This is a genomic window from Mesorhizobium sp. Cs1299R1N1, from assembly GCF_037179655.1.
Classification (GTDB): Bacteria; Pseudomonadota; Alphaproteobacteria; order Rhizobiales; family Rhizobiaceae; genus Mesorhizobium; species Mesorhizobium salmacidum.
In genome coordinates this window covers 560,001-616,501 of record NZ_JAPYKR010000001.1, presented here as the reverse complement: position 1 = coordinate 616,501, position 56,501 = coordinate 560,001, and the positions used below count along the sequence as shown (strand labels likewise).

Genomic DNA, 56,501 nt, shown 5'->3' with positions numbered 1-56,501 from the left:
CCGGGGACCGCCATCAGTTCATGTTCATCGACCTTGACCATTTCAAGCTGGTCAACGACACGGGCGGTCACGCTGCGGGAGACGCCCTGCTGAAGCGGGTCGCGGAGGCAGTGCGCGGCGTGCTTGGTTCTGAAGACATCGTCGCGCGTCTGGGTGGCGACGAATTCGCTGTTATCCTGAAGTCCGGTTCTGCCGCTGGCGCGCGGCTCGCGGCGCGTTCCATCATCGATGCGATAGCCGGCCTCAACTTCACCTGGGAGGGCCGGCCGCACGCGATCGGCGCCAGCATCGGGTTGACGGCGATCTGCGCCAGTTGGGGCGAAGTCGACGAGATCATTGCGAGGGCCGATACCGCCTGCTATGCGGCCAAGGCGGCCGGGCGCGGATGCGTTTGCGTGGCACCCGACGGCAAAACCGCCGACGACAGGTCAGAACCACCCAAGCCGCTCGCCGCGGCCTCGTGACCGGACGCGTCAGCGCGTCGGAACGGGGTGCTCGCCGCGATAGTCATAGAAGCCGCGTCCGGTCTTGCGGCCGAGCCAGCCGGCTTCGACATATTTGACCAGCAGCGGGCAGGGACGGTACTTCGAATCCGACAGGCCGTCATGCAGCACCTGCATGATCGACAGGCAGGTATCGAGGCCGATGAAATCGGCAAGCTGCAGCGGTCCCATCGGATGGTTGGCGCCGAGCCTCATGGCGGTGTCGATGGCATCGACCGAGCCGACCCCCTCATAGAGGGTGTAGATCGCCTCGTTGATCATCGGCAGAAGGATGCGATTGACGATGAAGGCCGGGAAATCCTCCGAGACCGTGATCGTCTTGTCGAGCTGCTTCACATAGGTCTTCGCCGCCTCGAAGGTCTGGTCCTCGGTGGCGATGCCGCGCACCAGTTCGACCAGCTTCATCAGCGGAACAGGGTTCATGAAGTGTATGCCGATGAACCGCTCCGGCCGGTCGGTCTGCGCTGCTAGCCGCGTGATCGAGATCGACGAGGTGTTGGTCGCCAGGATCGCTTCGGGGTTAAGCTGCGGGCAGAGCTGCGCATAGATCTTGCGCTTGACGGTTTCGTCCTCGGTCGCCGCCTCGATCACCAGATCGGCGCCGGCAAGATCGGCCATGGTCGGTGCCGACGCGATGCGTGCCATGGCCTGGTTACGGAGTTTCTCGTCGAGCTTGCCGGACCCCACCTGACGGGCCATGTTGCCGCTGATGGTGGCGATGCCCTTCTCGATACGGTCGGGCGATATATCGTAGATCAGAACCTTGTAACCCGAAAGCGCGGAGACGTGCGCTATGCCGCCGCCCATCTGGCCCGCACCAATGATGCCGATCGTCTCGATCTTGCTCATTACCCGATCCCGTCCGGAGCGTTTTTCGCCAGAATCGCGAACCGCCCCATCTCTTTGTTTTCCCGCAATTCCCGGCGCAAAAAACCTGCGCACTGCCGCTGGAATTGCTCTCAGCCTTTGTGGCCTGCTTATTGTGCGGTGCAAACTAAAAGGGTGGGGCGACTTCGTCTACCCCACCCCTGGCAATTTAATACGGTTGCGCGGAAGCGTCAAAGTGCCTTCTGCAACTCCGGCAGGATGACGAAGAGGTCGCCGACGAGGCCGTAGTCGGCAACCTGGAAGATCGGCGCTTCCTCGTCCTTGTTGATGGCGACGATGACCTTGCTGTCCTTCATGCCGGCGAGGTGCTGGATGGCGCCGGAGATGCCGACCGCAATGTAGAGATCGGGGGCGACGACCTTGCCGGTCTGGCCGACCTGCCAGTCGTTCGGCGCATAGCCGGCGTCCACGGCGGCGCGGGAAGCACCGACGGCGGCGCCGAGCTTGTCGGCGACCGGCAGGATGACTTCCTGGAATTTTTCCGAGGAACCGAGCGCACGGCCGCCCGAGATGATGATCTTGGCCGAGGTCAGCTCCGGACGGTCGGTCTCCGACAGCTTGTTCTCGACGAAGGTGGACAGGCCGGGATTGGCAGCCGCAGGAACCGTCTCGACCGAAGCCGAGCCACCCTCGGGTGCCGCCTGGAAGGAGGCGGTGCGCACGGTGATCACCTTCCTGGCGTCGCTCGACTGCACCGTCTGGATTGCGTTGCCGGCATAGATCGGCCGCTTGAAGGTATCCGGCGAGACCACTTCGATGATCTCGGAGACCTGCGCGACATCGAGCAGGGCCGCCACGCGCGGCGCTATGTTCTTGCCCGCGGACGTCGCCGGTGCGATGATGGTGTCGTAGGCGCCCGCCAGCGAGACGACCAGTGCCGCCGTCGGCTCGGCCAGGCGCTCGGCGAGTTCGTCGGCTTCGGCGAGCAGCACCTTGCTCACGCCCTTCAGCTTGGCGGCTGCGTCGGCAGCAGCCTTGGCGCCTTTGCCGGCCACCAGCACATGAACGTCCGAGTTGATCTGCAGGGCTGCCGAAAGCGCCTTGGCGGTCTGGTCGGAAAGAGTTGCATTGTCGTGTTCTGCGATGAGGAGAATGGTCATATTTCTGTTCCTTTCCCGATCGTTTACAACACGCCGGCTTCGTTCTTGAGCTTGTCGACCAGTTCGGCGACGCTCTTGACCGTGACGCCCGCCTTGCGGCCGCTCGGCTCCTCGGTCTTGATAACCTTCAGGCGTGGCTTGACGTCGGCGCCGTAGTCGGCGGGCGACTTCTCGTCGAGCGGCTTCTTCTTGGCCTTCATGATGTTGGGCAGCGAGGCATAGCGCGGCTGGTTGAGGCGAAGGTCGGCGGTGACGATCACCGGCATCTTCAACTCCACCGTCTGCAAGCCGCCGTCGACCTCGCGCGTCACCTTGGCATGGTCGCCCTCGAGCACGACCTTGGAGGCGAAGGTGCCCTGCGCCCAGCCAAGCAGGGCGGCCAGCATCTGGCCGGTCTGGTTGGAATCGTCGTCGATCGCCTGCTTGCCGAGAATGACAAGGCCTGGCTTCTCCGCCTCGACCACGCCCTTCAGCACCTTGGCGACGCCGAGCGGCTCGGTTTGTTCGTCGGTCTTGACCAGGATGGCGCGGTCGGCGCCCATGGCGAGCGCGGTGCGCAGTGTTTCCTGCGCCTGCTGCGGGCCGATCGACACGACGATGATCTCTTCGGCCTTGCCGGCTTCCTTGATCCGGATCGCTTCCTCGACCGCGATCTCGTCGAACGGGTTCATCGCCATCTTGACGTTGGCGAGTTCCACCGCTGAACCGTCGGCCTTCACGCGAACCTTCACATTCGCGTCCACAACCCGCTTCACGGGCACAAGGATCTTCATTTGCCTGTCACCTCTTCACGCTAGTTGGGCGCGATATAGCAGCCTGCGCCCTTTCTGAGTTGTCGAAAGCCGACATTCCGGATGGAAATTCTGGTCTTTGCCCGCCTTGCGGCTGCTCCTTAACCGCTTTGGGCTGCGACGGAGACGTTTCCGTAATTGTGGCAACCCTTGTCGTCAATACGTTGGAAGCTGCTCAAATCGGTTCAGTTTGGGCCAGAAGGGTTTCCTCGGCCCCAGCGCGCCGCAGTGACGGACGTTTGGGGTGTCGCTGGTTCGCCAACGGCCGGAGGCTGTTCGGGGGTCGGAACCACGGCGTCCTCGTCAGCGGGGGCAAACAGCGGCACGCCGCGACTGCGCAGGACCAGCACCAGGACCGCGCCGGCAATGATGCCGCCGATGTGGCAGGCCCAGGAGATTTGATCCTCTCCGCCGGCCGCGAACATGACGACCTGGAACAGCACCCACAGGATGAGCGGAATGAAGGCTGGAATGCGCAAGGGGATGCGGGCAAAGGCAAGCACCCACACCTTCACCCTGGGATAGAGGATCAGGTAGGCGACGACCACGCCGGCAATGGCGCCCGAGGCGCCGATCAGCGGCACTTGCGAATCCCAGGCGATGAGCCCCTGGAAAGCGGCTCCGGCGATGGCGCAGAGGAGATAGAAGATCAGGTAGCGGATGTGGCCGAGCGCGTCCTCGACATTGTCGCCGAACACCCAAAGGAACAGCATGTTGCCGCCGAGATGGAAAATGTCGGCATGCAGGAAGGAGTAGGTGAGGTAGCTCAGGCTCTCGGGGATGATGATAAAGCGAGGGTCAAGCTCGGCCGTGTCGTGAACGACGGAGGGGATGAAGCCGAGGCCAAGCACGGCGGCATTGGTGAAATTCTCGCCGCCGAGCGCCGTGGCGCAATAGACCACGGCGTTGGCGACGATCAGCCCGATCGTCACATATTGCAGCCTGATGTGGCGCAGCATGTTGGTGTCGTAAAGCGGGATGAACATTTGTCGTTGGCCTCCTCCCGCCTTTCAGTCCGTTCAGCGGTTCTTGCCGGGAACCCATAGCACGTCGGCATTTCCATTGTCATTGACCGCCCGGGCGGCGACAAACAGGAAATCCGAGACGCGGTTGATATATTTCAGCCCGTCGCGGTTGACGTGTTCGGCCGGGTCCTGAGCCAGGGCGACCATCAGCCGCTCGGCCCGCCTGGCCACGGTGCGGGCAAGATGGAGGGCGGCCGCCGCCGGCGTGCCGCCGTTCAGCACGAAGGATTTCAGCGGCCGGAGGTCTTTGTTGAGGAGGTCGATGTCGTGCTCGACACGGTCGGTCTGGGCGGCAACGATGCGCAGCGGCTCGTAGCCAAGCGGCTTGCCGTCATCAGGCACGGCGAGATCGGCGCCGAGGTCGAAAAGGTCGTTCTGAATGCGGGCAAGCATGGCGTCGATCGCCTGATAGCTCTGTGCGGTATGCACGCGAGCCATACCGATGCAGGCATTGGCTTCGTCGACCGTGCCATACGCATCCACCCTGAGATCGGATTTCAGCCGCCGCTCACCAGTGCCGAGCCCGGTGGTGCCGTCATCGCCGGTGCGGGTGTAGATCTTGTTGAGCTTGACCACATCGCCTCCCGAAGGCCCTCACTTGCGGGTGAAATACACGGCCAGCAGGATCAGCGCCAGCGCCACGGCCTGCAGCAGAACGCGCGCCTGCATCAACTTGTTGGAGGTCACACCGGAGCCGCCGCGCATCATGTTGATGAGGCCCCTGATCAGCACGACCACCACGGCGGCCATGACCAGAATGGCAAGGATGTTGAAGGCAGTGGCCATTTTGTGTTTCCAGTTCTTTGCTTGTTCAGGCGCGCTTGGCGAGCAGGCGGTGGAGCATCGAGGCCGGCAGGATGCGTTTGAGCATGGCCCCGATCTTGGCCGATATTGTTACCACATAGTGCGGGCGCGGGCGCCGCGACAGAAGTGCATGGCAAAGCACCTTGTGGACCACTTCCGGCCCGGGCTTCAGTGCCGATTGGCTGCCGCCGGCGCGCATGCGTTCCAGCTGCGCGGCATAGTCGGCGCGATGCACGGAATTCCCGTGATCGATATTCCTGAGGAACCAGGGCAGGCCATTGCTGGCTATCTTCGACTTCACCGGCCCCGGCTCGATCAGCGAGACATGGATGCCGCTGCCGGCCAGTTCCTGGCGCTGGCAGAGCATCAAGGCCTCCAAGGCATGTTTGGACGCCGAATAGGCGCCGCGGAAGCGCACAGGCACGAGACCCAGGATCGACGAGCAATGGACGAGGCGGCCGTGGCCCTGGCGGCGCATCACCGGAACCAGACGGCGGGTCAGGTCGTGCCAGCCGAAGAAATTGGCCTCGAACTGCTCCTTGAGCGCCGCAACGGGCAGATCCTCGACGGCGCCTGCCTGCGCGTAGGCGCCGTTGTTGAACAGCGCGTCGAGCCTGCCGCTGGTGCGGTCGAGCACTGCCGCCACCAGGGCGGCGATCGATGCCGGTTCAGTGTAATCGAGATAGAAGGCCTCGATGCCGTCCGCTTCGAGCGCGGCGATGTCTTGCGGCTTGCGCGCCGTCGCGAACACCCGCCAGCCCTCGGCCTTCAACGCACGGGCGCAATAGGCGCCTATGCCGGAAGACGCACCGGTGACGATGATGGTGCGCAACTCTGCCGCTGGAGAATTCGAGGTTTGACGAAGGGTTGCCATTTGCCGCATTCCCTTCCCATATTCGCGGCGTCGAGACAATCGAAGGGAGCGCGCGTTCTTGCTGCGGAATATTGTCGCCCTGCGCCGCGTGCTCTACGACGCGATCGGCCATTTCAACACCGATGACGGCTGGGCGATGGCCAGCCATCTGGCGATCACCTCGCTGATGGCGCTGTTTCCGTTCCTGATCTTCGCCACGACGCTGGCCAGCTTCCTCGGCGCCCAGGCCTTTGCCGACACAGCCGTGCATCTGGTCTTCGACACATGGCCCGAGCAGATCGCCAAGCCGATCGCGCGCGAGGTGCTGAACGTGCTGACCGTCAGGCGCTCCGACCTGTTGACTTATGGCGTGCTGCTTGCCGCCTATTTTGCCTCCAACGGCATCGAGGCGCTGCGCACGTCGCTCAACCGCGCCTATCGGGTCACCGAGACGCGCGGCATCATCTATCGCCGGGTGCAGAGCATCTTCTTCGTGCTGATCGCGACCGCCGGGTTCCTGGCTATCAGCGTGCTCCTGGTGTTCGCGCCCCTGCTGGCGCGGCTGGCGGAAGCCCATTTCGAGTGGATCAAACCCTATACGGGCACGAGCACGCTGTGGCGTTACGTCATTGCCTCAACGGTCATCATCGGCGGACTTTTTGCCGTCCACTACTGGCTGCCGGCCGGCAAGCGCCGTTTCGTATCGCTGATACCCGGCATCATCTTCACGCTGGCCGCATGGCTTATCGGCTCGACGATGTTTGCCACCTATCTCGACCACTTCTCGTCCTATGTGACGACCTATGCCGGTCTCGCCTCGATCATGATCGCGGTGGTTTTCCTCTACATCGTCTCGGCGATCTTCATCCTCGGCGGCGAGCTCAATGCCGCGATCAGCCGCTATCTAGAGGCGCGCGCCCGGGTCGGTTGACCGGCCGAAATGAAGAGCCGAGGAATTGAAGAAATGGGGAATTGAAGAAATGGAGAATTAATGAGTTGAAGAGGAAGTACACAGCGCCAGATAGGCCGATTTTCCTCAATTCCTCAATTCCTCAATTCCTCAATTCCTCAATTCCTCAATTCCTCAATTCCTCAATTCCTCAATTCCGCAATTCCGCAATTCTTCCCTTGGTCTGCCGAGCCGTTGCCAGGCCGACGCCGAGTGTCGTGATCGCCATGCCGGCGATCTGAAGTGCGTTGAGCTGTTCGTTGAACAGGGCCCAGGCGATGATGGCCGTCACCGCCGGCACGAGGTAGAACAGCGACGCCACTTTCGACATCTCGCCGTCGCGGATCATCACCATCAGAAGGAAGATGGCGCCGAGCGACAGCACCAGCAGCAGCCAGGCCATGGCGAAGATCAATTCGCCATTGATGACGACGGTTTGCGTTTCGAAGGCAAGCGAAGCCAGGATCATCAGCGAAGCGCCGCCGACATATTGCCACATGGTGGCCGCCACGAGATCACCACCGGAAGCAAAACGCTTCTGCCAGATGGTGCCGGCACTCATGCCGAGTACGGAGACCAGGGAGGCGATCAGCGTGGCCGCCGTCACGCCGCCGCCGAGAGCCCCGAGTTTTGGCCACAGCACGATGACGATGCCGACAAGGCCGATAACAAGGCCAAGCCAGTGGCGCGGCAAGATGGCCTCGCCCAGAAACTTGCCAGCGAGCACCGCGGTGACCAGCGGCTGCAGGCCGACGATCAGGGCCGAAAAACCGGCCGGCATGCCCCTATGAATGGCCCAGAAAACGGCGCCGAGATAGACGCCATGCATCAGCACGCCGGCGCCGGTGGCATGCAGCGCCTCGGTGCGGGTGGCTGGTTTCGAGCCCAGCACCAGCATCAGGACGCCAAGCAGGATGGCGGCCAGCACGAAACGCGCGGCGAGGAAGGTGAATGGCTCCGCCCACGGCATGGCATAACGCGCGCCGATGAAGCCGGTCGCCCAAAGGACGACGAAGGTGGCGGGGATGAACCGCTTGAGGCTGGACATTTTCCGGAAACCGCCGCGCTGGTGAGAATTGACCCGTCGAGATGCTCTAATCCGGTTCAACCCTGCACGCAAAACGAAACGATTGATCCATGCGTCATGGGGATTCAACGGATAGCGCGTCTGGAGAGCATTTCTCCTGACGGTGTACTGATCAAAGCCCGACCAGCTTTCTGACATCGTCCGGCGAAGCGCCGGCTTCGCGCAAGGCGGCCAGACCGGTATCCCTGAGGCTCTTCGACAGTTTTCGCCCGTCCGGCCCAAGGATTAGCCGATGATGGAAATAGGCCGGCCGTGGCAATCCCAGAACCTCCTGGAGCAGCCGCTGCATCCCGGTCGCGGAAAACAGGTCCTGGCCGCGTACGACATGGCTGACGCCTTGCAGCGCATCGTCGATGACGACGGCGAGATGGTAGCTGGTCGGGATGTCGCGGCGCGCCACGATCACGTCGCCCCAGTCCTGCGGACGGGCTTCGACCGGGCGCGTCGCGGATAGCATCTCATCGGTGAATTCGGCCCATGTGAGGTCCTTGCCGGCACGCGCCATGGCGGCGCCGACGTCCAGCCGCCAGGCGAAAGGCGCATTCTCGGCGATGCGCCGTTTGCGTTCCTTCATCGGCAATGCCTTGTCGGCCGGGGGGTAGAGCGGCACACCGTCGGGATCGCGCGGCCAGTCGCGTCCGCGCCTTTCGCTGTCGGCGATGAAAGCCCTGATCTCGCCACGGCTCATGAAGGCGGGATAGACCAGTTCCTCGCGGATCAGCCGTTCCAGCACCGCTTCGTAGTCGCCGAAATGCTCGGATTGCCGACGCACCGGCTCTTCCCAGCCCAGGCCCAGCCATTTCAGGTCGGCAAACATGCCCGCCTCGAACTCCGGCGTGCAGCGCGTGGTGTCGATGTCTTCGACACGAAGCAGCAGGCGGCCGCTCGTGTGCATCGCAAGCTTCTGATTGAGCAGCGCCGAATAGGCGTGGCCCAGATGCAGTTCGCCGTTGGGGCTGGGCGCGAAGCGGAATGTCAGGAGCGTCATGTCTCAGGCGGCAATCGGGTTGTGCTGCGGTTTTGGCCGTTGCTACTTTGCGGCACATTTTCGGACAAGGATATCATGCAGCGCATCGCGACAGTGGACGACGTTGAGCGGGGACTGGACGCGCTTTGCCTAATCGACCCGCGCCTGGAAAAAGTGCGCGGCATGGCCGGCGAGGTGCCGCTCAGGCTTTCGGAGCCCGGCTTCAGGAGCCTGGCCTCGATCATCGTCTCGCAGCAGGTGTCGCGGGCCAGCGCCGATGCCATCTTCGGCCGGCTGACGAAACTGGTCGATCCGCTGACGCCGCAGGCGATCCTTGTCGCCGGCGAGGACATGTTTCGCGAGGCCGGCCTGTCGCGGCCCAAGCAGCGTGGCCTTGTCGCGGTCGCCCAAGCCGTAGCCGACGGGCTCGACCTGCATCACCTTTGTTCGCTCGACGCTGGGGAGGCAATCACCAGGATGACGGCCGTGCCCGGTATCGGTCCCTGGACGGCGGAAGTGTATCTGTTGTTTGCCGCCGGGCACCCCGATATTTTCCCTGCGCGCGATGTCGCCCTGCAGAGCGCTGTCGGCCACGCGCTGGGCATCGACCCACGTCCAGCGGAGAAAACACTGATCGCATTGGCCGAATCATGGAGCCCGTGGCGAGGTGTCGCATCGCGACTTTTCTGGTCCTATTATCGCGAAACCAGGGGCCGGGACGCCGCACCGCCGGCCTGAATTTGCAAAAAAGCATAAAAATCATGCGTTTTTGGCACGTCGCGCGAGCGACAATCCGCTTCACATCCCTGTCATGTCAGGCTTACAGTATCCGCGCCGAACGGTCGGGCTTTTGAAGCAGCGCATGATCCTTTCCGAAAGTCGAATTCGATTTTCGGGATCATGTGCGAACCAAGGAGGTCAACAAGGTGACGGTTGCCGTATCTCCGGATGGGCTTCCAGCGCTGGTGCTGAATGCGGATTACCGTCCGCTCAGCTATTACCCCTTGTCGCTCTGGTCCTGGCAGGATGCCATCAAGGCGGTGTTCCTCGACCGAGTGAACATCGTCGCCGAATACGAGCATGCGGTATCCTCGCCGACCTTCTCGATGAAGCTGCCGAGCGTGGTCAGCCTGAAGGCCTATGTGAAGCCGTCCAGGCATCCGGCCTTCACCCGCTTCAACGTCTTCCTGCGCGATCGTTTCCAGTGCCAGTATTGCAGCACGCCCGACGACCTGACCTTCGACCATGTCATCCCTCGCCATCGCGGCGGTGCCACGACATGGGAGAATGTCGTCGCCGCCTGTTCGCCCTGCAATTTGAGGAAGGGCGGGATGATGCCGTCGCAGGCAAAGATGTGGCCGCTGCAGAAGCCGTATCAGCCAACCGTGCACGATCTGCACAATAACGGCCGGCTGTTCCCGCCCAACCATCTGCATGAAAGCTGGATGGATTATCTCTACTGGGATGTCGAACTGGAGCCTTGAGTCCGTTCGAGAATTCGGCACGCTGGCCGCCTGAAGCGTTTTTTGGGTCTGAGCGGCAACGGGGCAACAAAGGATTTCACGCATCGTCGCCATCGGTGCTTGAGGGTCGCGCAGCAGCCGGAGCTCCCTCGTGCGCTAAAATCCGGTAGTGCGAAGGCATATCGACCGAGCGCCGCATCGTGTCATGGACGTTTAATCCTGAGCGGTCGGCCGGATAACGATGCTGCCCGCCCACAAGCAGACCGGCGCATAAATCCCACTTCTCCGACCACAATGGGTCACTCAACCTGCCGAATTCTTGAATGATCTCGCGACGGCGCTGTTGTGTCAGTCGCGAGACAGAGCGCCGCGGAAGGCGACGGCGGCGAGGATCAGGCTGGCGATGGCATTCCAGCCGGCCAGGGACAGGCCGAGAATGCGCAAGGCGGCCTTGTCGCAGGAGGGCGGCACGAATTTGTCGAGCGCGTCGAGCACGCCTTTGCCGCCGGTGTCGACCGGTCCGGCGCCCGCCGTGCAATCGGCCGGACCCTGCCACCAGCCCCATTCGACACCGGAGTGATAGACGCCGAGATAGAGGCCGTAGAGCATCAAGAGGCCGCCGATCGCCAGCAGGCCGCGCGTCAACCATGCCGGTGCGTGCAGCATCGATGCGATCACCGCCAGCACCATCAAAGGCACGCCGATGTAGTATGGCGTGCGCTGTTCCAGACAGAGATGGCAGGGTATGTAGCCGCCGATGTGCTGGAAGCCGAGCGCCGAACCAACGGTCGCGGCCATCGCGACCGCGAGAAACAAGGCTGCCCGCGTCCGCTGGCGTCCGGTATCGGCATTCATGGTCGCTGTCATCGGTCTCTCGTCCATCGTGTTCGCCGTCCGCCAGATCTGCTTGCCACGCTCTCGAAACCGTTGCGCGGTTTGAGCGACAAGCGTCAGAGAGCGTATTTGATCAGGATATAGAGCAAAATCAGGGCAACCGCGGCGGCGCCGGCGATCAGGCCCAGGCGCTTTTCGATGAATTCGCGGATTGGCTCGCCATAGCGGCGCAAAAGCCACGCCAGGAGCAGGAAGCGGCCGCCGCGCGCGATGATGGCCAGCACGATGAACAGCGCCAGATTGACGCCAAGGGCGCCGGACAGGATCGTTACCACCTTGATAGGCGGCAGATGCGCGGCACCCGAGGTGACCAGCATCAGGGCGATGAATTCGATGCTCACGCCAGCCGAGGAGCGCAACTGCTCGAACTCGTCATACTTGCCGTAGAATTCGAGGATGGGCCGCGCCACCGCGTCATAGGCGTAGTGGCCGATGAACCAGCCGGCAATGCCGCCCAGCACCGAGGCGACGGTGGCGATGAAGGCATAGCGATAGGCGCGATCCGGCCGCGACAATGCCATCGGCAGATAGAGCACGTCGGCCGGCACCAGGAATACCGAGCTTTCGACGAAAGCGATGAAGGCCAGCCACCATTCGGCCGATTTGCGGGCCGCCAGCGACAGGGTCCAGTCGTACATTCCGCGAAGCATCGGCTCTCCTAGCGCAAGTGACCCAAAACCGCACGGCCGCCCTGGGACAAGGGCATGGATGAAAACAAGGACGCAAAGCGCGCCGCAGCATGTCTCGCCGCCTGTCTAGAAAGATTTTCCGCGCTGCACAATGGCAGCACCGCCACGAAATCGAAAGGCGAAGATTGGTCGCATCCAGTGCGATGCCGAAAATTGGCCAGTTGACGAACAGGCCTCCGACCGTATAGTCCGCGCCCATCCAGGCCGCCCGGCCTGAGCCCCTATGGCGGAATTGGTAGACGCGCTCGACTCAAAATCGAGTTCCGCAAGGAGTGCTGGTTCGATCCCGGCTAGGGGCACCATTTGATCGCTTTGAAGTCAACAAATCCAACCCCAAGACCGTGGGCGTGAGCCATTTTGGTCAGACCACATTTTAGCTCGCTGACCTCGGGGCTTCGCGCTAGGCTCTATCTTTGACGTTCATCGTTGGGAGGAAACGCGGTGAACATGACGCGGCATCGGATATTACCCCGCCTGACAAGCGAAGAGCTTGTTTCCATGACGCTATCGGGGTGGGAGGCATCTGCGATAATCTCCACACGGGAAGTGATCGCGGAGGTTCGACGCCTGGCGCCGGACTGGCCGTGCAGCGATGACGCCCTGGTGGAGGCCGTGGTCAAATTCGCAACTGGTCGGACCATGGCCGTTTGTTTTGACCATCGCGACCAACACGCCGTTTGAAGTTCGGCAACCATTCACCGGAGGTTGCGCGCGGGAAGGCTTTCAAAGCGGAAGGCGCCCGTGTGGCCGGAGTTTGCCGGCGTCAGCCAGTTCTCGGTCCGCAAGACAAAGCTGAGGACACCGCAGCTGTCTGCGCAGGACGGAGAAAGGACGCCGGCCCATGCCGGCGCCCTCTCAACAAAATGGACGTTTGAACGAACTACCAGCTTTGGCGGCGATACCAGTCGTCGACCTCCTGGCGAACGCGATCCTTCGCGATGCCGTAGCGTTCCTGAATCTTGCCCTCCAGCTGGTCGCGCCTCCCGGCGATCTGGTCGAGATCGTCGTCGGTGAGGTCGCCCCACTGTTCCTTCACCTTGCCCTTGAATTGCTTCCAGTTTCCTTCGATGCGGTTCCAATCCATGGTTCTCTCCTCGATGGTCTGTCGAAAGCAGGGCGAGCACGGCCCCGTCATGACATCCAAACATCCAGCTCTGCTAAAATGTTCCGGGATGGCTCTCCTATATTCAGCTACGGGTATCCGGAACCTGTTGGTCGCGTCGCATCGGGAGGTGGGCAGCGATGCAACACCAGCGTTTTGACCAACCCGTCCAGGTCGCACTTGGCAGGTCCGTTGCGGCATCCCGCGCCCCCGCCAATCCGGTCAGCGAAAGGAAGTCAGTTCCGAAAAATACATAGCAATAAAGGTGGCGAACAGGTTGATCGCCGGCTTGGTCGCGCGTTTGCCTATCTGCATGGTCGGCGAAGTATCCATCGGGAAATCAGGAAGTTGAGGATCGTCGTGACGGCAAGGGTCAGGAAGAACGCGACCGCGGTCTTCTGCAGGATGCTTCGCAGAAAGTGAAGACTCGCCAATCCGATCAGGAAGACGACAATGATCGAACCCCCCATCGCCAGGCGATCGGCAAAACCGGTGCGTCCTCCGGGAAAGACACGCTCGGGATAGAACATCATGACGAACAACAGACCGGCCAGCCAAGCAATGGCATAGGAAAGACCTGAAGGCAGGACAACGAGGCCGGCAAAATAGATGAGGCTGGTCAAAGCTGTGTTGAGACCACCGGCGACGAGGAAGCGGACGGCGTCTGCGCGCATTCGGTCAGCGGCCGTCCTGTCTGACTACGCTGAGGAAATCCGTATAATCCCTGATGTAGTCACTGGCGTCATAGTGATGCGAAGCCATGACCAGCAGGACCGTGTCTGGCTGGAATTTGTATTGGATTCCCCAGATGCCTGGCGGCATGTAAAGCCCGATCGACGGTTCGGCCAGTGAAACCTCTTTTCTGTCATGGCCGTTGTCGAGGACAACCGAAAGCCGGCCGTGGGCGGCGATAAGGAATTGATGGCATTCGCGATGCGCGTGCTCGCCCCTGACCTTATCGGAAGGCACGCCGTAGACCAGAAAGGAGCGTGCCGGTTTGAAGGGAAGGTTCGAGCCGAACTCCAGCGGTGCGATCTCGCCGCGCAGGTCGCCAAAATGCGGCAGCCGCCAGAGTTCGCCGCCGCCGATGCCAAGCGGCATTCTTTCGCCGGGCGTATCGGGGAATGTCTGCGTCACTGTCGGCTGGATTTGCGGACCGGTCTGGTAGCCGATGATGATGGCTGGATTTCCGACCACCACGGCATTGGGGGGGACGTTTTTGGTCACCACCGCGCCGGCGCCTATCATCGCCTGACGTCCGATGACTATGCCTGGCAGGATGGTCGCATTAGCGCCTATTGATGCGCCGTCCTCCACCGTCGTCAGAAGAAATGCCTCGGGACACTCTTTCGAGCGCGGGAAACGATCGTTGGTGAATGTCGCGTTTGGACCAACGAACACGCGGTTCCCAAGGCGGAGGCCGTCCCACAATTGAACGCCACTTTTTATGGTCACGTCATCACCGATCACCACGTCGTTCTCGATGAAAACATGATCACAAATGTTGCAGCCCGCACCGATAACGGCGCCCGGCAGAACGTGGGCAAACGCCCAGATGCGTGTTCCCTGGCCGATATGCGGACTTTCGCAGATGCCCTGCTCATGAACAAAAAATGCCTTGTCGGTCATTTCGATGTCCCCTCGACGACGCGGCTGATCACCCGGAGGGGCCGTGACTTGGTGTTTTCAACCGCCCGCCAGAGATAGCAGCCGAGAATGCCCTGGACCATCAGACTGGCCGATCCGAAGCCCACGATCAGCAGCACCAGCGTTGTGTAGCCGGCCGCGTCAATGTTGCCGAGCAACCGCGCCGCGACGGTAACGGCGGCAAAGAGCAGGCTGAGCAGGCAGCCTGCAAAGCCCACCCAAAGGGTCAGAATTATCGGGAAGTCGGAGAACGAAAAGATGCTGTCCATCATATATCTGAAGCGACGGGCCATGCTCCAGGCACTCGTCCCGTGCTCTCGTTCGCGCCGGCGATAGGGCACGAATTCCCGCCTGAAGCCGACCCAAAACAATTGCACGACAAGCGAGGAGTTGGGCTCCTCGATGGACAGGATCGCTTCCAGCACCTGACGGTTGCAGGCAAAAATATCGACCCCGCCACTCGGCATGCTGGGCAGGACGAGCTTGCGGTAGGCCGCCCAGAACGCTTTCGACAAAAACCGTGTGATCGGCGGATCATTGCGGCCGGTCCTGCGTCCAAATACGACGTCGGCGCCATCCTTATCCAGGATCGAGAAGAACTCCACGATCAGTTCCGGCGGCTCCTGGAGGTCGGCGGCCATGGCGGCGACATGATCGCCAGAAGCATGCTCGAGACCGGTTCGAATGGCGGTGAAAGAGCCGAAATTCCGGCTGTGAAAGATGATCTTGTAGTCGAAGCCGGAGGTCTTCAGCGCATTGAGAAGCAAGGGCCCCGATTCATCCGGCGACCCATCGATGACGAAGACGAATTCGATATCGCCCTCATATCGGGCATGAAAATTGGCGACCGCCTGCATCAGGGAGGGGATATTTGCCTGATTGCGGTAGATCGGAAAAACGATCGAGCGTGTCGTCACATTGCCTCCCATTGGGCGAGCGCCAGACAGACCTGGCCGACCTCGTCATTCGTCATGTCGGGATAGCATGGCACGGTGCAGAGACGGTTGACGCTGGCCCGTGAGACCACCAGATTTTCGTTTCCTTTCATCGGCAGTCCTGCCCAGCCGACCTGATCGCAGTCAAGGACGGGGTAGTGGATCTCGGTATCGACGCCACGCTCCTTCATGAAAATCCTGAATGCATCGCGCTCGTCGCACAGGGCGACGGCAAGGTGCGCGACCGCGCCGTCACCGCCTTCCACGAATTGCAGCCGCCGCCCGGCGGCCGACTTGTAGCGGCCCAGAATAGCACGGCGCTGTTCGTTTCTATCGCCCAGGTCGCGCAGAAGGACATCAAGAACGGCCGCCTGGACCTCATCCATGCGGGAATTCCGGCCATAGGGTACGCCGACATGGTATTTTGAAATCCAGCCATATTGCTGCAGCCGCCGCACATGTTCGGCGATCGCCGGGTCCGACGTCAGAATGGCGCCTCCGTCACCCGCCGCGCCAAGATTCTTGGTCGGGTAGAAGCTGAATGTCGACACGTCCGCGAGCGAACCCGCCACGCGCCCGCCGATACGTGCGCCATGTGCCTGCGCACAATCCTCCACGATCGGAATATGTGAGAGGCCGGCCTCGGCAAGCGCGCTCTTGATGGCGCCGACATCGACGACGCCACCATAAAGATGCGTGACGACGATGGCAGCGGTATCGATGCCGGCCGCGGCCAGCACCGATGAAACGCTGATCAACTGGCTGGCTGCCTTGACGTCGACATAGTGGGGGACAAGGTCGTTGTGCCAGCAGGCGCAACTTGCGTAGCCGCCGGCATTGGCAGCCATGATGACTTCGCGTCCCCGAGCGCCATTGCGTGCGACAACCGCGGCCAAGGCCAGTTCGAGAGCGTCCGTTCCGTTGGCCACAAGAACGCAATCCGAGACGCCGATGAAGCCCGCAAAGTTGGCGGCAAATTTCTTGCCCATCGCGCCATTGAGCCACCATCCGGAGCGCAGTGTGCTTGTTACTTCACGTTCAATTTCGACTTGGTATCGTTGATACAGTCGCTTGAGGTCGTTCATCGGGACGGAATCTTGTTTCGTCATCGGCGACTCAATGGCTGAATCTGTTTTTCACTTCGAGAGTGGTCGCTGGACACAACTCTTGGCAAGCTGAATTAATGCTGTTGTCAAGAAACCGCGACCTCCATTGCAGAACGCGATACGCCGGCTGCGCGACAGGTTGATTGACCGCGGCCAGGCTCGTCTCCACGGACCCCTTACCGCCTTTTCAGCAAACTCTTCATCCGGTTGCGCAGCAGTCGCGCCATGTTGCGGGTCTCGCGGTAGAGGTGCAACTGGGAGGCGGCCTGGCGGGCGAGGCGGTCGGCGTCGCGAGTCAACCCGATCACCAGCGTGCCGACCGGCTTGCGCTCGCTCCATAGCCGGCTCATCACCGGGTGATCGGGCACGGTGCAGGAATCGGTCATCATGATGTTGGGATCTTCGAGATGCTGCCTGGTGACCTCGATCATCAGCAGCGTGCCGGGCGAATATACGGCCAGCGTCTCGTCATAGGCTGTCTTCCAGGTGTAGGCGACGCCGGCTTCGACGAAGACGATCAGGCAAGCGATGGTGCGGCCGTCGAGCGTCAGCGAATGAATGCGGCACATGTCCTGTTCGGCCAGCCGGTGCACAGCCTCGCGCGCGAAGGCGGCGCGGAAGCGGTCGATCGCCATGGCTGTGCGCTCGCGGCCTTTCCAGCCGGACGCTTCCAGCGTCAGGAAGTGCTCGATGGCGTGGCGGATTTCCTCGGGGCCGCGTGCCACGACATGTTCAAGCTTGCCGAGATCGCCTAGGCGCCGCTTCAGGCGGCGAAACTCGCGATAATGGTGCGCGCGCAGCGAAGCCTTCAGATAGTCGTCGCCGTCGAGTTCGCTCTCCAGCACCGGGCGTGAGGTCTGGCCCGTGGTGACCAGCATCAGCCCGCGCGTCTCGGCCACGGTGCCGATCAGGCTCGCCACCGGACCGTCCAGCCTGATGTCGGGCAGGACCAGGACTTTCGGCAACTTCAAATGCGGGCGCGACAGCATCGAGAAGAAATCCTCGACCACGCCGACCGGATCGTCGCGGTCGATCAATGGCGTGCCGAGCGGACCGAACGGGCTCGACCATGTGCGCATGACCGGCACGCCCAGCGGCACCACCGGCCGTTCCACCGAGATCGGCACCAGCAGGCGCAGCCGATTGCGGTATTCATCACCGTCGCGGATCACTGCAAGGCGCACCTCGCGGTCTTCCAGCCGGGGCATGGCCGGCGCCAGGAAACGTGGGTTGAAGAAGACGTTCGGCTCGATCGTGCGGGCGCAGAGATAATCCAGTTCCTCGACCAGGTCGAAGCCGGCCGATGCCGGGTAGATGGCGAGTTTGCGCTCGGGCCGGTTGTTGGCGAGGATCTCGATATGGGCCGGATCGGCGTCGCGCGCCAGCCCGGCAAGGCCGGACACCATGGCGCCGGCGGAACCGCCGCTGGTTTCCTCGAGCAACGGGATGGCGGCCATCAGGCGGCTCCTTTGGCTGGCACGAAGATCGCCATGACGATGCCGAGCTTGCGCCGGACCCTGAAGGACAGCGCGCCGGCCTCGAAGATCATGGCGAAGGCGGTGGCCACGGCCGCGCCCCACAGGCCGAAAAACGGGATCAGCACCACGATGAGCCCGATGTTGAAGGCCAGTGTCACGGCATGGACGGCTGCGCGGACATTCTGGTTGCCGCTCATGGTGAGCAGGCTTTCGCAAGGACCGACGGCGGCGCGAGCCACGACGCGCTCGTCGGCGGTAAGCAGCACGGCGTCGATGCGGTCGAGCAGCGGCCCCAGCGCCAAACGCTGCGGCAAGAACCGCCCGGCAGTCGTGGCCGCGGAAAAGCGCACCCCGATTTCTCTCCGTTTTCCGCCTCTTTTCAGGCTTTGGTGTAGCGAAGACACCTTAAGAAAGCGTGGGTGGGGAGCTTCCTTCTCCCTATCACCATACGGGGAGAAGGTGCCGGCAGGCGGATGAGGGGCGGCGCCGGCTTCGGAGCATTTGTCCTGTGATAGAGGCGCTCTTGGGGAAAAGTACGAAATGGGCAAAGGTTCGCGAAATGATGGCGGGCTTCAGTGTTCAAGCACTTTCCCGGAAGCGCGAAACCCGCTCTAATGCGTCCGCTTTGGGGGAATCATGTCGCAACTTCTAGTTCAGCAGTATCTCAACGAAATCGACAGACTAAGGAAGTTTTCTGGATCGCTCACAGAGGGCGTGATCTCGGAAGCGTTCAAGGATTTGCTCAAGGCATGGGCGCGTCAACACAATCTGCATTTCATTAGCCAGTACGAATTTCTGTCTCCACAGAAGAACAGGATCAGGCCTGACGGCACAATCTTGCATGATCTGCGTGTGCCGCTCGGCTATTGGGAGGCGAAGGATACCGCCGACGATCTCGACGAGGAAATCCGCAAGAAGCTGGCCAAGGGCTATCCCCAAGACAACATCATTTTCGAAAATTCAGAAGCGGCGGTCCTGATCCAGAACCGGCAGGAAGTCTTTCGCTGCTCGATGACGGACACTGACAAGCTGCTCAAGCTCGTGTCGTTGTTCTTCGGTTACGAGCGCGAGGAAATCCGCGATTTCCGCAAAGCCGTCGAGCAGTTCAAGCACGACATCCCGGCGGTGCTGACGGCGTTGCGCGAGCGTATCGACGCGGCATACGCCACCAACGCCGATTTCAAGGCAGCAGCGGACAAATTCCTGCAGCATGCCAAGGACACGATCAACCCCTCGGTCGGCGAAGCCGATATCCGGGAAATGCTGATCCAGCACATCCTGACCGAGGAAATCTTCGCCCATGTGTTCGACCAGGGCGACTTCCACCGCGAGAACAATATCGCCAAGGAGCTCTACGGGCTCGAGGCAAAGTTCTTCACCGGCCAACTGAAGCGTGAAACGCTCAAGAGGTTGGAAACCTATTATTCGACGATCCGCGCCAATGCGGCGTTGATCTCCAGCCATCAGGAGAAGCAGCAGTTCCTGAAGCTGATCTACGAGAATTTCTATAAGGTTTACGACAAGAAGAAGGCCGATCGGCTGGGCGTCGTCTACACGCCGAACGAGATCGTGAAGTTCATGATCGAGGGTGCCGACTGGCTGACCCAGAAGCATTTTGGCAAATCACTGATCGATCAGCATGTCGAGATTCTGGACCCGGCGACGGGCACGGGCACGTTCATCTGCGAACTGTTGGAACATTTTCGCGGCCAACCGCAAAAGCTCGCGCACAAATACAAGAATGAACTCCATGCCAACGAAGTGGCGATCTTGCCCTATTATGTCGCCAATCTGAACATCGAGGCGACTTACGCCGCGATCTCAGGCCAATTTGCCGAGTTTCCGAACCTTTGTTTCGTTGACACGCTGGACAATGTGGGCGGGCTCGGCATCAAGGCCGGTCACCAACACGACCTGTTCGGAGGGCTTTCCGATGAGAACGTGGTGCGCGTGAAACGGCAGAACGCGCGCAAGATTTCCGTCATCATCGGCAACCCGCCTTACAATGCCAACCAGGCCAACGAGAACGACAACAACAAGAACCGCGAGTACAAGCGCATCGATGAACTGATCAAGTCAAGCTACATCAGGCTCTCTACGGCGCAGAAAACCAAGGTCTACGACATGTATGCTCGCTTTTTCCGCTGGGCGTCGGATCGCATGGCCGACGACGGCGTGCTGGCGTTCATCACCAATCGTAGCTTCATCGAGAGCCGGACGTTTGATGGGTTCCGCAAGGCGGTCGAACAGGAATTCAACGAGATCTATATCGTCGACCTCGGCGGCGATGTGCGCGCCAATCCGAAACTTTCAGGTACCAAGCACAATGTCTTCGGCATCCAAACCGGCGTGGCGATCTCCTTCTTCGTCAAGCGTCACAAGCAGAAGGGCTGCAAGATTTTCTACGCCCGACGGCCGGAAATGGATACGGCCGAGGACAAGCTTAGCTTTCTGGCGAACAGCAAGGCATCGGCCATTTCGTTTCAGCGGATCGAGCCCGACAAGAAGGGGAACTGGGTCAACCTGACGGAGAACGACTGGGACGAACTGATTCCTGTGGCGGACAAAAGGACCAAGGCGGCGAAGACGAAGGCGCAGGAAAGAGCGATATTTCGGCTGTTTTCGTTTGGCCTTGTTACCAATCGGGACGATTGGATGTACGATCGCTCAATCGAAAAGTTGAGCACAAAGGCTTCATACCTTGTTGATCGATACGAGTGTGATCGTAAGTCCGGCCCTCGTGATCGACAGGGCAGGCTTGATGTAGAGAAACTCGATAGCAGCATAAAGTGGACGCGCTCGGTTAAGCGAAGCCTCCAAAACGATCAACCACTTCACCTTTCCGATGCGGGAACGGTTGATGTAATGTATCGACCATTCGATCGGCAGAAACTTCTTTTCTATCCACCACTGATTGAGATGCTAAATCAAACTCGCGCAATCTACGGAGAGCGTGGCGGGGCGTTAAACCCAACCGCAGTATTTGCAGACCCGACATCACAAAAACCGTTTATGGTGACGGCAAGTGAAAGCTTGATAGATATGCACCTAGTCGGTGCCGCTGCGGGGGCCACAGCGCTTCCCCGGCACCGTTATTCTAAAGCTGGCGAGCGCGTCGACAACATCACCGACTGGGCGCTGAGGGAATTCCAGAAGGCATATGGCAAGGAAGGTCAGGGCGTTCCAGTCGCCTCACGCGAAGGGGATTTGACGAACGAGAAGATTGACCACCCACGGAAAGTGGCTTCAGTCCTAACTAAGGACGACATTTTCTACTACTCTACTACGTGTATGGGGTGCTGCACGACCCAGTGTATCGCGAGAAATATGCGATCAATTTGAAGCGCGAGTTTCCGCGCCTCCCGTTCTATCCCGACTTCTGGCGTTGGGCCGAATGGGGCAAGAGGCTGATGGGCCTGCACATCGGCTATGAAGCGGTGGAACCGTGGCCGCTGGATCGGCTGGATACGCCGGACGAGAAGGCGCGTGCTGCCGGTGTGGTGCCCAAGGCGATGCTGAAGGCTGATCGTGATAATGGCATTATTCGCCTCGACACCGAGACACAGCTTTCCGGCATTCCGAAAGAGGCATGGGACTATCGGCTCGGAAACCGCTCCGGCCTCGACTGGATTCTCGACCAGTACAGGGAGAAGACCCCGAAGGATCCGACGATCCGCGAGAAGTTCAACACCTACCGCTTTGCCGACTACAAGGAGAAGGTGATTGATCTTCTGGCGCGGGTGACGCGCGTGAGTGTCGAGACGATGGCAATTACCGAAGCGATGAAAGCGGCGAAGCGATGACGACCAGGTCGCGAACACTTGCCCATCCAGCCGTGGAGGTCAGCGCGCTCGACTTCTATCAAGCGGTCGCGAAACTGCCGCAGATGCGCCGCGCGCCGGCTGGAGCAAAAGGCAGCATCCCAAAGGACACGCTGCTCTTGCCTGCTGACGGAGGCGTCATGATCGAAACACCGATCATGGGCTCTCTGGTGCATTCGTCACCGTCATGGCTGGTCCAGGTGTCGGCTGACGCGCGCAAGCTGCTCGACCTGTGCGAGAGGTACAAAAAGCTTGGCGCTTACAAAGATCCAAAATCCGTGTTTCTGGTCAGCGTGGCGGACGGCGAATTGCGGGTAAAGTTCAAGACCACCACGATTGGGATACCGACCCTTTAGAGAGTTGGCGGGACAGCGCCCCCCTCTGGCCTGCCGGCCATCTCCCCCACGGGTGGGGAGATTGGCTAATCGCGAAGGCCGGCGCCGGCAAGTTTGAAATCGGTCCGACCCGGTCAGAAGGCGGCCCCAAATAAAAACCCGCCTTTGCGGCGGGTTGTTGGCGCGAGTCGGCACCATGGATGGATTTGTAGCATGACTGCCCTCAGCAGTCAATCCCAGGTTGTGGGAATGATGGGGATGTCGGCCGTGTGACCTGGGGCTTGCGCCGTGCTGGGGAGTGAAATCGCCGGAACGAATTTGCCGGTCGTCGATCGCGAAGGCTGGCGCTGCCCCTCATCCGGCCCTTCGGGCCACCTTCTCCCCGTGAAACGGGGAGAAGGGAAGCGCGCCGTTAGGCGAACGCGCCGTGACAGTGCTTGTATTTCTTGCCGGAGCCGCAGGGGCAGGCTTCGTTGCGGCCGACCTTGCCCCAGCTTGCGGGGTTGTTCGGGTCGCGGTCTTCGGGGGCGACGATGGCGGTTGTCTCGGGGCGCACCAGAAGGGCGGTCTCACCACCATCGAAATCATTCTCGCCGGTGGTGCCGTCGATATGCGTGCCGAACATGTCGGGCGCTTCCGGCGGTGGGGCTTCGGCGGCCTGGCGGACCAGTTCGACGCGCATCAGCTGCGCGGTGACGGCCTGGCGCAGATTGCCGAGCATCGCCTGGAACAGCTCGAACGCCTCGCTCTTGTATTCCTGCAGCGGATCGCGCTGCGCGTAGCCGCGGAAGCCGACGACCGAGCGCAGATGGTCGAGATTGACGATGTGCTCGCGCCACAGATGGTCGAGCGTCTGCAGCACCACCGAGCGCTCGACATAGGTCATCACCTCGGGGCCGAAACGGTCGGCGCGCTCCTTGGCGGCGTCGGCGGCGGCGGCAGAGATGCGCTCGCGGATGTCGTCCTCGGCGATGCCTTCTTCCTTCACCCAGTCCTCGACCGGCAGGTCGAGATTGAGGAATTCGGCGACCTCGGCCTTCAGGCCCGCGACGTCCCACTGCTCGGCATAAGCGTTTTCGGGTATCGCCTTGGCGACGATCTCGTCGATGACGCCTTCGCGCATCTCGCCGATGGTTTCCGAGAGGCCTTCGCCGTCCATCAGCTCGATGCGCTGCTCGAACACCACCTTGCGCTGGTCGTTGGAGACGTCGTCGTATTTCAACAGATTCTTGCGGATGTCGAAGTTGCGCGCCTCGACCTTCTTCTGCGCCTTTTCCAGCGCCTTGTTGATCCACGGGTGGATGATCGCCTCATCTTCCTTGAGGCCGAGCTTCTGCAGCATGCCGTCCATACGCTCGGAGCCGAAGATGCGCATCAGGTCGTCCTGCAGCGACAGGAAGAATTTCGAGCGGCCGGGATCGCCCTGGCGGCCCGAACGACCTCTGAGCTGATTGTCGATGCGGCGTGACTCGTGGCGCTCGGTGGCGAGCACGTAAAGGCCGCCGGCGGCCAGCGCCTTTTCCTTCAGGCGCTCGACGTCGGCATAAATCTCCTTTTCACGCGCCTCGCGCTCGGGACCCTCCGGCATGTCGCCCAGCTCGTCGGCGATGCGCATCTCGGCATTGCCGCCAAGCTTGATATCGGTACCGCGGCCGGCCATGTTGGTGGCGATGGTGATGGCGCCGGGCTTGCCGGCCTGGGCGACGATCGCCGCCTCGCGCTCGTGGTGGCGGGCGTTCAGCACCTCGAAATCCGTGAAGCCTTCCTTGCGCAGGCGCTCGGCCAGCTGCTCGGACTTCTCGATCGACGTCGTGCCCACCAGCGTCGGCTGGCCCTTGGCGCTGGCTTCGCGGATCTCCCTGACGATCGCCTTGTACTTCTCCTCGACCGTCCGGTAGACCTCGTCGTCCTCGTCCTTGCGGATAACGGGCAGGTTGGTCGGGATCTCGGTGACTTCGAGACCGTAGATGTTGCCGAATTCCTCGGCCTCGGTCAGCGCCGTGCCGGTCATGCCGGAAAGCTTCTTGTAGAGGCGGAAATAGTTCTGGAAGGTGACGGAGGCGAGCGTCTGGTTCTCCGGCTGGATCGCCACATGCTCCTTGGCTTCGAGCGCCTGGTGCAGGCCTTCCGAATAGCGGCGGCCCGGCATCATGCGGCCGGTGAACTCGTCGATGATGACGATCTCGCCGTTGCGCACGATGTAGTCCTTGTCGCGCTGGAACAGCCGGTGCGCCTTCAGCGCGTTGTTGACGTGATGGACGATGGCGACGTTCTCGACGTCGTAGAGCGACTCGCCCTTGAGCAGGTCGGCATCGCGCAGCATGTTCTCCAGCTTCTCGGTGCCTTCCTCGGTGAAGATCGAGGTCTTCTGCTTCTCGTCGATTTCATAATCCTGCGGCTGCAGCTGGATGATGAAGGTGTCGATGGTGTTGTACATTTCCGAACGGTCCTCGAGCGGACCGGAAATGATCAGCGGCGTGCGTGCTTCGTCGACCAGGATGGAATCGACCTCGTCGACGATCGCGTAATTGTGACCGCGCTGCACCATCTGGGCGCGCTCATACTTCATGTTATCGCGCAGATAGTCGAACCCGAGCTCGTTGTTGGTGGCGTAGGTGACATCGGAGGCGTAGGCGACGCGGCGCTCCTCGTCCGACAGGCCGTGGACGATGACGCCGACCGAAAGGCCGAGGAATTTGTAGACGCGGCCCATCCATTCGGAGTCGCGGGTGGCGAGGTAGTCGTTGACGGTGACGACATGGACGCCGTTGCCGGCAAGCGCGTTGAGATAGACCGGCAGCGTCGCGACCAGGGTCTTGCCCTCGCCGGTGCGCATCTCGGCGATGCCGCCATTGTGCAGCACCATGCCGCCAACCAGCTGGACGTCGAAGGGGCGCATGCCGAGCACGCGGCGCGCCGCCTCGCGGGCGGTCGCGAAGGCGGGGATCAGCAGGTCGTCAAGGCTGGCGCCGTTGGCGATGTCCTGGCGGAACTTTTCCGTGCGGCCGGCAAGCTCGGCGTCGGAGAGTGCCCGCATCTCGTTTTCCATGGCGTTGATCGCCTCGACGCGGGGGCGGGTCGATTTGACTCGACGGTCGTTGGAGGAACCGAAAACCTTACGGGCGAGACCGCCGAGACTGACCATCCAATGGTCCTTTCGATAGAATTCTCAATCTTGAGACAGGCGCCGGCCGGCCCCATCACATCCACGTGAACGCACCGCCTGAATGCGGGCAAACACAAAAAGCGCCCGGAAAACGGTTCTGGACGCCAAGTCGATGGACAGATAAGAGGGGGCTCAACTGATGTCAACGCCGCGCTGGCCCTGCCGGTCGCGCCAAATTCCGCCACAATCTGGCTGATCTGGAAGCCGCCCTCCTTACAATCCCTCACCGGAGTCATCCTTATGTCCTTGTTGTTCAGCCGTGCGTCGCTTGCCAGCCTTGGCCTTGCCCTCGGCCTGTCGGCGCTTTGCCTGTCGCCATCGATGGCGCAGGAGACCGCTCCCGCACCGGCTGCCCCGGCGGACGCGGCCGCACCGGCCGCGGCGCCGGTCGACCCGAATACCGTGATCGCCACCGTCAACGGCCAGCCCTTGACCGAAGCCGATCTGGTGCTTGCCGAGGGCGAACTGTCGCAGCAGTTCGCGCAGTTGCCGCCCGAGCAGCGCCGCGCCGCGGCACTTTCGGCGGCCATCGAAATCCGCGTCATGGCCGCCCAGGCGGTCACCACAGGCCTCGACAAGGATCCCGACTTCCAGCGCCGCATGGCCTTCCTGCAGCAGCGCGCGCTGCATGGCGAAATGGTCGAGAAGGGCGTCGTCGACAAGGTCACCGACGCCGAGGTTCGTGCCCGCTACGACCAGGAAATCGCCAATACCCCGCCGGTCAACGAGGTGCATGCCCGTCACATCCTCGTGAAGACAAAGGAAGAGGCCGACGCGATCATCAAGCAGCTCGACGGCGGCGCCGACTTCCAGAAGCTCGCCAACGAACACACCAGCGACCCCTCGGGCAAGTCCAATGGCGGCGACCTCGGCTGGTTCGGACCTGGCCAGATGGTGCCTGAGTTCGACAAGGCGGCGTTCGCGCTCGACGTCGGCAAGTACACCGAGCAGCCGGTCCAGTCGCAGTTCGGCTGGCACGTCATCAAGCTCGAGGACAAGCGCGCCAAGCAGCCGCCTGCCTTCGACGAGGTCAAGGACCAGGCCAAGCAGGCTGTCATCCGGGACAAGTATTTCGCGCTGGTCAAGTCGCTGCGCGCTGGTGCCAAGGTCGAGATCCCCGACGCCAAGCTGAAGAAGGCCGTCGATACGCTGGAAAGCGCCAAGTAAGCCCGAACAGCTCGAAAAAGGGCGCGGCAGCCGAAAGGCGCCGCGCCCTTTTTCGTTGGCACGTGCCAGCGGTGCCTACCTGCCGGGCGCTGCTATGCCTTGCAGGAGATATCGAACCACCTTGCGGATCGTCGCTTCGGGTTCGCCGAGCCGGTTGGTCAGGAGATGCCGCCAGGCGTAGGAAGCCACGAGATCGGCGACCACGGCCGGATCGATGTCGCTGGCGATCTCGCCCCTTGCGTTGGCGCGTTCGATGATCTGGCGGGTGTGGGCCCGGCGTCCGCCAGCATAATCGGCAAGGGCTTCGGCGGCGGTTTCATCCGACTGCGCCTCGGCGATCAGGGACCTGAACACGCTGCCCGACGATGTCTCGCGCCAGTGCGAGAACAGGTTCATCAAAAAGCCGACGAGGTCCTCCTCCAGTTTTCCCGTATCGGGAACGTCGACGCGCTTCTGGCGCTGATAGACCTCCAGCAGCAGTGCCGCCTTGCTTGGCCACCAGCGGTAGATGGTCGGCTTGCCGGCGCGTGCGCGCCGCGCCACCGCTTCGATCGAGAAACCGGCATAACCGGCCTCGACAAGGACTGCCTCGGCGGCCTCCAGTATGGCGTCCGCACTGTCGGGATTGCGCCGCGCGCCGATCGATTTGCGCGCCGTATCAGCCTCCTCGGCCATTCCTGTCGTCCTCGTTTCAATTCGCTGGCAATGATAAGCGATCCGGCGATGAAACGAAACGACCCGTTTTGTGACGCAGGGGCGCCGCGCTCATCAAGCGGTGCCTCACATCGCCCGCGATGTCTCCGACACGACGCGCCATCCCTTATCGGTCTTGACCAATTCCAGCGTCACCCGCGCCTTGCCGGCCACAGGTGCCGCGGACTTGTCCTTTGGCCTGTAGTCGTAGTTCATGGCAAAGACGGCCTGGGCGCTGCTCTCGCCATGCGGTGTGACCTCCAGGCTGCCCGGTTCCAGGCCGAGCGACCACGAGGCCCATTGCGCGAACCAGTCGCTCTTCACCTTCACAAGCGTCTCGGCATCGTAAGGCGTGCCGAAGATGGTGGCCGATGGTCCGTAAAGCCGTTGGACGGCGGTGCGCATGTCCTTGACGTCCGGCGACAGGTAGTCGTCGCGCAAGAATTTCTCGATCGCGCTTTTGTCGTCGCTGACCGAACGCTCGAGCGTAGCCACTTGCGTCGGCGGCGCGGGTGGCGTGGCCGGCGCAGGCGTTTTTTCCGGTCCTTCGCCGGGCACAAATTCGAAGCGTTCGAGCAGCGAGCCCTGCTCCCAGGGGCGCTGGGCATCGCGGGTTTGCGAAACCACGTCGCGGCGCACCGCGATCATCATGTCGTTGATGCTCTGGCCGGGTTCGGCGATGTGGCGCAGCAGGGCCTGGGCGAAGGGCGAGTTGCGCCCGCTGCCGTCCATGGCGACAGCACCCGGCGCGGTCGAAAAGGCGATGAATGAGCCGCGCGTCGAATCGAACTGCGCCAGACCCGCCAGCGCCGCCGCGGAGCGGGTGGAGGCGGTGCGGCTCAAGCCGCGGGCAAACGGGTTGTTGCGGCAGGCATCGAGGAAGACCAGGCTGACCTTGGTCTGCTGTTCCATGATGTCGAGGACTTCGTCGATCGGCACTGCTTCGAGCTGCAGCTTCACCGGGATGTCGAGCCTGGCATCGACCGGCACGATATAGTTGCGGCCTTCGACCTGCAGGCCGTGGCCGGCATAATAGAAAAGCCCGACGCCGGCACCTTCGAGCGCATCGGAGAACTCGCCAATGCTGCGTTCAAGCTCGCGCTTGCCGAGATCGTTGCCTTCGATGACCTCGAAGCCGATGGAACGCAGCTTGTCGGCGATGTCGAGCGCGTCGTTGACGGGATTGGCCAGCGTGCCGGCCTCGGCATAGGTGCCGTTGCCGATGACGAGCGCCACGCGCCGCGCCGGCTCGGCGTCGGCGCGTAGCAGCAAAAGTCCCAGAAATGCCCAAGCGAGGATCGCAAGCCTGCCCATGGGGAGGATCATAGCGCCATGGACCCTGGCGACGCCAACAGATTTGAAATGCAAGCTTGATCCTGAACGTGTTTGCCCTGGCGGGAGCGACGAAAACGGCGCTTGCACCGGCGCGCCGTATCGGGCAAACCGGCCTTCCCCTTGCGATTTTCCCGCCCGAGGTTCCATGTCCACGACGATTTCGCCGCTCGCGCCAAAGAAATACCCGAAAATGCCGGAAATCGAAGGGGTGCGCATCGCCACCGCCGAAGCGGGAATAAAGTACAAAAACCGTACGGATCTCCTGGCCATGGTGTTCGACGCCGGTACCGCGGTCGCCGGCGTGTTCACCAAGTCGAAATGTCCCTCGGCGCCGGTCGATTTCTGCCGGCAGAACCTTGGCACCGGCAAGGCGCGGGTGCTGGTCGTCAATTCCGGCAACGCCAACGCCTTCACCGGCAAGAAAGGCCGCGAATCGACCGCGATGACGGGCGAAGCAGCGGCCAAGGCGGCCGGCTGCACGGCAGCTGAGGTTTTCCTCGCCTCGACCGGTGTCATCGGCGAGCCGCTCGACACAACCAAGTTCAGCCATCTGCTCGCCGGGCTGGTCAGCGACGGCAAGCCGGACCTGTGGACCGAGGCGGCAAGGGCCATCATGACCACCGATACCTATCCGAAGGTGGCGACGCAGACGGTCAAGCTCGGCGACGCCGATGTCACCATCAACGGCATTTCGAAGGGCGCCGGCATGATCGCGCCCGACATGGCGACGATGCTGTCCTTCATCGCCACCGACGCGCCGATCGCGGCGCCGGTCCTGCAGGACCTGTTGTCGCGCGGCACGGCCAAGACGTTCAACGCGGTGACCGTCGACAGCGACACCTCGACCAGCGACACGCTGCTGTTGTTCGCCACCGGCAAGGCGGCAAAGCGCGGCGCGCCTGAAATCACCGATCCAAGAGATGCCCGCCTTGGCCAGTTCCGCCGGGCGCTCGGCAAGGTGCTGAAGTCGCTGGCGCTGCAGGTGGTGCGCGACGGCGAGGGCGCCCGCAAGCAGGTCGAGGTCACCGTCACCGGGGCCAAATCGGCCCGCTCGGCCAAGCGCATCGCGCTGTCGATCGCCAATTCGCCGCTGGTCAAGACGGCGGTCGCCGGCGAGGACGCCAATTGGGGCCGCGTTGTCATGGCCGTCGGCAAGGCCGGCGAGCCCGCGGATCGCGACCGGTTGTCGATCTGGTTCGGCGACAACAGGCTGGCGCATGAGGGCGAGCGCGACCCCGGCTATTCGGAAGAAGCGACCTCGGCCTACATGAAACGCGACGACATCCGCATCCGCGCCGATATCGGCATCGGCCGTGGCAAGGCGACGGTTTGGACCTGCGATCTCACCAAGGAATATGTCGCCATCAACGGCGACTACCGGAGCTGATCGCCTTGGCTTCGCGTCATCCGGCAAGCATGCTCGCGACAGTGCGCCGCTACGAGGCGGCCGGCTTTCGCGCCTGGCCCGCGGCCGCCGTCCATTATGACGGCACGTGGGTGGTGCGCCTGACCGCCGGCCATCCGGCCAAGCGGCTGAACTCGGTCAATCCGCTCGATCCCGGCGACATCCAGCACATCGCCGACCGCATCGGTCGCGCGAGCCGCCGTTTCGATGCCTATGGCCGGCCGTTGACGTTCCGCATGTCGCCACTCTCCGGGCCCGATCTTGCCAGCCATCTCGACAAGGAGGGCTGGAGCCGGTTCGACGAATCGCTCGTCATGCGGCTGCCGTTGGCCGACGCGCATCTCGACGCCGCCATGGACCAGATCCCGCTCAAGGACATTAGCCGCTTCATCGGCGCATTGCTCAAGGTCAGCGGCTCTGACGTATCGCTGCGGCCGGGTCTGTCGGAGATCATCGGCGCTATCCAGCCCGAGGCCGGGCTGTTTGCGCTCGAGGATGGGGCGGAGCCGCTGGCGACGCTGATCTGCGTGCATGACGGCGATCTAGCCGGGCTGTTCGAGGTCGCCACCGACAAGGCGGCGCGCAACAAGGGCCACGGCCGCAACCTGATCCTGTCGGCGCTGAAATGGGCGAGGCTGCGCGGCGCGCGCGAAGCCTGGCTGCAGGTCGAGGCGGGTAACGCGCCGGCGCTGGCGCTCTACCGCGCGCTCGGCTTCGAGGAAGTCTATCGCTATCATTACCGCCGGCCGCCCGGACATGAATGATGTGATATCCAGCGGCAAGCGCCTGCTCCTGGTCGCCGCTTGCGCGCTGGTCGATGCCGATGGTCGCGTGCTGCTGGCGCAGCGGCCGCAAGGCAAGCAACTTGCCGGTCTCTGGGAGTTTCCCGGCGGCAAGGTCGAAGCCGGAGAGACGCCGGAACAATGCCTCATCCGTGAACTGCATGAGGAGATCGGCATCGAAACCGAGATCCCATGCCTGGCGCCGCTGACCTTCGCCAGCCATTCCTATGACGACTTCCATCTGCTGATGCCGCTGTTTGTTTGCCGCCGCTTCCGCGGCATCGCCCAGCCGAGGGAAGGGCAGGCGCTGAAATGGGTGCGGCCGAAACAGATGCGCGACTATCCGATGCCGCCGGCCGACGCGCCATTGATCCCGTTCCTGATCGACCTCCTCTGAGAGCTGATTGGACCACGGTCCATATCAGCCAGCGTTAATGGAAGATTTATCTCATCATGAAAAATTGATGGATGGCCGTTCTGGTACGGCCGTCGCCATGCGCTGGGGAGCGATAGAATGAGCCTGGACAGGGATTGGGATACGATCCGGCCCGACCGCGGTTTTCGTGCCGCCGATGCCGGCATGAGCGTCCTGCGGATCACGTTGCTGTTCGGATCGGCCGCGGTGGCGCTGGCGCTGATCGCGACCCCCTTCCTCGACAGTCAGACGCGCTCGCAATCGGCCCGCGAAGATTTCCCCGGTCTCGACATGACGGCTACGGGTTCGATCAGCCATCGCAGCACCCATACAGTGCGCCGCAGCGTGCTGCAGGCCGAGCCCGGTGGGGTCTGCATTATCCGCTCCGATGGCAAAAGCAGTGGCGACTGCTGACAAGGTTAAGACATTTCCGAAACGCGGCGATTTCATCGCCTGTTAAGCCTGTGCCGTTAACCTTTCTTAACAGGTCGGCGGTAGGGTTGCGGCAAGAGGGATGAACGTGATGAAAACGGTGCTGCTACGCTTTCTGAAGGACGAAAACGGGGCCACGGCCATCGAATATGGCCTGATCATTGCCGTGCTGTCGCTGACGATCGTCGGCGGCATCAATCAGGTCTTCAACCAGATCACTTGGTTGTTCAGCGACAATTCCAGTAGACTTGCCAACGCCTTCGCCCAGTAGGGCGGTCATTGTTTGATAGAAACCGCTGAACGTTCTAACTCCTGTTTTCACGCAATTCCGCAAGGGAAAGCGCTACGCGTTTTCCCCGGGAAAACCGCTACGCAGTTTCCTGGATTGCTCTGGGGGTTGATGCCCGCGAACGGGTCAGTGTCCTTCAGGCTTCTCTAATATAGTCTTTAGCGAAACCTTGGCCGAACCGGGCTTCAGCGGCTTTTGCTGCGACGCGTCGGGCGCCCAGCCGGACATCCAGACAATCGAGAAGCTTGCCCTGATGCGACCATCGGGGTCGGAAAAGCGTTCGGCGTAGATTTCCGCGGCGCGGGCAAACAGCCTTCGTGACCCCGGCCGCCGGCTGCGGTCGGTAAGCGCGGTGGTTTCGCCCATGGCACGCAGATCGGCCATCAGCGCAAACAGGTCGGCATAGCGCACGGTCACCGTCTCGACGTCGGCGACCGGTAATGCGAAACCGGCGCGCTGCAGCAGTGCGCCGGCATCGCGCACATCGGTGAACGGGATGACGCGCGGGCTGGCGCCACCGTAGAGGTCGGTCTCCGCGGCGAGCAGGCTTTCGCGCAGTTCCGCAAGCGTGCCGGCGCCTGCGAAGGCGCCAAGGAAAAGTCCGTCCGGCCGCAGGGCGCGGCGGATCTGGATCAGCATGCCCGGGATGTCGTTCATCGTCTGCAGCGACAAAAGCGACACCACCAGATCGAGACCCTGCGGCTCGAACGGCACGGTCTCCAGCGGCGCAATCAGGCCGGCGGCACCATTCAGGAAAACCGCGTCCGCCTCGACACGGGCGATGTCGGCTACCTTGCCGCTCCGCGCAAGGACGTCGGCCGCGGCCGAGGTCTGGCAAAACAGCACCGCCGCCTTGGCGAACCTGCGCTCGACGGCGCCCAGCCGGTCGGCAAGGTCCTCGGCGGCGCGATGCATGAGGAAGTCGGCACCGTCAACCGGATGGATGAGCGCACGCCGCTTGTGCGCCAGCCACAGGGAGGTATCCATTATAGGTTGCAAGGGATGGGTCCTTGTATATCCGCGCCCTGATATGGTTCGTATGGTGGCGACGAGAAACCAACCACGTGGCCGATCCGATGCCCAAGATCAAGTCCGACGAGATCAGGAAGCTGGCCGGGTCGGCAGCCCGGTCGGCTCTTGGCTGGCCGGCGCGTATCCTGTTTCCGCCGGTCTGCGCCGGTTGCCGCCGGCAGGTCTCGCAGCCCGGCGTGCTGTGCGGCGCCTGCTGGCCGAAGCTGCGGCTCCTGGAGCGGCCCTGGTGCCCGGTAATGGGCACGCCGTTCACCCATCACATGGGCGAGGGTTTCCTGTCGGCGGAGGCGATCGCCGATCCGCCGCCTTTCGAGCGGGCGCGGGCCGCGGTCGCCTATTCCGGCGTCGCCCGCCAGATGGTGCAAGGGCTGAAATACCAGGATCGCACCGATCTCGCTCCCTGGATGGCGCGCTGGATGGTCCGCGTGGGCGCCGACCTCATCGCCGACGCTGATGTGGTGGTGCCTGTGCCGCTGCATTGGCGCCGTTTTTTCAGGCGGCGGTTCAACCAATCGGCGGAACTGGCGCGGGCGGTTTGCGAGCTCAGCGGGCTATCTTTCGCGCCTTCCGCCATGCATCGCGTGAAACTCACCCGCCAGCAGGTCGGGCTGGAGCGGCACGAGCGCGAGGAGAACGTGCGCGCCGCCTTTCGCGTGCCCGCCGAGGCCGAGATCGAGATTGCCGGCCGCAGGGTGCTTCTGATCGACGATGTCTACACCACCGGTGCAACCGTGCGTGCCGCCACCAAGGCGCTGAAAAAGGGAGGCGCCGCCGCCGTCGACGTGCTGACCTTTGCCCGCGTGTTGCCGGGGGACTTCCGGGCGGACGAGTCCGCGACTATATAAGTCGGCAACGGAAGCGGAATTCGTCATGGTCGATGTCACGATCTATACGCGTATGATGTGCGGCTACTGCACGGCGGCCAAGCGGCTGCTGGAGCGCAAAGGCGTCTCCTATACCGAGCACGACGCGTCGTTCTCGCCGGAACTGCGCCAGGAGATGATGTCGCGGGCTCACGGGCGCACGACCTTTCCGCAGATTTTCATCGGCGACACGCATGTTGGCGGCTGCGACGACCTCCATGAACTGGAGGCGGAAGGCCGGCTGGACAAACTGCTCGCCAACGGCGCGTCGATTTGAGGGTGTGACAATGGGTGTCTTCAAGGCAGCGGCAGTGCAGATGCGTTCAGGCGAGAGCCCCGAGCGCAATGCGGCCGATATGGAGCGGATGGTGCGCGAGGCGGCAGTCCAGGGCGCGACCTACATCCAGACGCCGGAGATGACCGGCGCGCTGATCCGCGACAAGCAAGCGCGTGCCGCCTCCTTCACCTCCGAGGACAAGGACATCATCGTCTCGACGGCGCGCAGACTGGCGCGCGAACTCGGCGTGTTCCTGCATATTGGCTCGACCGCCATCCTGCGCGCCGACGGCAAGCTCGCCAACCGCGCGCTCCTGTTCGGACCCGATGGCGCGACGCTCGCCGCCTACGACAAGATCCACATGTTCGACGTCGATCTCGACAATGGCGAGAGCTGGCGTGAATCGGCCGCCTACGAGCCCGGCACAGAGGCCGTCGTCACCGGAATCGGGGGTGCGAAGCTCGGCTTTGCCGTCTGCTACGATCTGCGTTTTCCGCAACTGTTCCGCGCCGAGGCGATGGCCGGCGCCGACCTGCTTTCCGTGCCGGCCGCCTTCACCCGCCAGACCGGCGAGGCGCATTGGCATGTGCTACTCAGAGCACGCGCCATCGAGAACGGCGCCTTTCTCGTCGCCGCCGCGCAAGGCGGTCTGCACGAGGACGGCCGCGAGACCTATGGGCATTCGCTGATCGTCGATCCGTGGGGCCGCATCATCGCGGAAGCCGCGCATGACGAACCTGACGTGATCGTTGCCGAGATCGACCCGGCGCAGTCGATTGCCGCGCGCAAGAAGATCCCCAATCTGAAAAATGCGCGGGATTTCACCATCAACGCCGGCGAGGCGCCGCGTCTCAGGGGTGCCGCCTCTTGATCCGCTTTTCCCTCATCTGCGAAAACGAGCACGAGTTCGAGGGCTGGTTTCGCAGCAATGACGATTTCGACACGCAGAAGAAGCGCGGCTTTGTCGATTGCCCCAGCTGCGGCTCGCACAAGGTCGAGAAGGCCCTGATGGCGCCCGCCGTTTCCACGGCCCGCAAGCAGGAAACCATAGCACTTGCCATGGGCGAGGCGCAGAAGCAGGCCATGGCACAGCTGAAGGCGATGGCCGAGAAGGTGCGCGAGAATGCCGACTATGTCGGCGACAAGTTCGCCGAGGAAGCGCGCAAGATCCATTTCGGCGAAACCGATGCGCGCGGCATCTATGGCGAGGCGACGCTGGAAGAGGCCAAGGGCCTGGCCGAGGACGGCGTCGATTTCATGCCGATCCCGGTGTTTCCGGACGACCGGAACTAGCTAGCAATTAGCTTACGCTGCCGATCAGTTTTTCCAGCAGACGCGAAAGTGTTTCTCGTTCGGTCTGTGTCAGGCCGGACAGGATCTGGTGCTCATTGGCCACGTGCGCGGCAACAGCTTCGTCGATCAAGGCGAGCCCCTTTTCGGTCAGCCGCACGACGATGCCGCGCCGGTCGCTGGGGTGTGGCGCGCGCTGGATCAACCCGGATGTTTCGAGCCGATCCAGCCTGTTGGTCATGGCGCCGGAGGTCACCATCGTCGCCTCGTAAAGCGCTGTCGGTGTCAGCGCGTAAGGTGAGCCTGAACGGCGCAGCGTCGCCAGCACATCGAACTCTCCCGCCTGCAGTCCGAAACGGGCAAAGAGCGGCGCAAGGCGCTCGCGCGCGATCAGCGAGGAGACCTCATTCAAGCGCCCGATCACCGCCATCGGCGACACGTCCAGGTCCGGTCGTTCCCGCTGCCATTGCTCGGTGGCTTTCCCTGCGCGGTCCATCTAGCTCACCGTAATGTATCTTGACGTTAAGAATCTTTCCATTATCTTACCCGAAGATTCAATGCCGGCCAAGGGCCGCACGCGACAGGGCTCGATGATGAAGCTTCTCTGGGATTCGGCGCTCGGCCTGCTGGTCGTCACCGGCGGCCTGCTTGGCCTGACGCTGCCTTTCGGCAAGCTCGCCACGGCGGCCGGCGTGCCGGCCATGGTGTGGGCCTTCGTCATCTCGCTCGGCGCCGGCGGTGTGCTTCTCGTCGTATTGCTGCTGCGCGGCCAGCGCATCCGGCTCACCGGGCACAAACTGCGCTATTTCTTCGTCACCGCCGCGGTGTCTTATGCCGTTCCCAATCTCCTGATGTTTTCGGCCATTCCGCATCTGGGCGCCGGCTACACCGGCATCATGTTCACGCTGTCGCCGGTCATCACGCTGGTGTTTTCAATCCTGCTCGGTGTCCGGCGCCCCAACATGCTGGGCATCATCGGCATCGCCGTCGGCTTCGTCGGCGCGGTCATGGTGGCGGTGACGCGCGGCGAGGCCGGCCAGCCGGCCGAAATCTTCTGGGTCGTCCTGGGCCTGCTCATTCCTGTCAGTCTCGCTGCCGGCAACATCTACCGCACCATCGACTGGCCGGAAGGAACCGGTCCTATCGAACTCGCGGTCGGCAGCCATCTGGCGTCCGCGACGATGCTGCTCGTCGGCATCCTGATCTTGCTTGGCGGCAAGGCCTTCATCCAGCTCGGCACCGTGCCGCTCACCGTGGTGGCGCAGATGGCCTCGGCATCGGCGATGTTTGCTTTCTTCTTCCGGCTGCAGGCGGTGGGCGGTCCGGTCTATCTCAGCCAGATCGGCTATGTCGCGGCGGCCGTCGGGCTGTTTGCCGGTACGATCTTCCTTGGCGAACACTATCAGCTGCTGACCTGGATCGGCGCCGTCATCATCACCGCCGGCGTGTTCATCACCACCAAGGCGCAAAGCCAGAAAGCCTGACGGGTTCGGGCTTATTTCGCATTGTCGCCGGCGTCGCCACCGGGCTCGGGCTATGGGTATCGGCGGCGGCTGAGGATTGGCCGTTCAGACCGATCCCTTTTCCGCCAGCACCATGTAGTTGACGTCCATGTCCTTCGACCGCGACCAGCGGTCGGCAAGCGGATTGTAGGTGACGCCGGTGCGGTCGATGATGGTCAGGCCGGCGCCGCCAAGCGCCTTTTCCAGCTCTTCCGGGCGCACCAGCTTGCCGAACTGATGGGTACCGCGCGGCAGCCAGCGCAACACATATTCGGCACCGATGATGGCCAGGCCGAGCGCCTTCAGCGTGCGGTTGATGGTGGCCACGAACATGATGCCGCCGGGCTTGACCATCTCGCCGCATTTGGCGACGAACAGGTCGATGTCGGCGACATGTTCGACCACTTCCATGTTGAGGACGACATCGAATTTCTCGCCGGCCTCGGCGAGATCTTCTGCCGTCGTGGCGCGATAGTCGATGCTCACATTGCCTTCGGCGGCATGCAGTTTCGCCACTTCTATGTTTGTTTCGGAGGCGTCCGCTCCGACCACCTCGGCACCGAGCCGCGCCATCGGCTCGCACAAAAGACCGCCGCCGCAGCCGATGTCGAGGATACGCAGGCCCTCGAACGGCCGCGCCGCGCGCGGGTCGCGGCCGAAGCGCGCCGCGATCTGGTCGCGGATATAGGAAAGCCGGATTGGGTTGAATTTGTGCAGCGGACGAAACTTGCCGTTCGGGTTCCACCATTCGGCGGCAAGGGCGGAAAAGCGTTCCACTTCTCCGGCATCGATCGTCGATCGTCGGGGCTCAGGCATCGGTCGGTCTCCTCGGACGCTAGGAAGTCGGGCGTGAGGCATCGAATGTCAAGGCAACATTTTCCCCTGCTGACATCGCGGCGCTCCATGTCAGGCCATGTCAGCTGCCGAGCATCGCCATGAAACACGATCGGCCTCGCGGACGAATGAGAAGCATCGTTTTGAACCAGAGGAGTGAGCGATGACAGCGACGCCGGTTTCGATCCTTTGGCGGAGGCTTGACCTCGAAGGGCATGACGGATGCCTGCTTTCGCGGACCGATAGCGGATGCAGCCTCGAGGGGCAGGCCATCTTCATCCAGGACGACAAGCCATGCTGCCTTGCCTATCGGGTAGACTGCGATACCGGTTGGCGTACTCAGTCGGCGCGCGTCAGCGGCTTTCTGGGCGGAAACAGGCTGCACCACGCGATCGAACGGGATTCCGACGGCCGGTGGATGCTGAACGGCGAACCGCAGCATGATGTGACCGGTCTTATCGACGTCGACCTCGGTTTCACGCCCGCGTCGAATCTGCTTGCGATCCGCCGGTTCGATCTTGGCATCGGCGCAACGACGCCCGCTCCGGCTGCTTACCTGACCTTTCCCAGACTGGAACTGGCGCGTCTCGAACAGACCTATCGGCGTCTTGATGAGACGCGCTACGCCTACGCCGCGCCCTTATTCGGCTATGACGAAATCCTCGGCGTCTCGCCGCACGGCTTCGTTGTCGACTACCCCGGCCTGTGGATAAGCGTGACTGCGTCAGGATGATGCGAGTTCCGGCGCCGCCTATTTCGTGTCCAGCACGTCGCGCAGCTTCGCTGCCAGTTGATCGATGGTGAACGGCTTGGCCAGGAAGTGCACGTCATGGTCGAGCACGCCGTTGTGGACCACGGCGTTCCTTGTGAAGCCGGTGGTGAAGACGACTTTCAGCCCGGGCTGGCGCGCGAGCGCTTCCTCGGCGAGCTTGCGGCCGTTCATCACCGGCATGACGATGTCGGTGAAAAGCAGGGCGATTCCGGGTGTCGCGGCGAGCTTCTGAAGGGCCTCCTGTCCGCCTGCCGCGTGGATGACGGTGTAGCCGAGTTCGCGCATGACGTCCGTCGTGGAAGCCCGCACGCGGGCGTCGTCCTCGACGACGAGGATCGTCTCGGTGACCGTGGCGGCGCCCTTGTCGCGCCCGGCTGGAACCGCCGGCTCCTCAGGTCCGAAAAGTCGGGGCAGATAGATCTTGATCGTCGTGCCTTCGCCGGGCTCGGAGTAGATCTTGACGTGGCCGCCCGACTGTTTGACGAAGCCGAACACCTGGCTCAGCCCAAGCCCCGTGCCCTTATTGACCGGCTTGGTCGTGAAGAAGGGCTCGAAGGCCCTGGTGATGATCTCAGGCGACATGCCCGCACCGGTGTCGGTAACCGCGATCATCACATATTGGCCAGGCGCGACGTCAGCGTGCGTCGATGCATAGGCCTCGTCGAGGTGGCTGTTGACGGTCTCGATGGTCAGCTTGCCGTCATTGTCCATGGCATCGCGGGCATTGACGGCCAGATTGAGGATCGCGTTCTCGAGCTGGTTGGGATCGGCGTGGATTTTCCACAGGCCGCCCGCCAGCACGGTTTCGATGCGGATGCCTTCACCCAGGGCACGGCGCAGAAGATCGGACATGCCGGTCAACAGCCGGTTGGTGTCGACAACCTGCGGCGCCAGAGGCTGCAGACGGGAGAAGGCAAGCAGGCGTGAGGTCAGATTGGCCGCACGGCTGGCCGCGTCCGTCGCGGCCTCGACGAGCTTTTCAATGTCATGTTCGCCCCGCTTCAGCTTGCGCTGGGCAAGGTTCATGGCGCTGAGGATGACCGCCAGCATGTTGTTGAAGTCGTGGGCGATCCCACCGGTCAACTGCCCGACGGCTTCCATCTTCTGCATCTGGCGTATCTGGGATTCGGCATTTTCACGCGTCTGGATCTCATTGCCGAGCTCGATGTTCTTGCGCATCAGCTCTTCCTGGGCGACGAGCACCTCGCGGAAGCGGCGGCGGGATTGACGGATGGTGTAGACACCAAGCAGGAAAATCCCCAGCAACGCAGCCAGCGAGCCGATGCGCAACCAGGCCTCGACCCGATCGGTATGCTCGTCGCGCGCGGCCACCGCGGCGGCGCCGATACGCCGGATCGTATCCATGCTGGCGCGGATTTCGTCCATGGCTGACTTGCCCTGGCCGCTGCGGACCAGTTGCAGGGCCTTTGCCGCGTCGCCTCGATCATAGAGGGCGATCGTCTGGGACAGCACAGCCTGCTCTTGCGAAAGCGCTTGCTTGATGTGGCTGATCTGCTGGATGATCTGATCATCGGGAGCGGCCGCGCTCTCGATCCGCGCCAGTTGTCCAGGAATTGCCTCGACGGCCTTCCGATAAGGCTCCAGATAGGATTTTTCACCTGTCAGCAGGTAGCCGCGCTGACCACTCTCGGCGTCTTGCGCCAGTGAAAGCAGCCCGGAAAGCTGCTCCTGGTATTCGATTGTCTCGCGCGCGGCGGCACGATTGGCCCTCTGGCTCTCGACGAGCACGGCACGGGCGCCGACGATCAGCGCCAGCGCGGCGAAGCCGGCGATAATCGGGAGCGGCTGCAATCGCATGGCGCGCCGAAGACGAGCAATCATCTGTTATGCCGAACCAAGAGGAATTCCCGCAGGCAGCATTTGGTAAGCGGCACCGGCCTGGAAGGCAATATGCCCTGTTGTTACGCAATCCGCCGTCAGCCTTGCGAAACCTTGCCCATTTGGTTAAGGAGGCCGCGCATTGAGCGGCCGGCGTCAGCCGAGCGCTTTTCTTCCGTTTTCGGCCTCGGGCCGGCTCCAGTCAAAGGCATTTCGCTTCCATGGCGCGTATCGTGATGAAATTCGGCGGAACCTCCGTCGCCGACATCGCCCGCATCCGCAATGTGGCGCGTCACGTCAAACGCGAAGTCGACGCCGGCCACGAGGTGGCGGTGGTGGTTTCGGCGATGGCCGGCAAGACCAATGAACTGGTCGGCTGGACGCGCGAAGCCTCGCCGATGCACGACGCACGCGAATATGACGCGGTCGTCGCTTCCGGCGAACAGGTCACGGCTGGCCTGCTCGCCATCACCTTGCAGAACATGGGCGTGCATGCGCGCTCCTGGCAAGGCTGGCAGATCCCGATCAAGACCGACAACGCGCATGGCGCGGCGCGCATTCTCGACATCGACGGCGCCTTCCTGGTCAAGCGCTTCGGCGAGGGGCAGGTGGCTGTCATCGCCGGTTTCCAGGGCATCGGGCCGGACAACCGCATCGCCACGCTTGGCCGCGGCGGCTCCGACACCAGCGCCGTGGCGATCGCCGCCGCGGTCAAGGCCGATCGCTGCGACATCTACACCGACGTCGACGGGGTCTACACCACCGATCCGCGCATCGAGCCCAAGGCGCGGCGGCTGGCCAAGATATCGTTCGAGGAAATGCTTGAAATGGCTTCGCTCGGCGCCAAGGTTCTGCAGGTGCGTTCGGTCGAGCTTGCCATGGTGCACAGGGTGCGTACCTTCGTGCGATCGTCCTTCGACGATCCCGATGCGCCCGGAATGGGGGATTTGCTCAATCCTCCGGGAACGCTCATTTGCGACGAGGAAGAGATCGTGGAACAGCAGGTCGTCACCGGAATTGCCTACGCCAAGGACGAAGCGCAGATTTCGCTGCGCCGTGTCGGCGACCGGCCAGGCGTCGCCGCCGGCATCTTCGGTCCCCTGGCCGAAGCCAACATCAATGTCGACATGATCGTCCAGAACATCTCCGAGGACGGCAAGCTGACCGACATGACCTTCACCGTGCCGTCGGGCGATGTCGACAAGGCGCTGGCCGTGCTCGACCGGCTGAAAGCCGAGATCGGCTATGATGTCGTGCAGTCGGAAGCCGGCATGTCGAAGGTTTCGGTCATCGGCATCGGCATGAGGAGCCATGCGGGTGTTGCCGCCACCGCCTTCAAGGCTCTCGCCGACAAGGCGATCAACATCCGCGCCATCACCACCTCCGAGATCAAGATTTCGATACTGATCGACGGTCCGTATACGGAACTTGCGGTTCGCACTTTGCATTCCGTCTACGGTCTGGATAAGCAGTAGCAAGACTGAATCAGTTGTTGCGTGCATGCCGGCCGCGGCGGAAACTGCGCCCGGCAAGAAGTTTATTGGAGAAGAAGCCGCGATGCGTGACCAGGCCAGCGGCCCGCGCGTTTTGCTGAAACGGCTCCGCGAGCTCATGCAGGAGCCGCTGGAGCCGCAGGAGCGGCTTGACCGGATCGTGCGCGACATCGCCTCCAACATGGTCGCCGAAGTCTGTTCGCTCTATGTGCTGCGCGCCGATTCGGTGCTCGAACTCTACGCCACCGAAGGTCTGAACCCGAACGCCGTCCACCTGGCGCAGTTGCGGCTGGGGCAAGGCCTGGTCGGCACGATCGCGGCGAGTGCCAGGCCGCTCAACCTGTCCAACGCGCAGGAACACCCGGCCTTCGCCTATCTGCCGGAGACCGGGGAGGAGATCTACAATTCCTTCCTCGGCGTCCCGGTGCTCAGGGCAGGGCGCACGCTGGGCGTCCTGGTTGTGCAGAACAAGACCATGCGCCATTACCGCGACGACGAGGTCGAGGCGCTGGAAACCACGGCCATGGTCATCGCCGAGATGATCGCCACCGGCGATCTGGCGCGGCTGACCCGGCCAGGCCTCGAACTCGACCTGCGCCGGCCTGTGAGCTTCACCGGCCTGTCCTTCAACGACGGCGTCGGGCTTGGCCATGTCGTGCTGCACGAGCCGCGCATCGTCGTCACCAATCTGTTCAACGAGGACAGCGAGGAAGAGGTCCGGCGGCTCGAAGCCTCGCTCGGTTCGCTCAGGCTCTCGATCGACGACATGCTGGAGCGCCGCGATGTCGCCTTCGAGGGCGAGCACCGCCAGGTGCTGGAAGCCTACCGCATGTTCGCCAACGACCGCGGCTGGGTCCGGCGGCTGGAAGAGGCGATCCGCAACGGCCTGACAGCGGAAGCGGCGGTGGAAAAGGTGCAGAGCGACATGCGCGCCCGCATGCTGCACATGACCGATCCCTACCTGCGTGAGCGGATGAGCGATTTCGACGATCTCGCCAACCGGCTGTTGCGCCAGCTGATGGGACGCGGACCCGAGGATGTCGCGGCCTCGCTGCCGAAGGACGCCATCATCGTCGCCCGCTCGATGGGCGCCGCTGAACTGCTCGACTATCCCCGCGACAAGCTGCGTGGCCTGGTGCTCGAGGATGGCGCGGCGACCAGTCATGTCGTCATCGTCGCGCGCGCCATGGGCATTCCCGTCGCCGGCCAGATGAAGGGCGCGGTTTCCATGGCGGAAAACGGCGATGCCATCATCGTCGACGGCGAGGAAGGCGCGATCCATCTGCGGCCGCAATCCGATCTCGAAGCCGCCTATGCTGAAAAAGTGCGGTTCCGGGCGCGCCGGCAGGAGGTCTACCGCGAGCTGCGCAAGAAGCCATCGACGACCAGGGATGGTGTCCAGGTCGACCTGTTGATGAATGCCGGGCTTGCCGTCGACCTGCCGCAGTTGGCGGAGGCGGGCGCTGCCGGCATTGGCCTGTTTCGCACGGAACTGCAGTTCATGGTCGCCTCGACCTTTCCACGCGCGGAAGCCCAGGAAAAGCTCTATCGCGACGTGCTCGAGGCCGCACGCGGCAAGCCGGTCACCTTCCGCACCATCGACATTGGTGGCGACAAGGTGCTGCCCTACTTCAAGGGGGCGATCCAGGAAGAGAATCCGGCGCTCGGCTGGCGGGCAATCCGCCTGACGCTCGACCGGCCGGGCTTGCTGCGCACACAGATACGCGCCTTGCTCAAGGCCAGCGGCGGGCGCGAGCTCAAGCTGATGCTGCCGATGGTGACCGAGCTTGGCGAAATCGCCCAGGCGCGCGAAATCATCGACCGCGAGGTGCGGCATCTCTCACGCTTCGCCCACCACCTGCCGACCAGTCTCAAACTGGGCGCCATGCTGGAAGTGCCGTCGCTTCTGTTCCAGCTCGACGAACTGATGAAGGCGGTCGACTTCGTCTCGGTCGGGTCGAACGATCTTTTCCAGTTCGTCATGGCGGTCGACCGCGGCAACACGCAACTGGCCAACCGCTTCGATACGTTGTCGGCGCCGTTCCTGCGCGTGCTCAAACAGATCGCCGACGCCGGCGTCCGCAATCATACGCCCGTCACCCTGTGCGGTGAACTCGCCGGCAAGCCGATTTCGGCGATGGCGCTGATCGGGCTTGGTTTCCGCTCGATCTCGATGTCGCCAGCCTCGATCGGTCCGGTCAAGGCGATGCTGACGGAGCTGCCGCTGGAGGAGTTGGAGGCTTTCTTCGAAGACAATCTGATGGCGCCGGCGCAAGGGCTGCCGATGCGGGCGCTGCTGCAGGCCTTCGCCGACGACCGCTCGATCCCGTTGTAGCACCCTCATCATGGTCAATTTGCCCCGCGATCGTATGGATCAAGTCGTCAAGCGTTTCGAGATGCTCGAAGCGCAGATGTCGGCCGGACCGGCGCCGGATGCCTATGTGAAGATGGCATCCGAATATGCCGAGTTGCAGGAGATGGTGGCCAAGGTCAGGGAATTGCGCTCGGCCGAGCATGAGCAGGCCGATCTCGAAGCGATGCTCGCCGACAAGGGCACCGACGCCGAGATGCGGGCGCTCGCCGAAGCCGATCTGCCCGGCGTCGAGGAGCGCATCGAGGCGCTGCAGAAGGACATCCAGATCCTTCTCCTGCCCAGGGATGCCGCCGACGACAAGAACGCCATCCTCGAAATTCGCGCCGGCACCGGTGGCGATGAGGCAGCACTCTTCGCCGGCGACCTGTTTCGCATGTATGAGCGCTACGCCGCCGAACGCGGCTGGCGGTTCGAAACGGTTTCGGCGAGCGACGGCGATGCAGGCGGCTTCAAGGAAATCATCGCCACGATCTCAGGCAAGGGTGTGTTCGCCCATCTGAAATTCGAGTCCGGGGTGCATCGCGTCCAGCGTGTGCCGGCAACCGAGGCCAGCGGGCGCATCCACACGTCCGCCGCCACCGTCGCCGTGCTGCCGGAAGCGGAAGAGGTCGACATCGACATCAGGGCCGAGGACATCCGCATCGACACCATGCGCGCCTCCGGCTCCGGCGGCCAGCACGTCAACACCACCGATTCCGCGGTCCGCATCACCCATTTGCCGACCGGCATCATGGTGGTGCAGGCGGAGAAGTCGCAGCACCAGAACCGGGCCAAGGCCATGCAGATCCTGCGTGCCCGGCTCTATGACATGGAGCGCAGCAAGGCAGACGAGGAGCGTTCCGAATCGCGCAAGTCGCAGGTCGGTTCGGGCGACCGCTCGGAGCGCATCCGCACCTATAATTTTCCGCAAGGCCGCGTCACCGACCATCGCATCAACCTGACGCTCTACAAGCTCGACCGGGTGATGATGGGTGAACTCGACGAAATCGTCGACGCGCTGATCGCCGATCACCAGTCGAAGCTGCTGGCCGATATCGGCCTCGATGGCTGACCATCTGCCCGAGGCGCTGGGGCCGCTGCTGCGGGAAGCGCGGAGCCGGCTTGCCGCAGCCGGTATCGATGATCCCGCGCTCGATGCGCGGCTGATCGTCGAGCACTATTCCGGCACGACGCGCACCCAGGCCATTGCCGACCCCTGGCGCAAGATCGACGGCGACGCCATCGCCGCGATCGACGGCGCCCTGAGACGGCGAGCCGGTGGCGAACCGGTGCATCGCATCCTCGGCTATCGCGAATTCTACGGTTTGCGCCTGTCGCTGTCGCCGGAGACGCTGGAGCCGCGGCCGGACACCGAAACGCTGGTCGAGGCGGTGCTGCCTTTCGTCAAGGCAATGGTCGCGCGGGAGGGGGCATGCCGCATCCTCGATCTCGGCACCGGGACCGGCGCGATCGCCCTGGCGCTGCTGAGCGTCGTGCCGGCCGCGACCGCCACCGGTGTCGACATTTCCGCCGGCGCGCTGGCAATGGCAGCCCGCAATGCCGGGCAATTCGGGCTCGGCGGCCGGTTCACGACGGTTCAGTCGGACTGGTTCGAAAAAGTTTCCGGCCGGTACCATGTAATTGCCGCAAACCCTCCCTATATACCAACTCGAGAGATTGGAAATCTGCAGGACGAAGTCCGCGATTTCGACCCGCGTGTTGCCTTGGATGGCGGCGTGGATGGGCTGAACCCGTACAGGATCATCGCCGCCGAGGCGGCAAGGTTTCTGGAAGCCGAAGGCAGGATTGCGGTCGAGATCGGCCACACACAAAGCAACGACGTCAACGATATATTTCGCGCGGCCGGTTACACGGGCGGCGAGGTGTTTGGCGATCTCGGCGGAAACGACAGGGTTCTTGTTTTTCAACGGGCAACGTCTTGACGCAGTGCAAAAAAAGCGCTTGGCAATACCGGGGAATGCGGCTAGGGTCGCGTTACCGGATGAGACGAAGCAGGCAGTGCTCTTAGCGATTCGGTTTCCTTGGAAATAGCTGCCTTCTTGCGCAAACGACGCCAAGCTTCGTGCGGGAATCGTCCGGCAAGTGATGTAACCGGAACAGGATGACACGTGGCGCCAACGCAATCGATGCGGGCGAACGCCGGTGAAGAAACGAAACGGTTGGCTGCATGAGCGCCTCCGTTCGTGAAGAGTTTTTCGAAAATTTCAAGATGAAGAGAGTCGAATGAGGCCACAACAGCAGAACAGGCGCATGCGCGGTCGCAACAACAATGGCGGCGGCGGTGGGAACAACAATAACAATAACAATAACAACAACCGCAAGGGCCCGAATCCGCTAACGCGCAATTACGAGAGCAACGGCCCGGACGTGAAAATCCGTGGATCGGCTCAGCAGATCGCCGAAAAATACGCCACCCTTGCCCGTGACGCGCACAGCTCCGGCGACCGGGTGATGGCGGAGAACTATCTCCAGCACGCCGAACACTACAACCGCATCATCGCCGCCGCGCAGGCGCAGATGCCGATCCAGAACGTCCAGCAGTCGCGCGACGAGTTCGACGAGGACGGCGATGAGGATCGCGACGAGTTTGACAATGCCGTCAACAGCGGGGCCGTCAACAGCGGGGCCGGCAACAGCGGGGCGGGCAATAGCGGGGCGGGCAATAGCAGCGGCAATGCCGGTTCCGATGCCCAAATTCCGGTGGTCAACCATGGCGCCGGCCCTCAGCCAGTGATCGAGGGCATGCCAGCGGAAGTTGCGCTGAACCGGGAAAGCGGCCGTGACAACCGCGACAGTGGCGGGCGCAACAATAGCGGCCGCGACAACAATGGCGGGCGTCATCGCGATCGCCGCCCTAACGGCGGCTACGGTCAGAGCGGCCAGCGCGATTATGCTTCTTCAGCCGAACAAGGCGGCCAGCAGCAGCGCAACGAGGCCTCGGGGCAGACAGAAGTTCAGGCAGAGCCCGCTTCGCCGTCCGAGAACGTCGCGGCAGCCGAGCCGGCTCCCCGGTTCGAGAATTTTTCACCGGCAGGTCTGGCCGCCCAGGCCGAACTCAATGAGGCGGCCGCCGAGAGCGGTGCTGCCCGCCGCCCACGGCGTCCGCGCCGTCCGCGCACCAATGCCGATCAAGTCGAGAGCGGCGGCGAAAATGGGGCTGCGGGCGAGACAGCGGCGGCTCCGGTCGAAAGCGGCAGTGCCGACCCCGTGGTTTCCGACGTCGACAATTGAGCGAACGGCATTTCAAGGCATTGGACGGCGGAGAGAAATCTCCGCCGTTTTCGTTTGCGCTGACGTGGAATATTATGCACCTGCCATGTCGCGACGTCTTGAGGGGCCGGGGTCCGTGCACCATATCTGGCCTGAACAGGATCCGGCTCGAATGGGCGGGTCCGTCACCGCAATCTGATCCGGTGCCGCAAAGCGGGCCGGTGATGGAAGGAGACAAATATGAACCTCGAGAAATACTCCGAGCGCGTGCGCGGCTTTATCCAGTCCGCGCAGACGATGGCGCTCTCCCGGAACCACCAGCAATTCACTCCCGAACACATTCTGAAAGTCCTCGTCGACGATGACGAGGGCCTGGCCGCGTCGCTGATCGAGCGTGCCGGCGGCAATGTCCGCGACGTCAAGCTCGGCGTCGAGACGGCGCTCGAGGCGATGCCCAAGGTGGAGGGTGGCAATGGCCAGCTCTATCTGGCGCAGCCGCTGGCCAAGGTGTTCTCGATCGCCGAGGACCTAGCCAAGAAGGCCGGTGACAGCTTTGTCACCGTCGAGCGGCTGCTGCAGGCGCTTGCCATGGAAAAATCGGCAAAGACGGCCGAAATCCTGGCCAAGGCCGGTGTCACCGCACAGGCGCTGAACCAGGTCATCAACGACGTCCGCAAGGGCCGCACCGCCGATTCGGCGAGTGCCGAACAAGGCTATGACGCGCTGAAGAAATATGCACGCGACCTCACCGCGGACGCGCGCGCGGGCAAGCTCGATCCGGTCATCGGCCGCGACGACGAGATCCGCCGCACCATCCAGGTGCTGTCGCGCCGCACCAAGAACAACCCGGTGCTGATCGGCGAGCCGGGCGTCGGCAAGACGGCGATCGCCGAAGGCCTGGCGCTGCGCATCGTCAATGGCGACGTGCCGGAATCGCTGAAGGACAAGCAGCTGATGGCGCTCGACATGGGCGCATTGATCGCTGGCGCCAAATATCGTGGCGAGTTCGAGGAGCGGCTGAAGGCCGTGCTCTCCGAAGTCACCTCGGCAAGTGGCAACATCATCCTGTTCATCGACGAGATGCACACGCTGGTCGGTGCCGGCAAGGCGGACGGCGCCATGGATGCGTCGAACCTTCTGAAACCGGCCCTGGCGCGCGGCGAACTGCACTGCGTCGGCGCCACCACGCTCGATGAATACAGGAAGCATGTCGAGAAGGATGCCGCACTCGCCCGCCGCTTCCAGCCGGTCTTCGTCGACGAGCCGACGGTGGAGGACACGGTCTCGATCCTGCGCGGCCTGAAGGAGAAATATGAGCAGCACCACAAGGTGCGTATCTCCGATTCGGCGCTGGTGGCGGCGGCGACGCTGTCCAACCGCTACATTGCCGACCGCTTCCTGCCTGACAAGGCGATCGACCTCGTCGACGAAGCCGCGTCGCGGCTCAGGATGCAGGTCGATTCCAAGCCTGAGGCGCTGGATGAGATCGACCGCCGCATCATGCAGCTCAAGATCGAGCGGGAAGCGCTGAAGGTCGAGACGGACGAAGCCTCGAAGGACCGGCTCGCCCGGCTGGAAAAGGAACTTGTCGGCCTGGAGGAGGAATCGACCGAGATTACTTCGAAGTGGCAGGCCGAGAAGCAGAAGCTTGGGCTTGCCGCCGACTTGAAGAAGCAGCTCGACGAGGCGCGCAACGACCTTGCCATTGCCCAGCGCAAGGGTGAGTTCCAGCGCGCCGGGGAGCTTGCCTATGGCAAGATCCCGGAACTGGAAAAGAAGCTGAAGGAGGCCGAGGCCCAGGACGGCAAGGCCGGCATGGTCGAGGAAGTGGTCACGCCCGACCACGTCGCCCATATCGTGTCGCGCTGGACCGGCATTCCGGTCGACAAGATGCTGCAGGGCGAGCGCGACAAGCTGTTGCGCATGGAAGACGAGATCGGCAAGCGTGTCGTCGGCCAGGGCGAGGCGGTGCAGGCGGTTTCCAAGGCGGTGCGGCGCGCCCGTGCGGGCCTGCAGGATCCGAACCGGCCGATCGGCTCGTTCATGTTCCTTGGCCCGACCGGCGTCGGCAAAACGGAGCTCACCAAGGCTTTGGCCAACTTCCTGTTCGACGATGAGACGGCGCTGGTGCGCCTCGACATGTCCGAGTACATGGAGAAGCACTCCGTCGCCCGGCTGATCGGCGCGCCTCCCGGCTATGTCGGCTATGAGGAAGGCGGCGCGCTGACCGAAGCGGTGCGGCGCCGGCCCTATCAGGTCGTGCTGTTCGATGAGATCGAAAAGGCGCATCCCGATGTGTTCAACGTTCTGTTGCAGGTGCTCGATGACGGCCGGCTCACCGACGGGCAGGGCCGCACCGTCGATTTCCGCAACACGCTGATCATCATGACGTCCAATCTCGGCGCCGAATATCTGGTCAATCTCGGCGAGGACCAGGATGTCGATGCCGTGCGAGACGAAGTGATGGGCATGGTCAGGGCATCGTTCCGGCCGGAGTTCCTCAATCGCGTCGACGAGGTGATCCTGTTCCACCGGCTGCGCCGCAAGGACATGGATCGTATCGTCGAGATCCAGCTCAAGCGGCTGGAGAGCCTGCTGACCGATCGCAAGATCACGCTGTCGCTGGATCCCGAGGCGATCGAGTGGCTGGCTGCCAAGGGTTATGACCCCGCTTATGGTGCCAGGCCACTGAAGCGGGTGATGCAGAAGCATCTGCAGGATCCGCTGGCGGAAAAGATCCTGCTAGGCGAGATCCTGGACGGCTCGACGGTCAAGGTCACTGCCGGTTCCGACCGGCTGAATTTCCGCTCCAAGCCGACGATCGTGGCGGCCGAGGCGGCGGCCTGATCGATGCATGTCGCCCAAAAGCGACCTCGCTTTTGGGACAACGACATGCACAAGACAAAGATCTGAAGCGCGCCGCGCTTTGGAGTGCCGCGCGTCCATTCCGGATGCGCGGCGTTTTCTATGAGAAGTGGGGGCAGGATTGACGCTGGACGATTACAACGGTTTCTGCGCCTCGCTGCCTGCAACGAACCACGTGGTGCAGTGGGGCGGCGCCCATGTCTGGAAGGTCGGGACCAAGGTGTTTGCGATCGGTGGCTGGGATCAGGGCCAGCACCTCTTCGTCACCTTCAAATGCTCCGACATCGCCTATGACGTGCTCAAGGAGCAGCCTGGCCTGCGGCCCGCACCCTATCTTGCCTCGCGCGGCATGAAATGGATCCAGCGTCAGACAAGCCAGAGCATGGATGATGGTGCGCTGAAGGACTATCTGCGCGAGAGCCACCGCCTGGTTGCCCTGAAGCTGACGAAGCAGGCGCGCAAGGAATTGGGGCTTGGCGCAGGCTAGCCAATATTCCTCGAGGCGCCGGAAAACCGCCATCTTCATGCCCGGTTCATATCGGAACCATATGGTGGGTAACTGGTTTGCTGGCGAAGGGGTTCGCCGAACTGGACAACGCCAGGCGGCGGCACATACGGACCGGAGAGTTTCGCCACTATGCTGCGCACTATCTTCACCCTTTCGGCGCTTGTTGCGGGACTGGTGTTTTCCAACGCGTTCGCGGCGACGACGCGTGACGGCGCAGCCCAGCCTGTCCGCGCGGCCGGGAGCGGCGGCATTCTGCTCGCCCAGGACGGCAATCTCGATATTTATTACGATGCCAGGGGCAATCGCGTCATCGTCGACGCAGATACCGGCAAGGTGATCGCCATCCAGCCGCCGCAGACACGGCTTGACCGGCGCGTGCTACGCCGCGAAACAAGGCTGCGTCAACTAGGCCGTGCCCCCACCGACGACGACCGCTATTATCTCGACGATCCCCAGGACATGGCCCGCTTCCGCCGCAAGCAGCTGGAAGAGGAAGGACGGGTCATCCCGCCGCCAGCCGACGAATATGATCCCGACAACAACAATTCCGTCGATGCCTATCCGCCGGCGCCGCAGGACGACGGCAGTTACGACAACAATTATCCCGACGCGCCGCAGCCGAACATCCAGCGCCAGCCGCTGAACGAGGCGTCGATAAACCCCGTCCAGCCGACAGTCCCGACGGAAGAGGCGGCGCCCTCCGACCAGGCGGCACTGCCGCCAAATGCTGGCGGCAAGACGTCGGTCGATCCGTCGCTTTCACTGGGCGCACGCCAGGATGTAGCAGCACTGCAGGTGCTGCTCGACCGGGGCGGGGCTTCGCCGGGCGTCATCGACGGGCGCTTCGGTTCGAATGTCGACAAGGCGCTGGCGGCCTACAACCAGATCAACGGCAGCAGCCTCAAATCGACCGATGCGGTCGGCATCCAGTCAGCACTCTCGCAATCCGGCGGCGACGCGTTCGCCAACTACACCATCACGGCGGAGGACGCAGCCGGTCCCTATGTCGCCTCCATCCCGGAAGACTACAGCCAGAAGGCGCAGCTCGACCGCATGGGCTATACGTCAGTGACCGAGGCGCTGGCCGAGCGCTTCCACATGGACGAGAACTATCTCAAGGCGCTCAATCGGGACGCCAACTTCAATCGTCCCGGCACGATCGTCAAGGTCGCGAATTTCGGCAGACTGGTCTCGACGCCGGTTGCCCGCATCGTTGCCGACAAGGGCAAGAAGGAAGTCTTCGCCTATGACGCGTCGGGCAAGCTGGTCGCGGCCTATCCCGCCACCATCGGCTCGTCGGACACGCCGTCCCCGACCGGCATCCATGCCGTGTCGCGTGTCGCGCTCGATCCGAACTACACCTACAATCCCAACATCAACTTCAAGCAGGGCGAGAACAACAAGATCCTGACCATTCCGCCTGGGCCCAATGGTCCGGTCGGATCGGTGTGGATCGCCCTGGACAAGCCGACCTACGGTATCCACGGCACGCCGGAGCCGTCGAAGATCGGCAAGACCGAAAGCCATGGCTGCGTGCGGTTGACCAATTGGGATGCACGGGAGCTCGCCAAGCTGGTCTCGCCGGGCGTGCCGGTGGAGTTCGTCGAATAGGGTATGTCGATAGTCAGGTGACGCCGGCCGCACGTCCGGTGTCCACGTACCCGAAAATACGCTCCGCTCCGGTTCTCGGTATCAACCATTTTCGACTCGGCCTGACCTGAATCTCAACGCATCCCAAGTCAGCTTCGCCAAATTTCAACCAATGATCCTGCGCACCCACTTCACATTCGGCGTTGCCGCATAGATCAACTGCATCACCAGAATGAAGCCGACGCTCAGCAGCGGGGTGATCAGGCAAAGTGCGGCACCGACAGCCCACAGGATCTGCGCCTTGACGATGCGCAGGTAGACGGTGCGCTTCGTTTGCGCGTCGACATCCTCCGCGACAAAGCCGCTCTTCTCCGCATAACGCCAGCTGGCGAACAGCGTGATGCCGAGCATCAACAGGTTTAGCCAGTAAACCAGCACCGCGGTCCTGAACTCGAGGAAGTCGGCCAGGAGGTCGGTTGAGAACGGCAAGAGCGCGATGAAGGCGAGAAAGCAGAGGTTCAGCGTGGCCAGCCGTCTGTCGGATTTGGCGATCAAACCATGCTGCGCCTGCTGGCCGAACCAGAAGATGGTCAGGGTCAGGAAACTCAAGGCATAGGTGAGGAAGCGGGGCGCCAATGCCGCGACGGCGACGAGAAGATCGTGTTCGGAATGGATGGCCTCATGTACCGGCACCCTGATCTCGAGCACGATCAGGGTGAGTGCGATGGCAAACACGCCATCGGTGATACCGACGATACGGCCGCGCCCCTCAACCGATGCTTCGAGTGGACGCTTCATCGATTTCTCCCGCCTGCGGCTCTTGGGAAATCTAGCATGACTGCGGCGGTTTGCATCGGGGCAGATGCGATCCCTAGCAATATGGCTGGTTTCAAGGACAACAAGCTTCTGGCTGGTTGTTGCCGGCGCGTCGGCGGTCTAATTAGGGTGGCATGCATTCGCCCAATGAAGCCGCCGCCGTTCCGCTGACCGCTCCGGTCGCGAACGGTACGTTCTGTCCGCAGTCGCAGCGCAGGTACGTGCTGATCGCGGCGATACTGGCTTCGGCGCTCGGCTTCATCGACGGTTCCATCCTGGCGATCGCCATGCCGGCGTTGCGCGCCGATCTTGGCGCCAGCCTGGCGGAAGCGCAGTGGATTTCCAATGCCTACGCGCTGACGCTCTCGGCGCTGATCCTCGCCGGCGGTGCCGCGGGCGACCGGTTCGGGCTGCGCCGTGCGTTCGTGGCCGGCATTGGCCTGTTCGTCGCCACCTCGCTTGCCTGTGCGCTGGCGCCGAACGCTGTCGTGCTGATCGCGTTTCGCGCTCTCCAGGGCATCGGTGCCGCGATCATGGTGCCAGGCAGTCTCGCCATCATCGCCAAGGCCTATCCGAAGAAGGAACGCGGCCGCGCGATCGGCATCTGGGCGGCGGCCTCGGCGCTGACGACGGCGCTTGGCCCGGTGCTGGGCGGTTTCGTGCTTTCGACCTTCGGCAACGGCGTCTGGCGCGCCATCTTCGCCATCAATCTGCCGCTCGGGCTGGTTTCGATCTATCTGCTGTTGGCCAAGATCCCGGCGGACCAGCCAGCCGAAAAGCGCAGCCTGGATCTCAGCGGCGCAGGGCTCGCGACACTGGCCTTCGGATCGCTGGCCTACGGGCTGACGGCGATGAGCGCCGAAGGGGGCGGGCTGATGTCGGGCCCGGCGATCGTTGCCGGCGTGGTGCTGCTTGTCGTCTTCATCCTCTACGAGCGCTGGCAGCGCGAGCCGATGATCGATCTCAGCCTGTTTCGCGTCAAGGCTTTCGCCGGCGCCAACCTAGCGACCTTCTTCCTCTATTTCGCGCTGTCGGCCAATTTGTTCTACCTGCCGATGCTCTTGATCGCCGGCTGGGGGCTGAGTTCGGCCGAGGTCGGTTTCATCTTCCTACCGCTGTCGGCTTTGATCGCGCTGCTGTCAGGACCGGTCGGGCAGTGGTCGGACCGGATCGGCCCCCGCTTTCCGATCGCCGCCGGCAGTCTCGTCGTCGCCATCGCTTTTGCTGGCCTTGCGCTGCTTACCTATGCCGGCATCCACAATTTCTGGACCGGCACCTTTCCGCTTATGGCGGTGATGGGGCTTGGCATGGCGCTGGTCGTGTCGCCGCTGTCGACAGCGATCATGACTTCGGTCGAGGATAAGGATACGGGTGCCGCGTCCGGCATCAACAACGCCGTCTCGCGCGTCGGCGGCCTGATCGCGGTGGCGGCGATGGGCTCGCTCGCCGCTTGGGTTTATGCGCTGGGCGTGGGCCACGCGTCCGGAATCCCCGGTTTCGGCGAGCCGCCGCCGGCCGGGCTTGCAGCTGATATCAATGCAATAAGGGTTGCCGCCGGCGATTCGGCTTTTGCGGCGGTTGCCGTGGTCACGGCGCTCCTTTGCCTGCTGTCGGCGATCGTCGCCTGGATTACGGTGCCTGGGCAAGCGTCGCCCTGGCCGGCGCAAACCGAGAATTCGCGCGACTGACTCAGCCTTCGATCTTGGCGCTGGCGACCTTCAGCGAATTGCCGTCTTCCTGTTTCAGCAGATCGTCGATGCGCTCGCGCTCGCGCTTGAAGGCGACGAGATCGTCGCCCTTCAGCACCTTGCCGACCGGCAGACGCACGCGCATCGAATCGACCTTGGTGCCGTTGACGATCAACTCGTAGTGCAGATGCGGACCGGTGGAGAGACCGGTCTGGCCGAGATAACCAATGACCTGGCCCTGGCGAACCCGAACGCCCGGCTCAATGCCTTTGGCAAAGGCGCTCTGGTGATTGTAGGAGGTCTCGTAGCCGTTGGCATGGCGCAGGATGATCTGCTTGCCATAGCCGCCGGCCCAGCCCGCCTTCTCGACGACGCCATTGCCGGCGGCGATGATCGGCGATCCGATCGGGGCAGCCCAATCGGTGCCCGTGTGCATGCGGACATAGCCTAGGATAGGATGCTTGCGCGCACCAAAGCCGGAGGTGAATCTCCCGTTGGGCAGTGGGTTGCGCAGTAGAAACTGCTGGGCGCTCGATCCATCCTGGTCGAAATAGTCCGTACTGCCGTCCTGCATCTGGAAGCGGTAGAAATTGCGCGTCGTGCCGCCAAAGGTTGCCGAGACATAGAGAAGCTCGGAATTGTCCGACGTCTGGTCGTCGCCATCAGGCTGCGAGAACAGCACTTCGAGGCGATCCGACGGATTGAGTCGCGACTGGAAGTCGACGCCAGACGCCAGCAGCTTGATCAGCCGCTGGGTCATCGCCTTGGACATGCCATAGGAATAGGCGGTGCGGTAGATGCCGTCATAGACGTTGGGCAGATTGCCGCGCACCACCACCGGCGCCGATGAATCGTCGAATGCCGTCAGCAATTCGGGATTGGGCTCCGGCTCCTGCGCCGGCACGTACTGGCCGCGATCGTCGAGCGCGATAGTGACGATATGCGTGGTCTTGTCGTAGACGCTGGTGCGCACGACCTTTGCGGCATCGCCGTGAACCTCGAGACCAACACGCAGCACCGTTCCTGCCTTGAGCGCCGGGGCGTTGAGCAGCTTGGCGATCGCTTCGGCCATGCCGGTGGCATCGTCGCCCGTATAGCCCGAATCGGCAAAGGCCTCGGTGAGGTCGGTGTCCTTGGTGAAGGGGATGATTTCCTCGGCGAAAGCCGGCGCCTGGTCGTCAGCGTTCGCACGCGGCGACACCGAAACGTTTTCCGGCACGATCTTCACGTCGTAGGAGCCGGCCATGCTCTCGGCGAAGGCTTCGCCGAATCGCTGCGGATCGACATAATGGAGTGAAGCCACCTGCACGGCGCCGTCGCTGAGGTCGGTACCGGCTTCGCGTACCACCTTTTCCACTTCGTCGGCTGACAGGTCGCTCTTTTCGTCGAAGGAAGCCGTCTCGATCGGGAAATCGACGGTCTTCAGG

54 protein-coding genes, 1 tRNA gene and 1 pseudogene (2 of these 56 cut by a window edge) are annotated in these 56,501 nt (G+C 62.8%); 29 read left to right on the top strand and 27 right to left on the bottom strand.

All coding sequences use genetic code 11. From position 1 onward, the window contains the following. Positions 1-464, top strand: the 3' end of a protein-coding gene (locus O7A70_RS02980; protein WP_337138937.1) for a PAS domain S-box protein. It extends 1,516 nt beyond the left edge of the window; only the last 464 of its 1,980 coding nucleotides appear in the window; its start codon lies beyond the left edge, outside the window; its stop codon occupies positions 462-464. A gap of 9 nt (positions 465-473) precedes the next feature. On the opposite strand, the gene O7A70_RS02975 is transcribed toward O7A70_RS02980, so the two are convergent. From O7A70_RS02975 to O7A70_RS02945, 7 genes are all read right to left on the bottom strand, one after another. Continuing rightward, a complete protein-coding gene (locus O7A70_RS02975) occupies positions 474-1,352 on the bottom strand; it encodes a 3-hydroxybutyryl-CoA dehydrogenase (RefSeq protein ID WP_015315562.1) in 879 nt (292 codons plus the stop codon). 209 nt (positions 1,353-1,561) lie between these two features. After that, positions 1,562-2,491 carry an electron transfer flavoprotein subunit alpha/FixB family protein gene (locus tag O7A70_RS02970; RefSeq protein WP_337138936.1) on the bottom strand — a complete coding sequence of 310 codons (930 nt, stop codon included), beginning with the start codon at positions 2,489-2,491 and terminating at the stop codon, positions 1,562-1,564. Positions 2,492-2,514: 23 nt separating this feature from the next. Then, the gene (locus tag O7A70_RS02965) at positions 2,515-3,264 is read right to left on the bottom strand and encodes an electron transfer flavoprotein subunit beta/FixA family protein (RefSeq protein WP_337138935.1); all 750 of its coding nucleotides are present in this window, start codon (positions 3,262-3,264) and stop codon (positions 2,515-2,517) included. Positions 3,265-3,467: 203 nt separating this feature from the next. Then, entirely contained in the window at positions 3,468-4,268 is an 801-nt protein-coding gene (locus tag O7A70_RS02960) for a rhomboid family intramembrane serine protease (protein WP_337138934.1), read from the bottom strand. A 33-nt stretch (positions 4,269-4,301) separates the two neighbouring features. Beyond that, a complete protein-coding gene (locus O7A70_RS02955; protein ID WP_337138933.1) occupies positions 4,302-4,883 on the bottom strand; it encodes a cob(I)yrinic acid a,c-diamide adenosyltransferase in 582 nt (193 codons plus the stop codon). Positions 4,884-4,901: 18 nt separating this feature from the next. Further along, positions 4,902-5,093, bottom strand: a complete 192-nt coding sequence (locus tag O7A70_RS02950; RefSeq protein ID WP_015315567.1) for a twin transmembrane helix small protein — start codon at positions 5,091-5,093, stop codon at positions 4,902-4,904. A gap of 25 nt (positions 5,094-5,118) precedes the next feature. Next, positions 5,119-5,985 (bottom strand): SDR family oxidoreductase, encoded by an 867-nt coding sequence (locus O7A70_RS02945; protein WP_337138932.1) that lies wholly within the window; start codon positions 5,983-5,985, stop codon positions 5,119-5,121. Positions 5,986-6,043: 58 nt separating this feature from the next. On the opposite strand from O7A70_RS02945, the gene O7A70_RS02940 reads away from it, so the two are divergent. Then, on the top strand, positions 6,044-6,895 hold the full coding sequence (locus tag O7A70_RS02940) for a YihY/virulence factor BrkB family protein (protein WP_337138931.1): 852 nt from the start codon (positions 6,044-6,046) through the stop codon (positions 6,893-6,895). Positions 6,896-7,064: 169 nt separating this feature from the next. On the opposite strand, the gene O7A70_RS02935 is transcribed toward O7A70_RS02940, so the two are convergent. Both O7A70_RS02935 and gluQRS read right to left on the bottom strand, forming a co-directional pair. Further along, the gene (locus tag O7A70_RS02935) at positions 7,065-7,961 is read right to left on the bottom strand and encodes a DMT family transporter (RefSeq protein ID WP_337138930.1); all 897 of its coding nucleotides are present in this window, start codon (positions 7,959-7,961) and stop codon (positions 7,065-7,067) included. Positions 7,962-8,112: 151 nt separating this feature from the next. Continuing rightward, positions 8,113-8,988, bottom strand: coding sequence for a tRNA glutamyl-Q(34) synthetase GluQRS (gene gluQRS, locus O7A70_RS02930; protein ID WP_337138929.1), 876 nt, complete (start codon positions 8,986-8,988; stop codon positions 8,113-8,115). Between the two features lie 75 nt (positions 8,989-9,063). On the opposite strand from gluQRS, the gene O7A70_RS02925 reads away from it, so the two are divergent. Together O7A70_RS02925 and O7A70_RS02920 are read left to right on the top strand one after the other, a co-directional pair. Continuing rightward, entirely contained in the window at positions 9,064-9,705 is a 642-nt protein-coding gene (locus tag O7A70_RS02925; protein ID WP_337105289.1) for a DNA-3-methyladenine glycosylase family protein, read from the top strand. A 188-nt stretch (positions 9,706-9,893) separates the two neighbouring features. After that, complete coding sequence (locus tag O7A70_RS02920) at positions 9,894-10,451, top strand: HNH endonuclease (RefSeq protein WP_027143453.1); 558 nt, start codon at positions 9,894-9,896, stop codon at positions 10,449-10,451. Positions 10,452-10,778: 327 nt separating this feature from the next. Here the strand turns inward: O7A70_RS02920 and O7A70_RS02915 are convergent, their stop codons facing one another. Then, positions 10,779-11,297 carry a disulfide bond formation protein B gene (locus O7A70_RS02915; protein ID WP_337138928.1) on the bottom strand — a complete coding sequence of 173 codons (519 nt, stop codon included), beginning with the start codon at positions 11,295-11,297 and terminating at the stop codon, positions 10,779-10,781. An 83-nt stretch (positions 11,298-11,380) separates the two neighbouring features. Further along, on the bottom strand, positions 11,381-11,974 hold the full coding sequence (locus O7A70_RS02910; RefSeq protein WP_337138927.1) for a YqaA family protein: 594 nt from the start codon (positions 11,972-11,974) through the stop codon (positions 11,381-11,383). A gap of 256 nt (positions 11,975-12,230) precedes the next feature. Here O7A70_RS02910 and O7A70_RS02905 point away from each other — a divergent pair. Continuing rightward, positions 12,231-12,315: transfer RNA gene (locus tag O7A70_RS02905), tRNA-Leu, on the top strand. A gap of 578 nt (positions 12,316-12,893) precedes the next feature. On the opposite strand, the gene O7A70_RS02900 is transcribed toward O7A70_RS02905, so the two are convergent. The 7 genes and pseudogenes from O7A70_RS02900 to O7A70_RS02870 form a co-directional block, all read right to left on the bottom strand. Next, entirely contained in the window at positions 12,894-13,097 is a 204-nt protein-coding gene (locus O7A70_RS02900; RefSeq protein ID WP_027143449.1) for a CsbD family protein, read from the bottom strand. 323 nt (positions 13,098-13,420) lie between these two features. Further along, positions 13,421-13,789, bottom strand: a complete 369-nt coding sequence (locus O7A70_RS02895; RefSeq protein ID WP_198028765.1) for a GtrA family protein — start codon at positions 13,787-13,789, stop codon at positions 13,421-13,423. Positions 13,790-13,793: 4 nt separating this feature from the next. Continuing rightward, entirely contained in the window at positions 13,794-14,744 is a 951-nt protein-coding gene (locus O7A70_RS02890; protein ID WP_337138926.1) for a WxcM-like domain-containing protein, read from the bottom strand. Further along, positions 14,741-15,679, bottom strand: coding sequence for a glycosyltransferase family 2 protein (locus O7A70_RS02885; RefSeq protein ID WP_337138925.1), 939 nt, complete (start codon positions 15,677-15,679; stop codon positions 14,741-14,743). Before O7A70_RS02885 ends, O7A70_RS02890 begins: the two co-directional genes overlap by 4 nt. Next, positions 15,676-16,782, bottom strand: a complete 1,107-nt coding sequence (locus tag O7A70_RS02880; protein ID WP_337139032.1) for a DegT/DnrJ/EryC1/StrS family aminotransferase — start codon at positions 16,780-16,782, stop codon at positions 15,676-15,678. Before O7A70_RS02880 ends, O7A70_RS02885 begins: the two co-directional genes overlap by 4 nt. 197 nt (positions 16,783-16,979) lie before the next feature. Further along, complete coding sequence (locus O7A70_RS02875) at positions 16,980-18,260, bottom strand: GNAT family N-acetyltransferase (RefSeq protein ID WP_337138924.1); 1,281 nt, start codon at positions 18,258-18,260, stop codon at positions 16,980-16,982. Further along, positions 18,260-18,523: pseudogene (locus O7A70_RS02870) on the bottom strand (lipopolysaccharide biosynthesis protein); the annotation flags it as partial. The gene O7A70_RS02875 and the pseudogene O7A70_RS02870, both read right to left, overlap by 1 nt. Before the next feature lie 394 nt (positions 18,524-18,917). Here O7A70_RS02870 and O7A70_RS02865 point away from each other — a divergent pair. Genes O7A70_RS02865 through O7A70_RS02855 form a run of 3 tightly spaced genes read left to right on the top strand, consistent with a single transcriptional unit; the run spans position 18,918 to position 22,458 of the window. Further along, positions 18,918-21,623: a type ISP restriction/modification enzyme gene (locus tag O7A70_RS02865; RefSeq protein ID WP_337138923.1), complete on the top strand. Its 2,706-nt coding sequence runs from the start codon at positions 18,918-18,920 to the stop codon at positions 21,621-21,623. Beyond that, positions 21,620-22,084 (top strand): type ISP restriction/modification enzyme, encoded by a 465-nt coding sequence (locus O7A70_RS02860; protein WP_442921149.1) that lies wholly within the window; start codon positions 21,620-21,622, stop codon positions 22,082-22,084. Before O7A70_RS02865 ends, O7A70_RS02860 begins: the two co-directional genes overlap by 4 nt. A gap of 32 nt (positions 22,085-22,116) precedes the next feature. Next, positions 22,117-22,458 (top strand): hypothetical protein, encoded by a 342-nt coding sequence (locus O7A70_RS02855; protein ID WP_337138921.1) that lies wholly within the window; start codon positions 22,117-22,119, stop codon positions 22,456-22,458. A 391-nt stretch (positions 22,459-22,849) separates the two neighbouring features. Here the strand turns inward: O7A70_RS02855 and secA are convergent, their stop codons facing one another. After that, positions 22,850-25,582, bottom strand: a complete 2,733-nt coding sequence (secA, locus tag O7A70_RS02850) for a preprotein translocase subunit SecA (protein WP_337138920.1) — start codon at positions 25,580-25,582, stop codon at positions 22,850-22,852. 261 nt (positions 25,583-25,843) lie between these two features. Here secA and O7A70_RS02845 point away from each other — a divergent pair, with 261 nt between their 5' ends. Further along, positions 25,844-26,770, top strand: coding sequence for a peptidylprolyl isomerase (locus O7A70_RS02845; RefSeq protein ID WP_337138919.1), 927 nt, complete (start codon positions 25,844-25,846; stop codon positions 26,768-26,770). A gap of 75 nt (positions 26,771-26,845) precedes the next feature. Here the strand turns inward: O7A70_RS02845 and O7A70_RS02840 are convergent, their stop codons facing one another. Continuing rightward, on the bottom strand, positions 26,846-27,445 hold the full coding sequence (locus O7A70_RS02840; RefSeq protein WP_337138918.1) for a TetR/AcrR family transcriptional regulator: 600 nt from the start codon (positions 27,443-27,445) through the stop codon (positions 26,846-26,848). Positions 27,446-27,550: 105 nt separating this feature from the next. Further along, the gene (locus O7A70_RS02835) at positions 27,551-28,777 is read right to left on the bottom strand and encodes a caspase domain-containing protein (RefSeq protein WP_337138917.1); all 1,227 of its coding nucleotides are present in this window, start codon (positions 28,775-28,777) and stop codon (positions 27,551-27,553) included. A gap of 166 nt (positions 28,778-28,943) precedes the next feature. Here O7A70_RS02835 and argJ point away from each other — a divergent pair, with 166 nt between their 5' ends. The 5 genes from argJ (at position 28,944) to O7A70_RS02810 (ending at position 32,103) form a co-directional block, all read left to right on the top strand. Continuing rightward, complete coding sequence (gene argJ, locus O7A70_RS02830) at positions 28,944-30,185, top strand: bifunctional glutamate N-acetyltransferase/amino-acid acetyltransferase ArgJ (protein ID WP_140503207.1); 1,242 nt, start codon at positions 28,944-28,946, stop codon at positions 30,183-30,185. A gap of 29 nt (positions 30,186-30,214) precedes the next feature. Beyond that, positions 30,215-30,967: a GNAT family N-acetyltransferase gene (locus O7A70_RS02825; protein WP_027143437.1), complete on the top strand. Its 753-nt coding sequence runs from the start codon at positions 30,215-30,217 to the stop codon at positions 30,965-30,967. After that, positions 30,960-31,382: a (deoxy)nucleoside triphosphate pyrophosphohydrolase gene (locus tag O7A70_RS02820; protein ID WP_027143436.1), complete on the top strand. Its 423-nt coding sequence runs from the start codon at positions 30,960-30,962 to the stop codon at positions 31,380-31,382. The genes O7A70_RS02825 and O7A70_RS02820 overlap by 8 nt, the downstream gene beginning before the upstream one ends. 117 nt (positions 31,383-31,499) lie before the next feature. Then, the gene (locus tag O7A70_RS02815; RefSeq protein WP_337138916.1) at positions 31,500-31,814 is read left to right on the top strand and encodes a hypothetical protein; all 315 of its coding nucleotides are present in this window, start codon (positions 31,500-31,502) and stop codon (positions 31,812-31,814) included. 109 nt (positions 31,815-31,923) lie between these two features. Next, the gene (locus O7A70_RS02810) at positions 31,924-32,103 is read left to right on the top strand and encodes a Flp family type IVb pilin (RefSeq protein WP_337139031.1); all 180 of its coding nucleotides are present in this window, start codon (positions 31,924-31,926) and stop codon (positions 32,101-32,103) included. Between the two features lie 144 nt (positions 32,104-32,247). On the opposite strand, the gene O7A70_RS02805 is transcribed toward O7A70_RS02810, so the two are convergent. After that, a complete protein-coding gene (locus tag O7A70_RS02805; RefSeq protein WP_337138915.1) occupies positions 32,248-33,120 on the bottom strand; it encodes a methyltransferase domain-containing protein in 873 nt (290 codons plus the stop codon). 65 nt (positions 33,121-33,185) lie between these two features. Between O7A70_RS02805 and O7A70_RS02800 the strand changes: the two genes are divergently transcribed. From O7A70_RS02800 to O7A70_RS02785, 4 genes are read left to right on the top strand one after another with little or no spacing between them, the layout of a single operon-like run. Beyond that, positions 33,186-33,998 (top strand): ComF family protein, encoded by an 813-nt coding sequence (locus tag O7A70_RS02800; protein ID WP_140769597.1) that lies wholly within the window; start codon positions 33,186-33,188, stop codon positions 33,996-33,998. Between the two features lie 25 nt (positions 33,999-34,023). Beyond that, on the top strand, positions 34,024-34,293 hold the full coding sequence (gene grxC, locus O7A70_RS02795) for a glutaredoxin 3 (RefSeq protein ID WP_337138914.1): 270 nt from the start codon (positions 34,024-34,026) through the stop codon (positions 34,291-34,293). Positions 34,294-34,303: 10 nt separating this feature from the next. Next, the gene (locus O7A70_RS02790) at positions 34,304-35,164 is read left to right on the top strand and encodes a carbon-nitrogen hydrolase family protein (RefSeq protein ID WP_337138913.1); all 861 of its coding nucleotides are present in this window, start codon (positions 34,304-34,306) and stop codon (positions 35,162-35,164) included. Further along, entirely contained in the window at positions 35,161-35,586 is a 426-nt protein-coding gene (locus tag O7A70_RS02785) for a DUF1178 family protein (protein WP_140503195.1), read from the top strand. Before O7A70_RS02790 ends, O7A70_RS02785 begins: the two co-directional genes overlap by 4 nt. Positions 35,587-35,593: 7 nt before the next feature. Here O7A70_RS02785 and O7A70_RS02780 read toward each other — a convergent pair whose 3' ends face one another. Then, positions 35,594-36,079, bottom strand: a complete 486-nt coding sequence (locus O7A70_RS02780) for a MarR family winged helix-turn-helix transcriptional regulator (RefSeq protein WP_337138912.1) — start codon at positions 36,077-36,079, stop codon at positions 35,594-35,596. Positions 36,080-36,176: 97 nt separating this feature from the next. Here O7A70_RS02780 and O7A70_RS02775 point away from each other — a divergent pair, with 97 nt between their 5' ends. Next, positions 36,177-37,067 carry a DMT family transporter gene (locus O7A70_RS02775; RefSeq protein WP_337139030.1) on the top strand — a complete coding sequence of 297 codons (891 nt, stop codon included), beginning with the start codon at positions 36,177-36,179 and terminating at the stop codon, positions 37,065-37,067. Between the two features lie 84 nt (positions 37,068-37,151). Here O7A70_RS02775 and ubiG read toward each other — a convergent pair whose 3' ends face one another. Next, positions 37,152-37,901: a bifunctional 2-polyprenyl-6-hydroxyphenol methylase/3-demethylubiquinol 3-O-methyltransferase UbiG gene (gene ubiG / locus O7A70_RS02770; protein WP_337138911.1), complete on the bottom strand. Its 750-nt coding sequence runs from the start codon at positions 37,899-37,901 to the stop codon at positions 37,152-37,154. A 181-nt stretch (positions 37,902-38,082) separates the two neighbouring features. Between ubiG and O7A70_RS02765 the strand changes: the two genes are divergently transcribed. Continuing rightward, positions 38,083-38,652 (top strand): putative glycolipid-binding domain-containing protein, encoded by a 570-nt coding sequence (locus O7A70_RS02765; RefSeq protein WP_337138910.1) that lies wholly within the window; start codon positions 38,083-38,085, stop codon positions 38,650-38,652. Between the two features lie 18 nt (positions 38,653-38,670). Here the strand turns inward: O7A70_RS02765 and O7A70_RS02760 are convergent, their stop codons facing one another. Further along, complete coding sequence (locus tag O7A70_RS02760; RefSeq protein ID WP_337139029.1) at positions 38,671-40,509, bottom strand: CHASE3 domain-containing protein; 1,839 nt, start codon at positions 40,507-40,509, stop codon at positions 38,671-38,673. Between the two features lie 242 nt (positions 40,510-40,751). On the opposite strand from O7A70_RS02760, the gene O7A70_RS02755 reads away from it, so the two are divergent. The 8 genes from O7A70_RS02755 (at position 40,752) to O7A70_RS02720 (ending at position 52,591) form a co-directional block, all read left to right on the top strand. Beyond that, positions 40,752-42,005: an aspartate kinase gene (locus tag O7A70_RS02755; RefSeq protein WP_015315600.1), complete on the top strand. Its 1,254-nt coding sequence runs from the start codon at positions 40,752-40,754 to the stop codon at positions 42,003-42,005. 82 nt (positions 42,006-42,087) lie between these two features. Further along, positions 42,088-44,358 carry a phosphoenolpyruvate--protein phosphotransferase gene (gene ptsP, locus O7A70_RS02750; RefSeq protein ID WP_337138909.1) on the top strand — a complete coding sequence of 757 codons (2,271 nt, stop codon included), beginning with the start codon at positions 42,088-42,090 and terminating at the stop codon, positions 44,356-44,358. 10 nt (positions 44,359-44,368) lie between these two features. Next, complete coding sequence (prfA, locus tag O7A70_RS02745; protein WP_337138908.1) at positions 44,369-45,448, top strand: peptide chain release factor 1; 1,080 nt, start codon at positions 44,369-44,371, stop codon at positions 45,446-45,448. Continuing rightward, positions 45,441-46,319 (top strand): peptide chain release factor N(5)-glutamine methyltransferase, encoded by an 879-nt coding sequence (gene prmC / locus O7A70_RS02740; RefSeq protein WP_337138907.1) that lies wholly within the window; start codon positions 45,441-45,443, stop codon positions 46,317-46,319. Before prfA ends, prmC begins: the two co-directional genes overlap by 8 nt. A gap of 301 nt (positions 46,320-46,620) precedes the next feature. Next, a complete protein-coding gene (locus O7A70_RS02735) occupies positions 46,621-47,628 on the top strand; it encodes a DUF4167 domain-containing protein (RefSeq protein WP_337138906.1) in 1,008 nt (335 codons plus the stop codon). 219 nt (positions 47,629-47,847) lie between these two features. After that, positions 47,848-50,454: an ATP-dependent chaperone ClpB gene (gene clpB, locus O7A70_RS02730; RefSeq protein ID WP_337138905.1), complete on the top strand. Its 2,607-nt coding sequence runs from the start codon at positions 47,848-47,850 to the stop codon at positions 50,452-50,454. A gap of 139 nt (positions 50,455-50,593) precedes the next feature. Further along, positions 50,594-50,959: an MmcQ/YjbR family DNA-binding protein gene (locus tag O7A70_RS02725; protein WP_337105321.1), complete on the top strand. Its 366-nt coding sequence runs from the start codon at positions 50,594-50,596 to the stop codon at positions 50,957-50,959. A 150-nt stretch (positions 50,960-51,109) separates the two neighbouring features. Beyond that, complete coding sequence (locus tag O7A70_RS02720; RefSeq protein ID WP_337138904.1) at positions 51,110-52,591, top strand: L,D-transpeptidase family protein; 1,482 nt, start codon at positions 51,110-51,112, stop codon at positions 52,589-52,591. Positions 52,592-52,735: 144 nt separating this feature from the next. Here the strand turns inward: O7A70_RS02720 and O7A70_RS02715 are convergent, their stop codons facing one another. Further along, positions 52,736-53,368, bottom strand: a complete 633-nt coding sequence (locus O7A70_RS02715; RefSeq protein ID WP_140712190.1) for a TMEM175 family protein — start codon at positions 53,366-53,368, stop codon at positions 52,736-52,738. Positions 53,369-53,520: 152 nt separating this feature from the next. On the opposite strand from O7A70_RS02715, the gene O7A70_RS02710 reads away from it, so the two are divergent. Further along, positions 53,521-55,074 carry an MFS transporter gene (locus tag O7A70_RS02710; RefSeq protein ID WP_337138903.1) on the top strand — a complete coding sequence of 518 codons (1,554 nt, stop codon included), beginning with the start codon at positions 53,521-53,523 and terminating at the stop codon, positions 55,072-55,074. 1 nt (position 55,075) lies between these two features. Here O7A70_RS02710 and O7A70_RS02705 read toward each other — a convergent pair whose 3' ends face one another. After that, positions 55,076-56,501, bottom strand: the 3' portion of a protein-coding gene (locus O7A70_RS02705) for a M23 family metallopeptidase (protein ID WP_337138902.1). 545 nt of this gene lie beyond the right edge of the window; 1,426 of the gene's 1,971 nt are visible here — the last part of the coding sequence; the start codon falls outside the window, past its right edge; the stop codon is at positions 55,076-55,078.

Bases quoted from the DNA above. Each gene is read 5' to 3' on its own strand.
- O7A70_RS02975 (WP_015315562.1), bottom strand. From the start codon at position 1,352: ATGAGCAAGATCGAGACGATCGGCATCATTGGTGCGGGCCAGATGGGC.
- O7A70_RS02970 (WP_337138936.1), bottom strand. From the start codon at position 2,491: ATGACCATTCTCCTCATCGCAGAACACGACAATGCAACTCTTTCCGAC.
- O7A70_RS02965 (WP_337138935.1), bottom strand. From the start codon at position 3,264: ATGAAGATCCTTGTGCCCGTGAAGCGGGTTGTGGACGCGAATGTGAAG.
- O7A70_RS02960 (WP_337138934.1), bottom strand. From the start codon at position 4,268: ATGTTCATCCCGCTTTACGACACCAACATGCTGCGCCACATCAGGCTG.
- O7A70_RS02950 (WP_015315567.1), bottom strand. From the start codon at position 5,093: ATGGCCACTGCCTTCAACATCCTTGCCATTCTGGTCATGGCCGCCGTG.
- O7A70_RS02945 (WP_337138932.1), bottom strand. From the start codon at position 5,985: ATGGCAACCCTTCGTCAAACCTCGAATTCTCCAGCGGCAGAGTTGCGC.
- O7A70_RS02935 (WP_337138930.1), bottom strand. From the start codon at position 7,961: ATGTCCAGCCTCAAGCGGTTCATCCCCGCCACCTTCGTCGTCCTTTGG.
- gluQRS (WP_337138929.1), bottom strand. From the start codon at position 8,988: ATGACGCTCCTGACATTCCGCTTCGCGCCCAGCCCCAACGGCGAACTG.
- O7A70_RS02925 (WP_337105289.1), top strand. From the start codon at position 9,064: ATGCAGCGCATCGCGACAGTGGACGACGTTGAGCGGGGACTGGACGCG.
- O7A70_RS02915 (WP_337138928.1), bottom strand. From the start codon at position 11,297: ATGACAGCGACCATGAATGCCGATACCGGACGCCAGCGGACGCGGGCA.
- O7A70_RS02910 (WP_337138927.1), bottom strand. From the start codon at position 11,974: ATGCTTCGCGGAATGTACGACTGGACCCTGTCGCTGGCGGCCCGCAAA.
- O7A70_RS02900 (WP_027143449.1), bottom strand. From the start codon at position 13,097: ATGGATTGGAACCGCATCGAAGGAAACTGGAAGCAATTCAAGGGCAAG.
- O7A70_RS02895 (WP_198028765.1), bottom strand. From the start codon at position 13,789: ATGCGCGCAGACGCCGTCCGCTTCCTCGTCGCCGGTGGTCTCAACACA.
- O7A70_RS02890 (WP_337138926.1), bottom strand. From the start codon at position 14,744: ATGACCGACAAGGCATTTTTTGTTCATGAGCAGGGCATCTGCGAAAGT.
- O7A70_RS02880 (WP_337139032.1), bottom strand. From the start codon at position 16,782: ATGAACGACCTCAAGCGACTGTATCAACGATACCAAGTCGAAATTGAA.
- O7A70_RS02875 (WP_337138924.1), bottom strand. From the start codon at position 18,260: ATGGCCGCCATCCCGTTGCTCGAGGAAACCAGCGGCGGTTCCGCCGGC.
- O7A70_RS02865 (WP_337138923.1), top strand. From the start codon at position 18,918: ATGTCGCAACTTCTAGTTCAGCAGTATCTCAACGAAATCGACAGACTA.
- secA (WP_337138920.1), bottom strand. From the start codon at position 25,582: ATGGTCAGTCTCGGCGGTCTCGCCCGTAAGGTTTTCGGTTCCTCCAAC.
- O7A70_RS02845 (WP_337138919.1), top strand. From the start codon at position 25,844: ATGTCCTTGTTGTTCAGCCGTGCGTCGCTTGCCAGCCTTGGCCTTGCC.
- O7A70_RS02840 (WP_337138918.1), bottom strand. From the start codon at position 27,445: ATGGCCGAGGAGGCTGATACGGCGCGCAAATCGATCGGCGCGCGGCGC.
- O7A70_RS02835 (WP_337138917.1), bottom strand. From the start codon at position 28,777: ATGGGCAGGCTTGCGATCCTCGCTTGGGCATTTCTGGGACTTTTGCTG.
- argJ (WP_140503207.1), top strand. From the start codon at position 28,944: ATGTCCACGACGATTTCGCCGCTCGCGCCAAAGAAATACCCGAAAATG.
- O7A70_RS02825 (WP_027143437.1), top strand. From the start codon at position 30,215: ATGCTCGCGACAGTGCGCCGCTACGAGGCGGCCGGCTTTCGCGCCTGG.
- O7A70_RS02820 (WP_027143436.1), top strand. From the start codon at position 30,960: ATGAATGATGTGATATCCAGCGGCAAGCGCCTGCTCCTGGTCGCCGCT.
- O7A70_RS02815 (WP_337138916.1), top strand. From the start codon at position 31,500: ATGAGCCTGGACAGGGATTGGGATACGATCCGGCCCGACCGCGGTTTT.
- O7A70_RS02810 (WP_337139031.1), top strand. From the start codon at position 31,924: ATGAAAACGGTGCTGCTACGCTTTCTGAAGGACGAAAACGGGGCCACG.
- grxC (WP_337138914.1), top strand. From the start codon at position 34,024: ATGGTCGATGTCACGATCTATACGCGTATGATGTGCGGCTACTGCACG.
- O7A70_RS02790 (WP_337138913.1), top strand. From the start codon at position 34,304: ATGGGTGTCTTCAAGGCAGCGGCAGTGCAGATGCGTTCAGGCGAGAGC.
- O7A70_RS02780 (WP_337138912.1), bottom strand. From the start codon at position 36,079: ATGGACCGCGCAGGGAAAGCCACCGAGCAATGGCAGCGGGAACGACCG.
- O7A70_RS02775 (WP_337139030.1), top strand. From the start codon at position 36,177: ATGAAGCTTCTCTGGGATTCGGCGCTCGGCCTGCTGGTCGTCACCGGC.
- ubiG (WP_337138911.1), bottom strand. From the start codon at position 37,901: ATGCCTGAGCCCCGACGATCGACGATCGATGCCGGAGAAGTGGAACGC.
- O7A70_RS02765 (WP_337138910.1), top strand. From the start codon at position 38,083: ATGACAGCGACGCCGGTTTCGATCCTTTGGCGGAGGCTTGACCTCGAA.
- O7A70_RS02760 (WP_337139029.1), bottom strand. From the start codon at position 40,509: ATGCGATTGCAGCCGCTCCCGATTATCGCCGGCTTCGCCGCGCTGGCG.
- O7A70_RS02755 (WP_015315600.1), top strand. From the start codon at position 40,752: ATGGCGCGTATCGTGATGAAATTCGGCGGAACCTCCGTCGCCGACATC.
- ptsP (WP_337138909.1), top strand. From the start codon at position 42,088: ATGCGTGACCAGGCCAGCGGCCCGCGCGTTTTGCTGAAACGGCTCCGC.
- prfA (WP_337138908.1), top strand. From the start codon at position 44,369: ATGGTCAATTTGCCCCGCGATCGTATGGATCAAGTCGTCAAGCGTTTC.
- prmC (WP_337138907.1), top strand. From the start codon at position 45,441: ATGGCTGACCATCTGCCCGAGGCGCTGGGGCCGCTGCTGCGGGAAGCG.
- O7A70_RS02735 (WP_337138906.1), top strand. From the start codon at position 46,621: ATGAGGCCACAACAGCAGAACAGGCGCATGCGCGGTCGCAACAACAAT.
- clpB (WP_337138905.1), top strand. From the start codon at position 47,848: ATGAACCTCGAGAAATACTCCGAGCGCGTGCGCGGCTTTATCCAGTCC.
- O7A70_RS02720 (WP_337138904.1), top strand. From the start codon at position 51,110: ATGCTGCGCACTATCTTCACCCTTTCGGCGCTTGTTGCGGGACTGGTG.
- O7A70_RS02715 (WP_140712190.1), bottom strand. From the start codon at position 53,368: ATGAAGCGTCCACTCGAAGCATCGGTTGAGGGGCGCGGCCGTATCGTC.
- O7A70_RS02710 (WP_337138903.1), top strand. From the start codon at position 53,521: ATGCATTCGCCCAATGAAGCCGCCGCCGTTCCGCTGACCGCTCCGGTC.